The sequence below is a fragment of the Qipengyuania citrea genome (assembly GCF_024171405.1).
In the GTDB taxonomy this organism is placed as follows: domain Bacteria; phylum Pseudomonadota; class Alphaproteobacteria; order Sphingomonadales; family Sphingomonadaceae; genus Qipengyuania; species Qipengyuania profunda.
The window spans coordinates 2,646,349-2,704,019 of record NZ_JALJZT010000002.1; the positions used below are offsets into that span (position 1 = coordinate 2,646,349).

Here is a 57,671-nt window from a genome sequence, read left to right on the forward strand (position 1 = left end):
GCGATCGGGTGACGCAATCGGCGGCCTGGTCCAGGTCCTGGCAACCGCCGAAGCTGCTATCGAGGCGGATTTCCTGCGGCTGGAAGCGCTTGGCGCGGAAACCGCCGGGGCGTTCGAAATCATCGCCAATGGCGGGACGATTGCGCTCGACCAGCTTGTCGCCCGCGCAGTCGGCGCCAGCGCGGGGGATGCCTCCCTGATCCGTGCTGCGGGCGGCGCGATCCCGATAACGGGATCGGCGCAGTTCGAGCTCACCGGCGATCTCGACATCGTCACCGCGAACGGCGGGCTGATCGGCGGACCGAGCATCGGCGCTCCCACCGCGCTTATCGATATCTCGACCGCGGGCACTGTCACCATCGACGGCGACAATGACGACCAGATCGGCTTCGGCGGGCAGGATGTGTTCATCCTTTCCAGCGAACTCGACATTCTCGCAGGCGCAAGGATCGGGGCCGAGTTCCTCAATCTCGTCGTGTTCGGCAATGACGCGATGACCGTGCTTGGCGGAACTGGCGATACCGAGGGTTACACGCTTACCCAGGCCGAGCTTGGGCGGATCGATGCGAGCGCCGCCTATTTCGGCGCCTCTTTCGAAGGTATGGCGTCGGACGATCTGCTGATCCGTGACACGACCATCTTCGGTTCGCTGGACGATGGGGTGGCCAATGTGTTTATCGGCGCAGGCGGAGTGGTCCGCGTCGAAGGCATACTTGCCTATGTCGACGCGGCCCCGACCGATGAACTGTCCATCCTGGCGCAGCGGCTGGAAATCGTGACCCCCGGCGGGATCGGGATCGTCGATTCGCAGGACAATCCAACCGGTCGGTTCAGCTTCTTCGGCAACGACTTCTGGATGGCCGATGCGGAAACCATCGCGCAGCTTCGGGGCGACGTCGGCTTTGCCGGGCGAGACGCACTGCTCGCGACCGCCGCCGCGGGCAGTTCCGACCCGCTCGGCTATCTGCGCGCCGGCGATGTCCTGCTCGCGGTCGGCAGCAGCCTGCTGGTTCGCAATACGGGAACGAGCCAGGCCCCGGCGGGCATTACCGTCACTGGAGATCTGGCGATCGCCAGCTTCGCCAATGACGACCAGCAGACCCCCTCAGGCGGGGCACTCGATGTATTTGCCTACGGCCGCAGGCTAAACGGCGATGGCAGTTTCGTGACCGGCGAGGAGTTCTTCACCCAGGTCGATTTCCATACCGAAGAGAATGACGACGGACTGGTCACGACCTACACCGACGCGTCGCAATTGAACGATTGCGCGATCAACACAGCGCAATGCGCCGGGGTCGAACCGCCGCCGCCCGATACGCGCGAAGAGGTGCTTGAGGAGATCGACGACAAGGCGCCCCAGGCTGCGGTAACGACCACCGCAGTAATCGCGGCCGCTCCGGTCGAGCAGAGCGAACAGGACAGCAATGTCGAGTTCGGCGCCGATTTCCCCGGGTTGCTCAGCGCCTCGCTGATCGGCGAACAGGGTGCGATCGACGATCCGGTCGCCAGCGGCGGCGATATTGCGCTCTATGGCGCGGGCGAAGAAGCCGCCGAGCAGGACGACGAAACCGCGGAGGATTCCGATGCGCAGTAAAACCTGGACCGCCATCGCGGCATGCAGCGCAGCGGCAGTGATGCTCTCGGCCCCGCTCCAGCCCGTTGCAGCGCAGAATGGCGAGCGTCCGGTCAGCTATAGCGACACCTTCCCGATCGGGGCCAACGGCCTGTGCGAAGCACAGATCATGCCGCCGCAGCCGGGTGCCGGACTGTTCGACCGCGGATATACGATCGTCTGCCGCGATGCCGCAGCCCCCGTGGGCACGCTATGGGTCCTTCGCGATGCGCAAGGCACGGCTGCACCGGCGCGGTTCCTCCCCTCGGCCGAGTGCCGCGAAGGCGACGGAACCGCCGTGCCCGACGCGCTGGGCGACAGCCAAAGCTTTTCCTGCAGCGATAGCGATCTGGGGACGCGGCGTATCCTTGTGGCCGGCGAGGTAGGCGGGCGGCTCTACGCCGGAGAAGCCATCGCGGCCTATTCCGATGCCGTGCGGTTGGGGATCGCCACGCTGGTCAACGACCGCCCCGTCCAGGGCAATGTCGAGATCCCGCTCACCGAAACCGGGGACGCGGTCGCCTTTGCCCGCGCCCAGGCGCGCGCGCTCGCCTCGGATGCGGTGATCGCCGAAGCCTACCGCCGCAGCAACAGCGGCGATTTCGCCGAAGCCGCCGAATTCTTCGCCGCGACCGCCACCACTGCCGAAGGCAACAATGCGCTCGAAGCACGTCTCAATGCCGCGCTCCTACAGTCGAATCTCGGCAATTTTGCCGAAGCCTCGCGAGGTTTCGCAAGCGTGCGCGGGCAGGTTGGCGGGGATCCCGTGCTGGCGCGCCTGCTGCGCAATTACGAGGCGATCGATGCGCTGAATGCCCGGGCGCCGCAGGTGGCGCTTGACATTATCGAGCGCCCGCTCGCCGCCGGAGCGACGTCGCAGGATGCGCTGGCGGGGCTGGAAATCAGCGATGCGCTGGCCGCGCGGCTGTCGGCCGAACAAACGAGCGCGCTGGACGATGTCGGCGGGCTCTCCGCGCTCGAGCGTGCCGATCTGCTCGACGGGCAGACCGACTATCTTGCAGCCACCGCCTTGCGCCTGCTCGGACGCAAGGGTGAAGCCGGGCAGCGCCTGGCCGATGCCGATACCGGCCTGGCGGGTGTTCGGGCCGGCTCGGTCCGCTCGATCCTGTGGCTGCGCGCGCAGGTGCTGGGCGAACTGGCCGATCTGGCCGAGGACAAGGACGACGCCGGCGCCGCCGAGGCCTATCATGGCCAGGCGATCGCGCTGCTTGAGACCAATTACCCCAATTCCCCCGCGCTGCTAAGCAGCAAGGCGCAGTTTGCCGGCTATCTGGCGCGCAGCGGGCGGACCGAAGAAGCGCTCGCTGCCTACCGCGATCTGGTGGGCGATGCGCAGGGCAAGCCCGCGCCCGCCTTGCGCCGTTTGCTGGTGCCGTTCTTCGACCTGCTGACCAGCGACGGGGATGGCGGAGCGGAGGCTGCGGCGGACATGTTCCTTGCCAGCCAGCTGCTGCAACGCCCGGGCCTGGCACAAACCCAGGCCGTGCTCGCGCGCGAGCTATCGGGTGGGAGCGACGAAGCCTCGCAATTGTTCCGCAAGGCCGTGAACGTCGGACGCTCGGTCGAACAATTGCGCAATCGCGTGGCGCTGCTCGAAGGGCAGGCGGCCACCGATCCGCTGGTTGCCGAACGGCTGACCGCGCAGCGCGCGGCGCTCGCGCAGCTCGAGACGCAGCAATTGTCGATCCAGGACAGCCTGGGCGAATACCCCCGCTTCCGCGCGGTGTCCGATGGCCGTGTCACGCTGGAGGAATTGCAGCAGACGCTGCGGCCGGGCGAAGGCTATCTCAAGCTGGCGACGCTGGACGGCGCGACCTTCGCCATCTTCGCCACGTCGGAGATGGCGCGCGCCTATCGCGCCGGAGTCGATCCCGAGGCGCTCGAGGCCGAGGTGGACGAATTGCGCGCCACCATCGCCTATGTCGAGAACGGGCAGACGCTGACCTTTCCCTTCGACATCGAGAAATCGCGCGCGCTGTACAAGGCACTGCTCGAACCCGTCGATGGCGAGGTCAAGGCGCTCGAACATCTCGTATTCGAACCCGATGGCGCGATGCTGCGGCTGCCCGCGAACCTGCTGGTCGCCGATGACGCCAGCGTCGATCGCTATGTCGAGCGGATCGCGCAGGGCGGCGACGATTACGATTTCACCGGTACCAACTGGCTGGGGCGCGATGTCAGGATCACGACCACCGTTTCCCCCTCGGCCTTCCGCGATGTCCGCCGGGCTCCCGGGTCCTCCGCGGTTCGCGAATATATCGGATTCGGCGAGAACACGCCGCTGACCCAGGAGCGCGGGACGCTCGGCACCCGTGCGGCGCTGGCCGGAGGCGCGGACTGCCTGTGGGCCCCGTCGATCTGGGACTACCCGATCAAGGCCGACGAGCTTTACGCGGCTTCGCGCAGCCTGGGTGCGGGTACCGCGCAGGAGCGGATCGTTACCGGTGACACCTTCACCGATACCGCGGTTCTCGGGATGGAGGATCTCGACCAGTATCGCATCCTCCATTTCGCCACGCACGGCCTCGTGACCGCACCGCAGCCCGAATGCCCGCCGCGCCCGGCGCTGCTGACCTCGTTCGGCGACGAGCAGTCCGATGGCTTGCTGTCCTTCGCGGAAATCTTCGACCTCAAGATCGATGCCGATCTGGTCATTCTCTCGGCCTGCGACACGGCGGGAGAGGCGACGCTCGGCGCTACACGCGAAGCGGGCGTCAGCGGCGGCGGGTTTGCCCTCGATGGATTGGTCCGTGCGTTCGTCGGTGCGGGCGGCAGGACCGTCGTTGCCAGCCACTGGCCGGTTCCGGACGATTACGACGCGACCAACCGTCTGATCGACGGCTTCTTTTCAGTCGCGCCGGGGACCTCGCTGGCCGAAGCCATGCGCCAGTCGCAGGGCCGGCTGATGGACCAGAGCGAAACCTCGCATCCGTTCTACTGGTCGGCGTTCGCGATTGTCGGCGATGGCGGCGCGCAATTGCGCAATTGAGCCAAGCCGTCAGCCATCCGGACCCTGCCGGGCAGCTGGTCCTGAAATGAAAAGGGGCGCCGTGTGGCGCCCCTTTGTCTTATTTCAGCGGGAGGATCTTGCCGATGATATAATCGGCGGCTTCTTCCGGTGACATCTCGACCGTGTTGACCCGGATCTCTGGGTCCTCCGGCGCTTCATAGGGGCTGTCGATCCCGGTGAAGTTCTTGAGCTTGCCTTCGCGGGCCTTCTTGTAGAGCCCCTTCACATCGCGCGCCTCGGCCACTTCCAGCGGCGTATCGACATGGATTTCGATGAACTCGCCGCTATCGATCATGTCGCGCACCAACTTGCGGTCGGCCCGGAAGGGGCTGATGAAGGCGGTGAGGACGATGAGCCCCGCATCGGTCATCAGCTTGGCCACCTCGCCGATCCGGCGGATGTTTTCGATCCGGTCGCTCTCGGTAAAGCCCAGATCCTTGTTGAGACCGTGGCGGACATTGTCGCCATCGAGCAGGAAGGTGTGGCGGTTCATGATCGCCAGCTTCTTCTCGACTTCGTTGGCGATGGTCGATTTGCCCGACCCCGACAGCCCGGTGAACCACAGCACGCGCGGCGTCTGGTTTTTCATCGCGGCATGATGGTCACGCGTGATGTCGGTCGCCTGCCAATGGACGTTCTGGCTGCGGCGCAGGCTGAAGTGGAGCATCCCCGCCCCGACCGTATGGTGGGTGATCTTGTCGATCAGGATGAACCCGCCCAGCGCACGGTTGTCGGTATAGGGATCGAACACGATCCGCTTGTCGGTGGTGATCTCGCACACGCCGATCTGGTTGAGATGCAGCGTCTGCGAGGCGAGGTGCGATCCCGAGCCCGAGGGATTGTTGACGTCGATCTCGAACTTGGGCTCGGCCACGGTCGCGCTGACCATTTGCGAGCCAAGCTTGAGCCAATAGGCGCGCCCGACGACGAGCGGTTCGTCGTCCATCCACACGATGGTCGTCTCGAACTGGTCGGCGACTTCGGGCGGGCTGTCCGCGGCCGCGAGCACGTCGCCGCGCGAACAGTCGATTTCGTCGGCGAGCGTGATCGTCACCGACTGGCCCGCGACGGCTTCGTCGAGATCGCCGTCCATGGTCACGATCGACTTGACCGTGCTCGTCTTGCCCGACGGCAGCGAGCGCAGCTCGTCACCCGGCTTGACGGTGCCGGTGGCGATCTGGCCGGAGAAGCCGCGGAAGTCGAGATTGGGGCGATTGACCCATTGCACCGGCATGCGGAAAGGCTTGGCCTGGTTGGCGGTGTTGTTGACCTCGATGGTCTCGAGGTGGTCGATCAGCACCGGGCCATCGTACCAGCTGGTATTTTCCGAGCGCGTGGTGATGTTGTCGCCCGCAAGGCCCGACATCGGGATGGCGGTAAAGGTCTCGATCCCGATGCTCTTGGCGAAGGCCGCGTAATCGGCGACGATCGCGTCGAACCTGGTCTGGTCGTAATCGATCAGGTCCATCTTGTTGACCGCCAGCACCAGGTTCTTGATGCCGAGCTGGTGGCACAGGAAACTGTGGCGCTTGGTCTGGACCAGCACGCCCTTGCGCGCATCGATCAGGATCGCGGCGCAATCGGCGGTCGAGGCACCGGTCACCATGTTGCGGGTATATTGCTCGTGTCCCGGGCAGTCGGCGACGATGAACTTGCGCTTCTCGGTCGCGAAAAAGCGATAGGCGACATCGATCGTGATGCCTTGCTCGCGCTCGGCGGCAAGCCCGTCGACCAGCAGGGCGAAGTCGATCTCCTGCCCCTGCGTGCCCACCTTCTTGCTGTCGTTCTCGAGCGCGGCGAGCTGGTCTTCGAAGATCATCTTCGAATCGTAGAGCAGGCGGCCGATCAGCGTCGATTTGCCATCGTCCACGCTGCCGCAGGTGATGAAGCGCAGCATCGACTTGTTCTGGTGCTGCTCGAGATAGGCCTCGATATCGTCGGCAATCAGCGCGTCGGTCTTGTAGATGGGATCGGTCATCAGAAATAACCCTCCTGCTTTTTCTTCTCCATCGACGCGTCACCCGCGTCCTTGTCGATCACGCGGCCCTGTCGTTCGCTGGTGGTGGTCAGCAGCATTTCCTGCACCACTTCCTGCAAGGTGGCTGCCTCGCTCTCGACCGCGCCGGTCAGCGGGAAGCAGCCCAGCGTGCGGAAGCGGATCGAGCGTTCGGTAATCTCGGGCCGGTACCCCATTACCTTCTCGAGCCGCTCGAGGTCGTCGGCCATGAACAGCCCGCCCTCATGCTCGTAGGTCGGGCGTTTGGCGCTGAAATAGAGCGGCACGATCTCGATATTCTCGGCCATGATGTACTGCCAGATGTCGAGCTCGGTCCAGTTGGACAGCGGGAAGACGCGAATGCTCTCGCCCTTCTTCTTGCGCGCGTTGTAGATGTTCCACAGCTCGGGGCGCTGGTTTTTCGGGTCCCAGCCATGCGTCGCGGTGCGGAAGGAGAAGATGCGTTCTTTCGCGCGGCTCTTTTCCTCGTCGCGCCGCGCACCGCCGAAGGCGGCATCGAACCCGTGCTTGTCGAGCGCCTGCTTGAGCCCTTCGGTCTTCCACATGTCGGTATGCAGCGGGCCGTGATCGAAGGGATTGATCCCGCGCTCCTCGGCCTCGGGATTCTGATAGACGATCAGGTCCATCCCGGCGTCCCGCGCTGCCTTCTCGCGCAGCTTGTACATGTCCTGGAATTTCCAGGTCGTATCGACATGCATCAGCGGGAAGGGCGGGGGCGAGGGGTAGAAGGCCTTCTTGGCGAGGTGCAGCATCACGGCGCTGTCCTTGCCGATCGAATAGAGCATCACCGGCTTGTCTGCCTCGGCGGCGACTTCGCGCATGATGTGGATGCTCTCGGCTTCTAGCCGCTGGAGATGGGTCAGGGTTTTGGGGTCGGTCATGAAGGGGTTCCTCAAGTCTTGCCCCCCGCTTACCGCTCCATGCGAAGGATGGACCTCCCATCTGGGAGGTAGTAAGGCGATCGCATGCGTATCCCCAATCTCGGCGAGACGGAACTCCTCGTGCCGCTCCATTCGGGCGTGTTCGAACAGCCCATGTGGCAGACCTTCCTGCGCCAGTTGCGGCGGGTGTGCACCGCCGACGGTGTGGCGATCCGGTTCCGTAGTGCGGGCGAGGAGGGCCTTGTCACCTTGGCCGATGGCGTAGTCGGCGCTTTCGCAGAGAGCGATATGCGCGAGGCGCGGGTCTATGCGGGGGAGGAACTGGGCCATCCCGAAGGAGGCTTGCGTGCGGTGCGCGTGGGAAGCGGCGAGCTTAACCTCGTGCTGTGCGTTGCCGCACCCCAAGCGCCCGGCGCCGAGATCGCCAGCCTGCTATCGGCGCTGGTGCCGCATCTTCGGGTCGCGCTGCAGGTCGTCTCCGCGCTCGAACGCGAACGCGGTCGCGCGTCGGTCGGCGCGGAAGCCTTTCGGCGGATGAATTTCGGCTGGATCGCGGTGGACCGGCGCTGCCGGATCGTCGATCTTGATGCCCAAGCCGGACGGTTGCTCGAACGTACGGGTGCGCTGCGGCGCGGCCCCTACGATCGGCTGGTTCCCGGCTCCCCGGCGGTCGATCGCCAGCTGACGGCACTGATCCGGGCGATGGCGACCGACCCGCGCCACCGCCCGCGTGCGATCAATCTCAGCCAGGACCCGTGGATCGATATTCTCGTCGCGCCGATGCGGGTCGATGCGCTGGCGGGCGAGGGCAAGGCCGTTGCGGTGGTCTATCTGCGCGGCGACCGGTCATCGAGCGCGGACCGGCACGAACAATTGGTCGATCTGTTCGATCTCACCCCCGCCGAAGCGCGGCTGGCATGGTCGCTGGCACAAGGGCTCTCGATCACCGAGGCCGCGCAGGCGCACGGTCTGACCGTCGAGACCGCGCGCTATTATTCGAAGAAGATCTACGCCAAGACCGGAGCGCGCGGGCAAGTCGATCTGGTGCGCAATATCCTGACCGGGGTGCTCGCGCTGGCCTAGTCGGTGCGCGCGGTGAGGTCGGACCAGAAGGCATCCGCGCCGCGCGCAATCACGCGCGCACCGAGCTTGTCGCTCCAATGCGCGTCATTGCCGAATTCGGAACGCCATTGCCACAGCCGCCGCGTTAGCGGATGCAGTCCGTATTCCTGCGTGAACCCGATGGCGCCGTGGACTTGATGCGCGACTGTGGTGCCCGCTTTGACCGCGCGATTGGCGCGCAGCTTGGCAGCGGCAAGCTCGAATTCGGCGTCCCCGCGATCGAGCGCCTGCGCCGCTCCCATCGCTGCGCAATTGGCCGCCGCAGCCTCGCAGGCAAAGCTCGCCAGCGACTGCTGGACGGCCTGGAATTTGCCCAGTGGCCGGCCGAACTGCACACGCTCATTGGCATAGGCGACCGACAGCGCCAGCGCGGCGTCGAGCGCGCCGGCGATCTGCGCGGCGCGGGCAAAGGCCATCAGGCTAAACCACTGGTCGCTTTGCCGCCCGGCCACGCGCGCGATAATCGCGTCGGGCAAGTCGATCCCGAGCGCGTGATAGCCCGCCAGCCGGAAGACGGTCAGCGCATCCATCCAGCTGCCGCCAAACCCGCCATCCGCTTCGGGCACCAGCAGCGCGGGGAGGCCGAGTTCGTCGAGCCGATTGCCGTCGCGCTCGATCGTGGCGGCAGGGCCCAGTTCGGCGAACAGCGGATCGACCATTTCGGCCAGCATGCGTCTGGTATCGCTCATCGCAGCCCCAGCCCCCGGGCGATGATGCCCTTGATGATCTCGCGCGTGCCGCCGCGCAGCGAAAAGCTGGGGCTGACCTGCAAGAGGTAGAAACAGACATCGCGCAGCGTGGCGGCGTCGGTATCGCCAAGATCCGCAGCCGCCTGGACCAGTTGCGGGATCGCCTGCTCGTAGGAATTGCCAAGGTCCTTGACCATGGTGGCTTCGAGCGCCGGGTCCTCGCCCCGCGCCAGCTTGGTGGCGACAGACGCGCTCATCAGCCGAAGCGTCCAGGCATCTGCCGTCAGCCGACCGATCAGCTGCTGCAACGCCATGTCCTGTTTCGCACCGGCATAGCGCACGAGTTCGAGGAACAGCACCATCGAGGACAGGTAGCGTTCGGGCCCGGCGCGTTCGAGCGACAGCTCGGCAGTGGCCTGCTTCCAGCCCTCGCCTTCGGTCCCCAGCAGCGCGGTTTCGGGCAGGCGCACATCCTCGAAGAACACCTCGTTGAATTCATGCGCGCCGGTGAGGTCGATGATCGGTTTTACGCTGACCCCGGGCGTGTCCATCGGAATGACGAATTGCGACAGCCCCTGCTGCCGCTCGCTGCCCGCTTCGCTGCGGACAAGCGCAATTATGAAATGGCTGACATGCGCGCCGGTGGTCCAGACTTTCTGGCCGTTGAGCACCCAACCGTCGCCATCGCGCCGGGCCGCGGTGCGCACCGAAGCGAGGTCCGATCCCGAATTCGGCTCGCTCAATCCGATACAGGCGAAGGCTTCGCCGCGCGCGATGGCGGGCACCCAGCGGCGCTTCAGCTCCTCGTTTCCGAGCCGCAGCAACAGCGGTCCGCTCTGCCGGTCGGCAATCCAGTGCGCGCCGACCGGTGCGCCCGCGGCAAGCAATTCCTCGATCACGACATAGCGTTCGAGTTGGCTGCGTTCATGCCCGCCGTATTCCTTGGGCCACGTCATGCCGAGCAGCCCGGCCTCGCCCAGCTTTTTGCTGAACTGCGGGTTTGCCTTGGTCCAGGAGTTTGCCCGCCGTACCGGATCGCGCTCCCCATACGCGGCCACCAGCGCGCGCACCTGTTCGCGCAGCGCAGGCGCGGTTTCGGGCCAATCGACCGCTTCGGTCACGAAGGTTTGCATCGCTCTCCTCTTCGGTGCCTCTCTCCCCAATTTGGAGCCGCACCGCAAGACCCGTTGCATCGAGCAACGAATTTCGACAGTGTGAGGTCAAGGGACGAATCCCAGATTTGTGCGAGGAGAGAGACGATGACCGACTACAAGAACCTGATCGACGGCAAGATGGTCGACAATGGCCAATGGCTGGAGGTGCTCAACCCCGCCACCGAACAGGTCGTCGGCCGCGTGCCGTCCTGCGGCAAGGAAGAACTCGACAGCGCTGTTGCAGCTGCACGCCGCGCCTTCACCCAGTGGAAGAAGACCACCGCCGAAGAACGGCAGAAGGTCGTCCAGGGGATCGCCGCCGCGATCAAGGAGAATGCCGACGAGCTCTACCGCTTGCTGACCAGCGAACAGGGCAAGCCGCATGCGCAGGCGCAGCAGGAAATCTACGGCGCGGCGGGCCTCGCCGCCGCTCAGTCGACGCTCACGCTTGACGATGTGATCAACCAAGACGACGACACCCGGCTCTCGCGCACGCGGCGCGTGCCGGTGGGGGTGGTCGGCGGCATCGTGCCGTGGAACTTCCCGATCATGATGGCGATCCAGAAGATCGTCCCGGCGCTGGTCGCGGGCTGCACCATCGTGCTCAAGCCGTCGCCCTTCACGCCGCTCACCACGCTGCGGGTGGCCGAACTGATCAAGGATGTGGTGCCCGCGGGCACGGTGAACATCATCACGGGTGAAGACACGCTCGGCCCGCTGATCACCGAGCATCCCGATATCGACAAGATCACCTTCACCGGTTCGACTGCGACGGGCAAGAAGATCATGGAAGGCGCATCGGGCGACCTCAAGCGCATCACGCTGGAACTGGGCGGCAACGACGCTTCGATCGTGCTGCCCGATGCGGATGTTCAAAAGGTCGCCGAACAGCTGTTCTGGTCGAGCTTCTCCAACGCCGGCCAGGTCTGCATCGCGGCCAAGCGGATCTACATTCACGAGGATATCTACGACGACCTGTCGAAGGCGATCGCGGATTATGCCAAGACTGTGGTGGTCGGTGACGGTTCGCAGCAGGGCACGGGTGTCGGGCCGATCCAGAACAAGAAGCAGTACGAGCGCGTGCTCGACCTCATCCAGGACGCCAAGGACAATGGCTACAAGTTCCTCACCGGCGGCGACAAGGATCCCTCGGGCACGGGGTATTACGTGCCGATCACCATCCTCGACAATCCGCCCGAGGATGCGCGCATCGTGGCCGAGGAACAGTTCGGCCCGGTCATGCCGCTGATGAAGTTCGCCAGCGTCGACGAAGTGATCGAGCGCGCGAACAATTCGGAATACGGCCTCGCCGGTGCGGTCTGGACCAAGGATACCGACAAGGGCGTCGAGATCGCCGAGCAGCTCGAAACCGGGACGGTCTGGATCAACGAATTCATGCAGCTGTCACCCTTTGCGCCCTTCGGCGGGCACAAGCAGTCGGGCTTCGGCGCCGAATACGGCATCGATGGGCTGAAGGAATTCACCTATCCGCAGGTGATCACGGTCAAGTGCGACGCCGCCGTCTGATGATTGACGCTACTCCGGGCGGGGCGGGCCGAACCCGCCGCCGCCCGGGGTCAGCACCACGAAGGTATCGCCCGGCTGCATCTCGGCACTGGCGGTAGCGCCCAGATCCTCGCGGTACCCATCCGCGCGCTCGACCCAATTGCGCCCCGGCGCGGCATCATGGCCGCCGGCAATGCCGCGCGGCGCGACCTCCCGCCGGTTGGCGAGCATGTTGGCGTGCATCGGTTCGAGGAAGGTGATCCGCCGCTCCACTCCGTCGCCGCCGCGAAATTCGCCGTCACCCCCCGACCCCGCGCGGATCGCGAAAGCATCGAGCCGCACGGGTAGCCGGGTCTCGAGGATTTCGGGATCGGTCAGCCGCGAATTGGTCATATGCGTCTGCACCGCGCTGGTGCCGTCGTGGTCCGGACCCGCGCCCGAACCGCCGCAGATCGTCTCGTAATACTGGTCGGCCCCGTCGCCGAAAGTGAAGTTGTTCATCGTCCCCTGGCTGGGGGCCAGGCGGCCGGTTGCCGCAAACAGCGTGTCGGTGACGACCTGGCTGGTCTCGACATTGCCCGCCACCACTGCGGCACCCGGTTGCGGATCCAGCATCGAACCGGGGCGCACGACCAGTTCGATCGGCCGCAGGCACCCGTCGTTCATCGGGATGGCATCGTCGATCAGGGTGCGCACCACATACAGCGCCGCGGCGCGGGTAATCGATCGCGGCGCGTTGAAATTGTCGGGCAGCTGGTCGCTGGTGCCGATGAAGTCGAACACTGCCGAGCGGTTCGCACGGTCGATGCGGATGGCGACCTTGACCACCGCGCCATTGTCCATCGGATAGGCGAATTCGCCGTCTTGCAGCCGGTCGAGCAGTCGCCTCACGCTTTCTTCCGCATTGGCGAGGACATGGTCCATATAGGCTGCAACCACTGCCGGGCCATGGTCGCGCGCGGCAAGGCAAAGTAGCTCCGCCCCCCTCGAGCAGGCGGCCAGCTGCGCGCGCAAATCCGACAAGTTGCGATCGGGATTGCGAGCGGGGAAGCGTCCGGCCGCCAGCTGATCGCGTATGGCCCGTTCGCGAAACGCGCCTTCGTCGACCAGCAGGAAATTGTCGATCAAGACGCCTTCCTCCTCGATCGTGCGGCTGGTGGGCGGCATCGATCCGGGCGCGATCCCGCCGATGTCCGAGTGATGCCCGCGCGCGGCGACAAAGGCATCGGGCGCGTCGCCGTCGTCGCCATAAAACACCGGCACGATCAGCGTGATGTCGGGCAGATGTGTCCCCCCGCGATAGGGATCGTTGAGGACATAGGCATCGCCGCGCCGGAACCCGCGCCCGTCAGCCCGCGCCCCGCGCGCCTCGATCACCCGCGCAATGCTGTCGCCCATGCTGCCAAGATGCACTGGAATATGCGGGGCATTGGCGATCAATGCGCCCTCGGCATCGAACAGCGCGCAGGAGAAATCGAGCCGTTCCTTGATGTTGACCGAGGTTGCGGTCGATTGCAGCACGACGCCCATTTCCTCGGCGATGGCCATGAACAGATTGTTGAAAATCTCGAGCCGGACGGGATCCGCTTCGGTACCCAGCGCGCGGTCGCGGAGCAGCGCCTGCGTCCGCGTCAGAACCAGGCTTCCTTCCTCGGCGATCTGCGCCTGCCAGCCCGGTTCGACCACCGTGGTCGATCCCGGGTCGATCACCAGCGCGGGGCCCTCGACGCTGTCGCCGGGGGCCATCGCGGCGCGCGCGACGGTGTGCCAGGTGCCCGAGGCCGCGCCGGACATGGCGACCGGAGCCGGCGGGACATGCCCGAGGCCGCCCGTATGCCCGCTGGCCTCCACGCTGAGCGCTTCGACGATGATCGGGGCCTCGGCATCCGAATAGCCGAAGCGTTGGCGATGGAGCGCGCGGAAGGCAGGGGCCATCGCTTCGGGCCCCTCGCAGGGGATGGGAAGCAGGCTGTCACTGCCCGCAAACCGCAACCGCGCATGGCATTCCATTGTTACCGCGTCCGCCGCGATGCCCTGTTCGACCAGCGCCGCGCGGGCATCCTGCTCGAGCGCGCGCAGGTCGTCGGAGAAATCCTCTTCCAGCCCGCGTACGATGCTCACTTCGCGGATCGCCTTTACCGGCGCCAGACCGATGCCATAGGCCGAGAGAATCCCCGCGAGCGGGTGGACCAGAACGGTTTCCATGCCCAGTTCGTCGGCGACCCGGCAGGCGTGCTGGCCGCCGGCACCGCCGAAACAGGCGAGCGCATAGGTTGTGACATCGTGGCCGCGCGCCACGCTGATCTTGCGAATGGCATTGGCCATATTGTCGACCGCAATGGCGAGAAACCCCTCGGCAATCGCGGCAAGGTCCTGCGGCTCGGGCAGCGCCGCAGCCACCGCTTCCAGCCGGGCCCGCGCCGCATCGGGGGCGAGCGGCTGGTCGCCGCCGGGCCCGAACACGCGGGGGAAGAACGCCGGATCGATCCGGCCGAGAAAGAGGTTGCAGTCGGTCACCGTCAGCGGTCCGCCCTTGCGATAGCATGCCGGTCCCGGATCGGCGCCTGCGCTTTCCGGGCCGACGCGGAAGCGTCCGCCATCGAACTGGCAGATCGAGCCGCCCCCGGCAGCGACCGTATGGATCTGCATCATCGGCGCGGCCACCCGGACGCCCGCAACCACGCTGTCGCCGGTCAGCTCGTATTCGCCCGCGTAATGCGCGACATCGGTGCTGGTCCCGCCCATGTCGAACCCGATCAGCCGGTCGTGCCCGAGGGGGGTGCTCGCGGCGACCATCCCGACCACGCCGCCCGCGGGTCCCGACAGGATCGCATCCTTGCCGCGGAACGCGCCGACTTCGGCGAGGCCTCCGTTCGATTGCATGAACCGCAGGCTGTGCGTGTCGGGCAGCCCCGCCTGCAGCGTGTCGGTATAGCGGCGCAGCACGGGGGAGAGATAGGCGTCCACCACCGTCGTATCACCGCGCGGGATCAGTCGGATCAGCGGGGCGACCTCATGGCTGATGCTCACCTGCGTGAAGCCGAGTTCGCGGGCGATCGCAGCCAGCCGCTCCTCGGTCTCGCGGTATTTCCAGCCATGCATCAGGACGATGGCGAGCGCATCGAAACCTTCGGCGCGCAGTGCGGCGAAATCGGCCCGTGCCGCCCCCTCGTCGAGCGGTGTCAGCACGGTGCCGTCGGCGCCCACACGTTCGGCAATCTCGATGACCCGGGCGGGCAATTGTTCGGGCAGCACGATATGGCGCGCGAAGATTTCGGGCCGCGCCTGGTTGCCGATCCGCAGTGCGTCCCCAAACCCGCGCGTGATCGCCAGCGCCAGCCGTTCGCCCTTGCGCTCGAGCAGGGCATTGGTCGCAACGGTGGTCCCGATCCGCAATTCGGCGACCGGTGCAGCGCCATATTGTTCCATCAGCCGCCGGACCGCCTCGCTCGCGGCATCGGCATAATGGTCGGGGTTTTCGGACAGGAGCTTGTCGGTCACCAGCGCCCCGGCGGGGGTCACCGCGACGACATCGGTAAAAGTCCCCCCGCGATCGACCGCGAAGCGCCAGGCGCCGGTTTTCGCTTCTCCGCTCATGAGGCGGGTTTCGCACGCCGGACGAACCATTTCAAACGCTTCGCGCGTAAAACCGGCGTGCGGCGAGGGCGCCCACCCCCCTTCCTGCGGCAAACCCATACGGGCCGTTAACCAATTATCGCTATCTGTTGTGACGAGGGCGAGCGCGATCTCGCCGATATCGAGCCGGGGGGTCGTCGATGCAACAGCCAAGCCGCACAAGCGTTCAGAACCAACAGCAGCAGACCGCTCCAGCCGATTGGACGCGTGGCTATGTCGCGCCCGGTTTCGAACCGGTCGCGCATGCCTTTGCCGCCGCGATCCAGGCGCGCACGGCGCTGGGCGCGGCATGCACGATCATCCATCATGGCGAAACCGTGGTCGACCTGCAGGGCGGGTGGCAGGACAAGGCGCGCACCCGCGAATGGCAGGGCGACGATGTCGCGCTCATCTATTCGCTGACCAAGGGCATCACCGGCATGGCGGGCGCGGTCGCGGTATCGCGCGGACTGTTCGCCTATGACGAGCCGGTGGCCGATATCTGGCCCGAGTTCGCAGCGCATGGCAAAGGCGCGGTCACCGTGGGCGAGGCATTGTCCGAACAGGCCGGCCTTTCGGCGATCGACTTTTCGCTCAGGCTCGACAATCTGGGTGACGAGGACGCCATCTGCGCGGCCATTGCGCGGCAGAAGCCACACTGGACCCCTGGCGATTACGCCGGGAACCACGCCTATACGCTGGGCTGGATCGCCAGCGAATTGATCCGCCGCCGCGACCCGCAGCAGCGCAATCTCGGTCGCTTCGTCGCCGATGAACTCGTCGCGCCGCTGAATGCGGACGTGTTTCTCGGCCTGCCCGAGGATTTCGACCGCAGCCGCATTGCCCGGATCGAGGGGTTCGGGATGCAGGACCTGTTTATCCACCACTCGACCATGCCCTGGCCGCTGACCTTCAGGATGTGCCTGCCGGGCACGCTGGCTTTCCGCACGCTCAACAATCCGCTGCTGCTTGCTGGACCCGGGGCGCTCGATTGCGAGGATTTCTGGCGCGTCGGCCAGGGGGCGGCGGGCGGCATCGCTTCCGCTCGCGGGCTGGCGGCGCTCTATCAGGCCTTTGCCGAGGGCGGCGCGAAACTGGGGGTGACCCCCGCGGTGATGCAGCAGCTGTGCGGCGGCCATGCCCGCCCCCGCAAGGGACTGAAGGACCAAGTCCTGACTGCCGACATGTATTATTCCCACGGGTTCGAAAAACCCTTCGATGAGTGGGAATATGCCCGCACCCGCAGCGCCTTCGGCAGCTTCGCGGTGGGGGGCTCGCTCGCCTATGCCGACCCGGAAGACGGGGTCGCCTATGCCTGGATCACCAACCAGCTCGGCACCGGCAAATGGGACGACCCGCGCGAGAAGATCGTGCGCGACGCATTCTGCACCTGCCTGGAGACCATCGCATGAGCATTGCCCAGATCGTCCTGTCGGACCTCCACCTCGGGGCGCGCGACAGCCTGCTGACACATTTCCATGGCGGCGGCGAGATCGCCGATGGGCCGGGCGAGGTGCTGTTGTCTTTCGCTCACGGCCTGCGTGAAACGCTGCCCGACGGCGAAAAACCGCAGCTCGTCCTGCTCGGCGATGCGCTCGATCTCGGACTTTCGCCCTTCGGCGATGTGTCCAAGAGTTTCCTCCAGCTGATCGACGCGTTCTTCCCCAAGGACGGGCGCGAGATCTTCCGCCGCGAAATCGTCTATGTCGCCGGCAATCACGATCACCACCTGTGGCGCATGGCGCAGGATCACCGCTTCATCACCGCCTTGCAGGCGGGGGAGATGCCGGGTGATCTGGAACCCATCACGCCAATCATCGGCCAGCCGGTGCACAGTTGCCGGCTGATGGAATCGCTGATTGCGCGCCGCCCGCATCTGGCGGGAGCTTCTGTGCGCATCGCCTATCCCAATTGGGGCCTCGCCGATCGCGATACCGGCCGTGCGGTGGTGATGCACCACGGGCATTATCTCGACGGTATGTATCGCGCGCTGTCGAACCTGCGCGGGTTCCTCGACAATGGCGAAGCGCGGCCTGCGACGATGCACCAGCTCGAGGCGGAGAACGGGCCGTGGATCGATTTCCTGTGGTCCGATCTGGGCAGCGCGGGCGATATCGGCGGAGCCGCCGGATCGCTTTACCAGACCATGCTCAGCGCCGGCGCGAGCCATGACTTTGCCGAAAGCGTTGCCCGGCGGATCACCGGCGGGCTGAATTCGAAACTCGGTATCGATCCCTCGATGCAGCTCAAATACGGAATCACTCTCGACAATCTCCTGCGCGCCGCCGTCGATTTGACCGCGGGCCGTGCAGCAGAACGCCAGCGCGAAGGCTATGGCCATGTGCTCGGCGAAGCGGAGATCGACGATATCGGCTGGTATCTCGGCACGCCCATGGCGGCGCAATTGCGCGACGAACTGGGCGAGCTGCCGACCGAATTGCAGTTCGTGTTCGGCCATACGCACAAACCGTTCCAGGACGAACTGATGGTGGACGGTTACGAGCGGCCCGTGGGCGTGTTCAACACCGGCGGCTGGGTGCTCGACGAACCGACGCTGATGCCCGTGCAGGGCTGCGCGGCAATGCTGGTGTCCGACGATCTCGAAGTCGCCTCGCTGCGGCTGTTCAACGATCCCACCGACGGCACGATGGCGCCGGTGCGGGTCGAAGGCAGCGGGCGCGTTTCGCGGTTGGTCGAAGAGACCGGCGCCGCGGTCGAGCGGGCTGCGAGCCACTGGGCCGATTTTTCGCGCGTGGTTCATGCGCGCATCGTCGAAGAAGCAGATGCGCGGGTGCGCCACCTGCTCGAAACATCCGAAGAATCCCTGCGGGAGGCGGCAGAATGACCATGCAGAAGCGCATCGCGAAAAGCCTGGATCAGGCGAAACCCCACTATACGGTCCTGGTGATCGGGTCGGGCTATGGCGCGGGTGTCGCCGCATCGCGGCTGGCCCGTGCGGGGCAGGACGTTGCCGTGCTCGAACGTGGCAAAGAGCGGCTCCCCGGCGAATATCCGAACAAGCTTGCCGACGCACAGGACGCCATGCAGATCAACGCCAAGGGCGGCCGGATCGGCGCGCCCGACGCCTTGTTCGAAGTGCATGTGAACGACGATCAATATGCGCTGGTCGGCTGCGGGCTCGGGGGGACCTCGCTGATCAACGCCAATGTCGCGCTCGAACTCGACAAGCGGCTGCTCGACCAGGCGCATTGGCCCGCTGCATTCCGCGAGGACGAGCACGAGATCGACACCTATTACGAGCGCGCCCGCGAAATGCTCGCGCCCAACCCCTATCCCGACAGTTATCCCACGCTCGGCAAGCTCGAGGCGCTAGAGCACTCGGCCGAGAAGATGGGCAAGCGTTTCTACAAGACGCCGATCAACGTCACTTTCGAAGACAAGACCAACAAGTTCGGCGTGCCGCAGCCGGCCTGCACCAATTGCGGGGATTGCGTATCGGGCTGCAATGTCGGCGCGAAGAACACCACGCTGATGAATTACCTGCCCGATGCCGCCAATCACGGCGCGGAGATCTTCACCCAGGCGAAAGTGCTGTGGGTCGAGCGCGAGGGCGAGCGGTGGCGTGTCCATCTGGAGCCCAATGGCGTGGATGCGCCGCATGGCCCGACCAGCATCACCGCCGATCATGTGATCCTGGGCGCGGGTACGCTGGGGTCGACCGAAATCCTGCTGCGTTCGCGCGACAAGGGGCTCGCGCTCTCCGACCGGCTGGGGGCCAATTTCTCGGGCAATGGCGATGCGCTGGGCTTCGCTTACGATAGCTATCTCAAGGTCGAGAAGAAGGACGACACGCTCACTGCGCAGCCGCTCTATGCGATCGGCGTGGGCGCTTCGGATGTCGCCAAGGAAGCCTATCCCGGCCCGTGCATCACCGGCGTGATCGACATGCGCGGGACGCGGGATGTGACCGAGGGACTGGTGATCGAGGAGGGCGTTGCCCCCGGCATCATCGCCACCGCGCTCGCCCCGGCGTTCTTCTTCGGCGAGGCCCTGGCCGATGGCTTCACCCGGTTCGGAATGGACCAGGTCAAGCCGCGCCTGATGGACGCCAAGGCGATGGGCGAAGCGGTGCAGACCGATCCCGGCAGCATCGCCGACTGGGCCTATAAGGGCCCGATGGCGCGCATGCAGACCTATCTGGTGATGAGCGTCGACGATTCGGGCGGCCAGCTGGCGCTCGATGACGACCGGCTGACAATTCACTGGCCGGGCGCAGGCAAACAACGCACCTTCCGCCGTGACGATGACAAGATGGCCGAAGCCGCCCGCGCGATCGACGCGCAATATTTCTCCGACCCGCTGTGGAGTGACCCCTTCGGCAAGAAGCTGATTACGGTTCACCCGATCGGCGGCTGCGGCATGGGCGACGATGCGGCCAGTGGCGTGGTCGACGACACCTGCCGCGTCTTTGCTAGCAATGCAGGGACCGATGTTCACGAAGGTCTTTATGTCTGCGACGGTGCTGCGCTGCCCGGCTCGGTCGGCGTCAACCCGCTGCTGACGATCACCGCAGTGGCCGAACGCGCCATCGAAAAGCTGGCGCAGAGGCAGGGTTGGACCATCGACTATACGCTCGGCTCCGAAGGGCCGCTGCCCGAACCGGTCCCGGCCGAGGAAGCCGCACCCGAGCCGGTGCTTGCCACGCGCGGCGATGGCCTGCGCCTGGGCATTGCCAAATGGGTGGCGGGCCATGCAATCGAACCGGTGGCCCAGGGGATCGAGAAGGCCGCCGAGCACTTCGAAAGCGGCGCGGTCGACGAGGGCAAGGCGGCGATCCGCCAACTGGTGATGGACCATCCCGAAGCGATGGCTCCCGGCCTGTCCTTCACCGAAACCATGGCCGGTCATATCAGCGATGTCGGTTGCCACCACCGCCCCTGCGGCCATGTCGAACGCATCCGCGACGACTACGCCAATGGCGAGGCATGGGGCCGCACGCATGGCGGCGACTGCCACTTCCGGCTGACGGTGACGACCGAGAACCTCCATCGCATGATCGAGGAGAAAGAACACCGTTCACGCATCACCGGTACGGTCACGGTCGCCGCGCTGTCACCCGATCCGCTACCGGTGCGCGAAGGCACCTTCCGGCTGCTGGTCGCCGATCCGGCACGCGCGGAGAGCTGGACCATGCTCTACGACATGGTGCTCGACGGTCCCGCGGGGCCGGTCCATTTCCACGGCTTCAAGACGCTCGAGCAGCGCGGCAAGTCCGATCCGTGGACCGATCTCACCACGCTGTTCGTCACGCTGCGCCATGGCGAGGATGCCAGCGGCGAGTTGATCGGCCGCGGAGTGCTCAAGCTGGGCATCGACGAATTCATGCGCCAGCTCACCACGATCGAGGTGCATGATACGGGGACGCTTGTTGCCCATGTCGTGAAGCATATCCCGCGCGCCAAGAAGGCGATCGATACCTATTTCGTCGCCAAATACGCGGGCTTCTTCGCGATGACCGTGTTCCGCTCCTACGGCGGGATGCTGGCGACGCTGAACGATTTTGCGAGCAAGGATGCGGCCAAGCTGGTGGATCGCAAACTGCGGTTGCCGCCTGCTGAAAAGCATATCGTGCCGACCGAGGACGGGGCCAGCATCGGCCTGACACGCTATCGCGGCGGTGCGCACGGACCGCTGGTGCTCGCACCCGGCTTCTCGGTGCGCGCATCCAGCTTTGCCACGCCGACGGTCGAGGAGAATCTCGCCGAAAGCCTCGTGGCGCAGGGCTATGACGTGTGGCTGTTCGATTACCGGGCAAGCGCCGATGCGGGCAATGACACCGAACACCCGCCCGAATTCACGATCGACGATATCGCGCGTTTCGATTGGCCGGCTGCGATTGCCCGGATCCGCAAGGTCAGCGGCGCCGACAGCGTGCAGGCGATCGCCCATTGCGTGGGCTCGATGAGCTTGCTCATGGGGATCGGCGCGGGCTGGGTGTCGGGCGTGCGTTCGCTGATTTCCTCGCAGCTTACGCTGCATCCGGTGACCGACTGGCTGAACTACATGAAAGCCGATCTGGGTGTGGCCGGGACGCTCGGGCAGATCTCGCTGCTCGACGGGCATCTCGACTTTGTCAGTCAGGGCACCGACGCCGATTACGAGATCGACGCCATCGCCTACCAGATCCCCGTACCGGAGGGGCAGGCGTGCAAGAACCCCACCTGCCGCCGCGTGTTCGGCGTGTTCGGCCCGAGCTGGGATCACAGCCAGCTGGGTCACGATACGCATCTGGCGCTGGGCAGCATGTTCAGCCGCGTATCGCTCAAGCCGTTCGAGCACTTGCAGGAGGTCATGCGCAAGGGTCTGGCGATCGATGCCGAAGGGGAGGCCGTCTATACGAGCGACGAAGCCGCGCGCCGTCTGGCGCTGCCGATCAGCTTCCTGTCGGGTGCGACCAACAAGCTGTTCTACCCCGAAAGCGGCCAGCGCACGCGTGTCTGGTTGCAGGACAAGAACAAGCCCGAGCTATACCAGCAGCGGATCGTGCCGAATTACGGCCATATGGACCTGTTCATCGGCCACAACGCGCACCGCGATGTGACGCCGGTCATTCTCGAACAGCTGGAATGGCTCGACGGTACCCACGGCGCGCACCGGCGGGACATCGCCTAGAGCGGCAGCCATGCCCGTCTAGGCAGGGGCGGCCCCGGCGGCGTTCCACGCTCCCATCGAGCCGAGGTAAACGTCGAGTTTCGCAAACCCGCGGCTGGCGAGCCAGCCGGCGGCGACGGTCGCGCGCATCCCGCTGGCGCACATCAGCGTGTAGTGCGTGGCCGAGTCGAGATCGCGGTAGCGTTCGTTCAACTCGCCGACATAGATGTGCTGCGAACCGTCGATCGCGCTGGCAGAGCGTTCGTCGGCGTCGCGCACATCGAGCAGCGTCCAGCCTGTGGGCCGGTTTTCGAGGCGGCTCGCGACCTCGCCGGTTGCGATCATCGGGATCATCGCCATGTCGCGCCCCTGCGCTGCGGCGGGAACGACACCGACATAGCCACCCACGACATTGTCCAGCGCGATGCGCACGAGATGGGTCATGGCGGCGGCGAGCTGATCTTCGTCGGAACCCACCAGCGCGAGGCTTTCGCCTTCGCGGATGAACCATCCGGCAAAGGCCGAGATCATCCCGACGGGCAGGTTCATCGCCCCGGGCAGATGCCCCGCCGCATAGGCCAGCGGCTCGCGGATATCGACGAGATGATCGACCTCGAGTTCGCCCAGTTCCGCCAGTGACAGGCGGCGGGGGCGCATGACCCGCGGGGCCGGGTCGCCGCCGCTGAGGTTGAGCCGCTCCATCAGCCGGAAATAGGGTGGCTGGTAGTGGTTCTCACCCACCTTGAAATCGATGAAGGCTTCGCGGTCGGCGAATTGCAGGCGCGGGTTGTTGGCGCGTTCGTGACCGACGGTCGAGAACTCGCGTTCCGCCATGCCCGACCCGCAGACCGAACCTGCACCATGCGCGGGATAGAGAATGACCTGGTCGCCCAGCGCCAGCACCTTCTGCAGCGAATCGTACAGCAACCCGGCGACTTCACGCTTGCGGTCGGGATAGAAATCGGTGCGGCCGACATCGCCGACGAACAGCGCATCGCCGGTGAACACACCGACCGGACCATCGGGATAGGCGGTGTCATGCAGGACGAAAGCAAGATGGTCGTCGGTGTGGCCCGGCGTTTCGAGCACGCGAATGGTCAGTTGCCCGATTTCGAAGGCATCGCCCTCGCGCGCGGTTTCCGCATAGACGACATCGGCTGCAGCGTTGGGGCCGTGCAAGACCCGCGCGCCGGTCAGCGCCGCGAGGATCGGCGCGCCCGATACCAGGTCCTCGTTCCTATGCGTTTCGAAGATATGGGTGATTTCGAGCCCTGCGGCGCGCGCCATGTCGACATAGCATTCGCAGTCGCGGCGAGGATCGATAACCGCCGCCTGGCCGCCGGACCCAACGAGGTAGGACAGGTGCGACAGACCGGGGGTCTTGATTTTTTCGAGCAGCATTTCGTTCTCCTAGCACGGGCAGGCGGGACCGGCGCAAGCCGGTCCCGCCCATGTCATGGATCGGGTTGGCCCAGGCTCAGTCGATTGCGACCGTGCGCAGGTAGGGCCGTAGCGTAGTGAAGCCCTGCGGGAAGCGTGCCTTGGCGTCCTCGTCGGAGACCGAGGGCGGGATGATCGCGACCTTGCCGTGGCGCCAGTCCGCCGGAGTCGCGACGCCGTGCTTGTCGCTGAACTGCAGCGCATCGATAGCGCGCAGGATCTCGTCGAAATTGCGCCCGACGCTCATCGGATAGGTCATCGTCAGACGGACCTTCTTGTCGGGATCGATGAGGAAGACCGAGCGGACCGCGGCCGTCTCGCTCTCGTCGGGATGGATCATGTCGTAGAGCTTTGCGATCTTGAGATCGGCGTCGGCGACGATCGGGAAAACCAGATTGGTGTTCTGCGTGTCGTTGACATCCTCGATCCAGCGCGCGTGTTCGGCGGCGGTGTCGGTGGACAGGCCAAGCGGCTTCACATTGCGCTTGTCGAACTCGTCGGAGAGCTGCGCGGTGCGGCCCATTTCGGTCGTGCAGACGGGCGTGAAGTCGGCCGGGTGGCTGAAGAAGAAAACCCAGCTGTCGCCCGCCCATTCATGCAGGCTGATTTCGCCATTCTGGGTGTCGACGGTGAAGTCGGGGGCGGTGTCGCCGATATGGAGACTCATGTGCAAATCCTTCGCTTCGAGTGGATGCGCACCTTCTACGCGCGGTTCGGAACACCGTCCAATTCGGATTTACGATTGCATTAATCGAGTAATCAAACGCGTCTGGATTTGACCTGCTTACGCCTTAAGGGTGCCCGCCGTAGCCGTTCATTTATGTGAAAATGATAATTGAAAGCCTTCTAGGTGACAATCCGAGTCAGGCCTTGAGCCAGAACCGGATGATATAAGCGACGGTGCCCAGCACGGCGATGCTCGCCGCCCAGATCACTGCCATCCAGCCAAGCCGCCGCCACAGCGGTCGTTCGTCCGGACCGGGCATCAATGATAGCCCTCGTCGCCCACCTTGCCGCGGAAGACCCAATAGGCCCAGGCAGTATAGGCGATGATCAGCGGCATGGTGATCGCCACCCCGACCAGCATGAAGATCTGGCTTCGTTCGGGTGCCGCGGCATCCCAGATGGTGACGCCGGGCGGCACGACATAGGGCCACATGGTGAACCCGAGCCCCGCCATGCCGAAGAAGAACAGCGCGAGGCTGAGCCAGAACGGCTTGCTGTGGCGCTCGACCGACAGCGAGCGCAGCAGGGCGATCGCGATGATGCCGGTCAGGATCGGCACGGGCGCGGCGAGGTATATCTCGGGCGCCGTCAGCCAGCGATCGGCATATTCGGGGTTCAGGAACACGTTATAGAGGCTGACCCCGCCCATCAGCACCAGCGTGGCCCAGGCGGCGCGCTTGGCAAGCTGGCGGGCGTGATGCTGGCTGTCGCCGTCGAGCTTCCACACCAGCCAGGTCGCACCAAGCAGCGCATAGCCCGCCACCGTGCCGAGCCCGGTCAGCAGCGTATAGGGCGTCAGCCAGTCGAACCAGCTGCCCGCATAGGCGCGGTCGACCACTTCGATGCCCTGCAGCAGCGCGCCCAGCGTCATGCCCTGCGCCATCGCCGCCACGAGGCTGCCGCCGGTAAAGGCCGCGTCCCACAGCCGCCGATGGCTGGGGTCGCGCCAGCGATACTCGAACGCCACGCCGCGAAAGACCAGCCCCAGCAACATGGCGATGATCAGCGGATAGGTCGCCGGCAGGATCACCGCATAGGCCAGCGGGAAGGCAGCAAAAAGCCCGCCGCCCCCCAACACCAGCCAGGTCTCGTTACCGTCCCAGACCGGGGCGATGGAGTTCATCGCCCGGTCGCGTTCGGGCCCGACTTCGAAGGTCGGGAAGAGGATCCCGATGCCCAGATCGAAGCCGTCCATCACGACATAGGCGAAGACCGCAAAGGCGATGATGAACGCCCAGATGACGGTAAGGTCGAAATTAACGGCCATCGGTCGCCTCCTCGTGATCGCGCGGCAGGGTGCTGGGGTCGCCCGGGTTCTGCGACGGCCCCGGGGTAATGCCGGCGGTACGGATGGGCCCCGTATCGCCGCGCTTGACGCCCTTCTCGCCGACATGCGGGGGACTGTGCATCAGGTGGAGAATGTACCACACCCCCGCGCCGAAAACGGCGAAATAGACCACCACGAAGGCGAGTAGCGAAGCGCCGACTGCGGGCGCGTCGAGCGGGCTGGCGGCATCCGCCGTGCGCAGCAGATTGTAGATCACATAGGGCTGGCGGCCGACTTCGGTGGTGATCCACCCGGCGATGACCGCAACGAAACCACTCGGTGCCATGACCAGCGCGGCGCGGTGCAGCAGCGGCCAGTCGTAGAGCTTCCTGCGGACACGCGCGAGCAGGCTCCACAGTCCGAGCCCGAGCATGGCGAAGCCGATGGCGACCATGATGCGGAACGACCAGAACACGATGCCGACCGGCGGTTCCTCGTCATCGGGGATCGTATCCAGCCCTGCCATCGGCGCATAGAGATCGTGCTTGAGGATCAGCGAGGATGCCTTGGGAATCTCCACGGCGTATTTGACCCGCTTTTCCTCGCTGTCGGGAATGCCGAACAGGATCAGCGGCGCGCCATCGGGATGGCTCTGGTAATGCCCCTCCATCGCCATGACCTTTTGCGGCTGGTGCTCGAGCGTGTTGAGCCCGTGCAGATCGCCGGCGAAAATCTGGATCGGCGCGACGATCGCCGCCATCCACATCGCCATCGAGAACATCTTGCGCGCATGGAGATTGGTGCGGTCGCGCAGCAGGTGCCATGCGCCGACCCCGCCAACCACGAAGGCGGTAGTGAGATAGGCGGCGATCACCGTGTGCACGAGGCGATAGGGGAAGCTGGGGTTGAAGATGATCTCGATCCAGCTGTCGCCCGGCAGATATTGCCCGTTTGCGCCCAGTTCGTAGCCGACCGGCGTCTGCATCCAGCTGTTGACCGACAGGATCCAGAAGGCCGACACAAAGGTCCCGACAGCGACCATCAGCGTGGCGGCGAAGTGGAGCTTCTTGCCGACCTTGTTCATCCCGAACAGCATGACGCCGAGGAACCCCGCCTCGAGGAAAAAGGCGGTGAGGACTTCATAGGCCATCAGCGGGCCGATCACCGGGCCGGCGATGTCGGAGAAGACCGACCAGTTGGTGCCGAACTGGTAACTCATGACGATGCCCGACACGACGCCCATGGCGAAGGCGATGGCGAAGATCTTGAGCCAGTATTTGAACAGGTCGAGATAGATCTGCTTGCCGGTCTTGAGCCACAGGCCCTCGAGCACTGCGAGGAAGCTCGCCAGGCCGATCGAAAAGGCCGGGAAGATGAAGTGGAAGCTCACCGTAAAGGCGAACTGGATCCGGGCGAGTAGAAGTGCGTCGACGCCTTCGAACATGGTGTCCCCTATCTCACAGCTCGTTTAGCGGAGCGATGGCCGCTTGGCCCGCCCGAATTACGCAATGGGTGTTGCATCGGATTGGCGCGCCGTGCGCCAGCGGTAGAACGTCTTTTCCGAGATGCCGACCTCGCGGCAGCTCTCGCACACGCCCTTGCCGGCGGCGATCAGCGTCTCGATCCGGCGGCAGCGCGCGTCCTTGTCGGGGATTACCGCCATCAGATCATCCCCCGCGCCATGTCGGGTGTGGGCGTGTCGGGCGGGCCGCCATTGGCCGCGAGTTCGCGAAAGGCGCGGTTCTGCGACAGGAACACCTTGCCGTTCAGATCGGCGACGAAATGGGTGCGGTTCAGCCGATCCATGACCGGACCTTTTACTTCGGACAAATGCAGCCCGATCCCGGCATCGGCCATACGGTGATTGATCGCCTCGAGGCTTTCGAGGCCCGAAGCATCGATTTCGTTCACTGCGCTGCACATCAGGATTACGTGGCGCACTGCGGGCCGGTCGGCGACTTCCTCGAGGACATATTCCTCGAGCCAGCGCGCGTTGAGATAGGTCAGGCTCTCGTCGATGCGGATCGACAGGACATGCGGCACGGTGAACACGTCGTGGCGGTCGATATTGCGGAAATGCTCGGTCTCGGGAACGCGGCCGACGATCGCGGCATGCGGGCGGCTGGCGCGCCACAGATAGAGCAGCAGTCCCACCGCGACCCCGGCGATCACGCCCAGTTCGACGCCCGCCAGCAGGGTGATGACGATGGTCACCATATGCGCGGCGAAATCGGCTTTCGAATAGCGCCACAGCTGGCCCGGGGTCTTCAGGTCGACCAGGCTGAGCACGGCGACGATGATTGTCGCGGCCAGCGTCGCGATCGGCAGGCTGAACAGCAGGGGTGTCAGGAACAACCCTGCCAGCGCGATACCCACCGCGGTGTAGGCACCCGCGGCGGGCGTTTCCGCACCGGCATCGAAATTGACCACCGAGCGGGCGAAACCGCCGGTTACCGGATAGCCGCCCGAAAAAGCGCTGGCGATGTTCGACGCGCCGAGGCCGATCAATTCCTGGTTCGGCGCGATCCGCTGGCGCCGCTTGGCGGCCAGCGTCTGCGCGACCGAGACGCTTTCGACGAAACCGATGACCGAGATCAGCAGCGCGGGCACCCATAGCTGCGCAATCAGGTCGAGATCGGTCGAGGGAAGGGCGAAGGGAGGCAGACCCTGCGGGATCGCGCCGACCAGGTTCACGCCGCGATCGCCCAGATCGAATGCAATCGCTGCAAGGATGGTGACCGCCACCGCGGCTACCGGTCCGGCCTTGGCCACGATATCGGCGGCATGGAGTTTCAGGCCCATCCGCATCAGCAAGGGCTTCAGACCCTTGCGGACCCAGAACAGAAACAGCGTCGCGGGCACGCCGATCGCGAGCGTCCACGGATTGATCTGGTCGGAAGCCGATGCCAGTCCGCCAAGCATGGCGGGCCAGGTATCGCCGCCCGCGCTGACGCCGAGGATATGCTTGAGCTGGCTGGTCGCGATGAGGATACCGCTGGCAGTGATGAACCCGCTGATCACCGGGTGCGACAACAGGTTGGCGAGGAAGCCCATGCGCAGCAGGCCGAGCACGACCAGCATCACACCCGACAAGGCCGCCAGCGTAATCGCCGCTTCGAGATAAAGCGCGGTTCCCTGCGCGGCGACCGCGCCCGCCGCGCTTGCGGTCATCAGCGACACCACCGCAACCGGGCCGACCGCCAGAGTGCGGCTGGTGCCGAAAATCGCATAGGCGACCAGCGGGAGGATCGAGGCGAAGAGCCCGACCACCGGCGGCAGGCCCGCCAGCAGCGCATAGGCGAGACTTTGCGGGATCAGCATGATGGTGACGACGATGGCCGCCACCATGTCCTTGGTCAGGATCGCGCCATTATACGACCGGCCCCATTCGAGGATGGGGAAATACTGCGCCAGCGCTCCTGCGCGCTGGCCCTGTCCGGGGGCGCTGGCCTGCGCCACGCCTGGGTCCGATTCCGGCCTGTCCATCACGCGGCGGTCTTGACCTGCGGTTTGACCATCCATTCATGGCCCTTGAGCATGCCGTTCCAGTAGATCCACGGCAGCGCTTCGGATTTCAGCAGCCAGCTCAGCCGCCGCGGACGCGTGCCGTCGATCAGCCAGGTGGGGAAGCTGGGCTGGAGCTCGCCGTCATAACCGAACTCGGCAAGCACGATCTTCCCGCGCTCGACCGTCAGCGGACACGAGCCATAGCCATCGTAATCGGCGACCGGCTGCTTGCCGTCGAGCACCGCCAGCGCGTTGACCGCGACGATCGGTGCCTGCTTGCGCACGGCCGCGGCGGTCTTGGCATTGGGGCTCGACCCGGCATCGCCAAGACCGAAGACATTGGGGTAGCGCACATGGCGCAGCGTGAACTTGTCGACATCGACAAAGCCGCTTTCGGCATGCGCCAGCGGGCTGTCGGCAACGAATTGCGGCGCCACTTGCGGGGGCACGACGTGGAGCATGTCGAACGCGACCACTTCCTCGCCCGCTTCGGTCTTGAACGTGGCGGTCTTTGCCGGTCCGTCGACCGCGACGAGTGTCTGGTTGAGCTTGAGATCGATGCCGTATTTCTCGACATATTCCATCAGCGCGGGGAGGTATTCCTTGACCCCGAAAAGCACGCCGCCCGCATTGCGGAACTCGACATCGATATCGTTGAGCACATGGCTATCGGCCCATGCATCGCAGGACAGGTACATCGCCTTTTGCGGCGCGCCGGCACATTTGATCGGCATCGGCGGCTGGCTGAAGATCGCCCGCCCGGACTTGAGGCCCTGCACCAGCTCCCAGGTGTAGGGGGCGAGATCGTAGCGATAGTTCGAGGTCACGCCGTTCTTGCCCAGCGTATCTTCCAACCCGGCAATCTTCTCCCACGCCAGGCGGATACCGGGGGCGACGATCAAGATCCGGTAGGTAATCGTGCTGCCGTCGGCGAGCGTTACCTGATTATGCTCGGGCTGGAAGCTGGCCGCGGCCTCGCGGATCCAGTGGGCTCGCCGGGGCATGACGCTGGCCATCGGGCGGCGGGTTACCGGCGCATCGAACACGCCCGCGCCGACCATCGTCCAGCCGGGCTGATAGTAATGGTCCTCGGCCGGCTCGACGATCGCGATATCCAGACCGGGACGCCGCCGCAGCATCGAGGACGCGGTAGCGATGCCCGCCGATCCGCCGCCGATAATGACCACCTCGTGGGTAAGTGCCTGTGCCATGCCGATCCTCTCCGAGAAGTGATTTGGGTTATGCGCCAAGCCGCGGGCGCAGGGGGGACAGGTCGTAGCCTGCCTGCCGCGCCCGCTCGATGCGCGCATCGGCGCTCAGCTGCTCGACATTGGCAAGCGTATCGAGCGTGATCGAGCGTGTGCCGGTACGGCAGTAGGCCAGCACCTTGCCATCCGCTTCCCGGCGGACCGTGGCAAAGGCCGCGATCGCCTCCGCGGGAAAGGCGCCTCCCGAAACCGGGATATGATGGAAGGCAATGCCTGCGCTGTGCGCCGCATCGCGCATCTCGGCCACGGTGGGCTGGCCATCTTCCTCCCCGTCGGGGCGATTGCAGATGACGGTGCGATAGCCCGCATCGGCAGCGTCTCGCATGTCGGCAGCCTGCACTTGCGGGACGACTGCGAACCGCTCGGTGACTTCGATAATTCTCATGCGCCCGCTCCTTCGAACAACCGCACGAGAGCCATACCCGCAAGCATGGCCGCGACGAAGATCGCCGCCGCCGCGGGTTCGATCACCAGCGCAGCGATGCCCGGTCCGGGGCACAGTCCGGCCACGCCCCAGCCGATGCCGAACAGCGCCGCCCCGCCGATCAGGCGCGGGGTGAGGTCGGATCGGGTCGGCAGGTGGAAATGCTCGTCGAGCAGCGGCGCTGCCATGCGCGGCACGAAACGCCAGGCGATCGCCATGACGATGACCGCGCCGCCCATGACGAAGGCGAGCGTCGGGTCCCATGCGCCGAAGATGTCGAGAAATCCGCGCACACGCGCTGGATTGGTCATCCCGCCCAGCGCCAGTCCGGCGCCAAACAGCGTGCCTGAGATCAGGCTTGGGATAGTGATCCGGCTCATTGCAATACCTCCAGTCCCATCGCGTTCATCACCGCGACCGTGGCAATGCCCGCCGCCATGAAAGTCGCGGTGGCGACGATCGAGCGGCCCGACAGGCGGCTGACCCCGCAAACCCCGTGTCCGCTGGTGCAGCCGCTGCCGAGGCGGGTTCCGATCCCGACCAGCAAGCCTGCGACCACCAATACCAGCGGACTGGCGAAGCGGGCCTCGATCCCGCCGCTGAGGAGCGACACGATCAGCGCGCCGAGCGGCAGGCCGATCACGAACATCCACGCGGCGCTGCGGGGAATCCCGCTACCGCCCAGGCCGACCGCCTTCGCGGCTAGCCCGGAAACGCCGGCGATACGGCCAAGCCCGAGCAGCATCAGCGCCGCGGCAAGGCCGATGAGCGCGCCGCCCGCCAGTCCGGCGAGCGGCGCGGCATCGGGAAATCCGGGGAGCGTCATACCGCGTTCACCGGGATCTTGATGTAGCTCACGCCATTATCCTCGGGTTCGGGCAGGCGCCCGCCGCGAATGTTCACCTGCACCGACGGCATGATCAGCTTGGGCATGTCCAAGCCCTTGTCGCGGGTGGTGCGCATGGTGACGAAATCGTCCTCGGTGACGCCGTCCTTGACGTGGACGTTCTCCTCGCGCTGCTGCTTCACCGTGGTTTCCCAGGCGTATTCGTCGCGGCCCGGGGCCTTGTAGTCGTGGCACAGGAACAGCCGCGTGTCGTCGGGCAGGGAGAGGAGGCGGCGGATCGAGCGGAACAGCTGGTGCGCGTCCCCGCCGGGGAAATCCGCCCGCGCAGTTCCGAAGTCGGGCATGAAGATCGTATCGCCGACAAACGCCGCATCGCCGATGATGAAGGCCATGTCCGCGGGCGTGTGCCCGGGAACGTGAAGCGCGATACCTTCCAGCTCGCCGAGGCTGAAGGTTTCGCCATCGTCGAACAGCTTGTCGAACTGCGACCCGTCACGCTCGAAATCGGTCCCGGCATTGAACAGCTTGCCGAACACTTCCTGCACGCGAATGATCTCGCGTCCGATGGCGAGCTTGCCGCCGAGCTTGGTCTGCAGATAGGGCGCCGCCGAAATGTGGTCGGCATGCGCATGGGTCTCGATCAGCCAGGTCACTTTCAGATTATTGGAAGTGACGTATTCGACAATCCGATCGGCGGAGCCATTCGAGGTCCGGCCCGACGCGGCTTCGAAATCGAGGACCGAATCGATGATTGCGGCCTCGCTGGTCTTGGGGTCGTGCACTACATAGGACACCGTATTGGTTGCTTCGTCGAAGAACCCGGCGATCGACGGGCGCAGCCCCTTGTTGTCCTGGGCGCGGGCAATTTGCTGGGAGGCCGATTGTAGCGATTGATCGTTATTCATGATTCTCACTCCATTCGATTACATAAACTATTTATATGTATTGCGTTTCCGATGTCAAGTGGTATGCAGTCGGCATGACCCACGATGCCTCGAAAGACAGCGGCGAGCATATCGCCCCCGGTGCCGGCCTCCGGATCGGCGATATCGCACCCGATTTTTCCGCCCGGAGTACCACAGGCGACATGCGGCTGTCGGATTGTCGCGGGCGCTGGCTGGTCCTGTTCTCGCACCCGGCCGACTTCACCCCGGTCTGCACGACCGAGTTCGTGGCGCTGGCCAAGGCTGCCGACCAGTTCGCGCAGCGCGAATGCGACCTCATGGCGCTGTCGGTCGACAGCCTGTTCTCGCATTTCGCCTGGCTGCGGATGATCCGCGACCGCTTCGATGTCGAAGTACGCTTCCCGATCATCGAGGATCCCACGCTCGTCATCGGGCGCGCCTATGGCATGGTCGCGCCGGGCGATAATGACAGCGCAACGGTGCGCACGACCTTCTTCATCGATCCGCACGGCGTGATCCGCGCGATGACATGTTATCCCGCCAATGTCGGACGCTCGACATCCGAAATGCTGCGTACGCTCGATGCGCTGCAGGCGGTCGACAAGGATCCGGTGCTCGCCCCGGCCAATTGGGAGCCGGGACAGAAGCTGCTGCGCCAGCCGAGCGCCGAGCTCGACGATGTGTTCGCGGCGAAGGATCACACCGACTGGTTTCTGCAGGAAGTGGGCCGGGGCAAGCGCGCATGACCGGGGACGAACTGGTCGATGCACTCAAGGCGGTCGCGCATCCGGTGCGCCTGCGCATCTTGCAGACACTCGCCGGGACCGAACGCAATGTCGGCGAGATCGACGAGGCGGCGGACATCGGCCAGCCCACGCTGTCGCAGCAGCTCGCCGTCCTGCGCAATGCCGGGCTGGTGACGACACGCAAGGACGCCAAGCTGGTCTTCTACCGCATCGACGAACAGCGGGTCGCGGCGGTTTCGGCTGCGCTCGGCGGTCTCGCCGGGGTGGACCTGGCCCCCACGCGCCCGACCCGCAGCCCGGCCCCGGGTGTCGCCAATTTCGCGCGCCTCACCTGACCGGACCATTCGTAAGGCTCGGACGCGACCCTTTCCGAACCGCCTGGCGGCTGCGCGTTGCGCCGATCATTGCAGGCAGGGGTGCACTTCGCGCTGACCTTCAACGCGCGATCGTTGCAACAATACCACCCGTAAATCCGGCCCGATGGCCTGCAAATGCGAATGACTTGCAATAGTATTCTCATCGCACTAGGCGGACCTTCGAACGAATCACGAGGGCCCCCATACAAGTGTCTCGACATCGATTTTTTGCTGCCGTCCTTGCTTTGACGGCGTTTCCCGTCGGCGCGCAAGCGCAGGGCGGCGGGACAAGCGCGGCCGCGCCCGGCTTGCCGACCGACCTCAGCATCTGGGGCATGTTCGCGCAGGCCGACTGGGTGGTGAAGCTGGTGATGATCGGGCTGGTGCTCGCCTCGCTGGTCACCTGGACCGTGCTGGTCGCCAAGCATCTCGAACTCGCGCGGCAACGCGAAAGCGCGGAGCAGTTCCGCGACAAGCTCGCCGCCACGCAATCGCTGGCGCAGCTCGACCCCGCCTTTGCCGATCATCCGATCGTCATCCAGGCGCGCGAAGAGATCGCGCAATCGGCGGGCTCGCTCGACGATCGCGAAGGCTTGAAGGAACGGCTCGTCTCGCGGCTCGACCGGCACGAGGCGAAGGTCGCGCGCAAGATGACGCAGGGCGTCACCATTCTCGGCACGATCGGGGCGACCGCGCCCTTCGTCGGCCTGTTCGGCACCGTCTGGGGCATCATGAACAGCTTCATCGGTATTGCCGAACAGCAGACCACCAATCTCGCAGTGGTCGCGCCGGGTATTGCCGAAGCGCTGCTGGCCACCGCGCTCGGGCTCGTCGCCGCCATTCCGGCGGTGGTGATCTACAACCATTTCGCACGCGCCATCGCGGCGCACCGCGCCGTTGTCGCCGATAGTGCGGCCGCGCTGCTACGCGTGGTCTCGCGCGATCTCAGCCGGGGCACGCTGCCGGAGGGCAAGGTCTGAGATGGCGCTCAGGCTCGCCTCGGACAGCGAAGACCTGGCGGTCGCGCATGAGATCAATGTCACGCCGTTCATCGACGTGATGCTGGTGCTGCTGATCATCTTCATGGTCGCCGCGCCGCTGGCGACGGTCGATGTGAAGGTCGATCTGCCGGTATCCAACGCGCAATCCGCACCCAAGCCCGAAGCGCCGGTCTATCTGTCGCTGCAGGCCGACGGGTCGATCCTCGTCAATGAAGATGAGGTGCGGCTGGCGGCGCTGGGTGCAGCGATCACCGAAGCGACTGCGGGCGACCGCGAAGAGCGGGTTTTCCTGCGCGCCGACAAGGCGATCACCTATGACGAAATCATGCAGGCGATGAACGCGCTGCGCGCCGCGGGTTATGTCCATGTGGCGCTGGTCGGTGCCGAGACCGGGGCCGCGGTGCCATGATGCTGGCAGGGGCAGGACGCACCAACTGGATGCTGGGGGGCGGCATTGCCTTCGCCGGCCATGCAGCCGTGGTCGCGGGTCTGCTCCTGATCGGCACCGCGCCGCCCAAGCCCATCGTCGAAGACCCGGTCGTCCTGCTGGAACTGCCCCCGCAGGCCGCCCCGGCGCCCGCTGCGTTGAACGAGCAGCCGGTCGATGCGCTCCAGCCCGACTATGTCCCGCCGCAGACCTTCCAGCCGCGGATCGAGGCACCGCAAGTGAGGGCGCCGCTGCCGCGCGAGTTCGTTGCGACGCCGCCGCCACCACCGCCCTTGCCCTCGCGCCGCAGTGTCGCGCCCGCGCCGCAGCCGACCACTTCCGCCCGGCCCGCGCGCAATGCGCTGGCGGTCGCTCCCGAAGGCAGCGGCACCGGAACCGCTGCCACCGCGGGCGACGATCCGAAGGCCAAGCGCGAAGAGGCCGATTACTATGCGCTGCTGAGCGCGCATCTCAATCGCAAGAAACGCTATCCGAGCGAGGCCAAGAAGGCGCGCCAGCAGGGCGTGGTGACGGTGCGCTTCACCGTGCTTGCCGATGGCCGGATCAGCGCCAGCTCGATCCGCACGTCCAGCGGGCACGACCTGCTCGACCAGGCCACGCTGGACCTGATGCAGCGCGTTGCGCCGCTGCCCAAATTCCCGCGATCGATGACCAAAGACAGTGTCACGATCTCGCTTCCTATCGACTATTCCCTACGCACAAGATGATGATTAGAAAGGTTTTTCCATGAGGGATCGTAACCAGGGCGTGATCCGCCCGATCAGCCTGCGCGGTGCCGGACGGAGCACTGCAGTGGCGGCCATCGGCCTGTCGGCAGCGCTCATCGCCGGCAACGCCAAGGCACAGGATGCCAATGACGAAGACGAAGTCGTCCTCGACACGCTGCAGATCGAAGACGCTACCGCCGACGTCAATCCGAACGCGCAGCCGGGCGTGCCCTACAAGGCGCGCACTTCGGGCGATTTGCGCCGCGTGAAGCCATTGTCGGAAACCCCGCAGACGATCCAGGTGCTGACCGAGCAGCAGCTCGAGGAACAGGGCGCGACCGATCTGCGCGACGTGCTCGACAATATCCCCGGCGTGACCGTGGGTACGGGCGAGAACGGCAACGCCTTCGGCGACCGCTACATCATCCGCGGCCATGAAGCGCGCAGCGATGTCTTCGTCGACGGTCTGCGCGATCCGGGCATGACCACGCGCGAAACCTTCGCGGTCGACCAGATCGAGATCACCAAGGGGCCGAGCTCGAGCTTCGCGGGTCGCGGTTCGACCGGCGGCGCGGTCAATTCGATCACCAAGAAGGCCAGCACCGATTACCAGTTCACGCGCGTCGATGCCGGCATCGGCACCGACGACTATTACCGCGTCACGCTCGACGCCAATGTGCCGCTGACCGACACCATCGCGGTGCGCGCCAACCTGCTCTACGGATATGAGGAAGTGCCCAACCGCAACTTCTCCGACCGCGAGCGCTACGGTGCAGCCGTGTCGGCGGCGTTCAAGCCGAGCGACACCTTCGAACTGGTGCTCGATTATTACCACCTGACCGCGAATGACACGCCCGATCTGGGCGGCTATGTTCCGGGCCCGACGGGGACCGGTCCGAGCGATGCAACGGTATACCAGCCGTGGGATGATGTGCCCAATTACACCCAGACCGGCGATTTCCTCGAATCGGACGTCGATACCGTCACCGGGCGGATCTACATCACGCCGTTCGACGGCTTCCAGATCGTCAACTCGACCCGCTATGGCGAAACCAGCAACGGTTACGTTCTCACCGGGCTGCGCGGCGGCTCCTACGATCCGGACACCGATACCTTCGCCCCGGTCACGCTGAGCACCCACCAGGGCAATCAGGAAGTCGAGTATTTCGTCAACCAGTTCAATGTGATCGGCGAATTCGCGACCGGCAGCCTGGTGCATAATCTGATTGTCGGTACCGAATATTCGAACCTGCAGGTCGCCAACGGCACCTACGATCTGACCGAGAATGGCGCGACCAATTGCGTCACTGCCGGTCGTGGTGGTAGCCTCAACCCGAGCTATTGCATCACCGACGAAAACCGCAATGTGCTGTTCGGCGAGAGTGAAATCCACAATCTGCTGCAGCGCGACATCGCCCGCAGCGATGTCGACAGCGACTGGCAGGTCGAAACGTTGTCGATTTACGCGATGGACACGATCGACTTCACCGACTGGCTGTCGGTCCATGGCGGTATTCGCATGGACGCCTTCAGCTACAGCAATGTGGTCGACAGCCGCGGCACCGTGACGCCCTTTACCTACAGCGACACTCTGTGGAACGGCCATGCCGGCGTCGGCGTCAAGCCGATGGAAGAGGTCTATGTCTACTTCAACTACGGTTCGGCCAAGAACATCAATGGCGGCGAATCCGACCTCGGCGCCAATTGCGGCTATGGCGGCATCTGCGTCGACGAGGGCACCGGCATCGGCGATGGCCGCCCCGAAAGCAGCGAAAGCTTTGAACTGGGCGTCAAGGCCGATCTGTTCGACGACCGCTTCATGCTGACCGCAGCGGCGTTCCAGATCACCAAGGGCGACGTGTTCGAATCCGCAGGCGACGACTATAGCGCCGGCGGTTCGCTCAACACCGGCGAGAACCGCGTCCGCGGTGTCGAATTCGGCCTGGTGGGCAATATCACGCCGAAGCTGCTCGCACAGGCGGCACTGACCGTGATGGAATCGGAAATCACCGATTCGAACGATCCCGAAAAGATCGGTCGCCGTCTGAGCAATTTCGCCAACACGCAGTTCAGCGGCCAGCTCCGCTACCAGGCGACCGAGGCGCTCGCCTTCGGCGGGACCGCGACCTACAAGGGCGCGCTCTACACCGGCCAGCCCGACGATGCGGCAAGCTTTAACGACACGCTGGGGATCTACACCTATCGCGTCCCCGACTACTGGACCTTCGATGCTTTCGTCAGCTTCGACTTCAACCAGAATTTCGGCGCGCGGGTGAATGTGACCAATGTCACCGACGAGGATTATTACCTCGCCGGCTATCGTTCGGGTCACTTCCTCTACAAGGGTGACGAACGCCGGGCGACGCTCACGCTCACCGGGAAGTTCTGATACGGCAGGGCGCGGGCTTCGGCTCGCGCCCTTCCATTTTCCACGACAAGAACCCCCGCCATGCTGACGATCATCGAGAACCTGCTGGACGATGAAACGGTGCGCCGCTTCCGCGACCGGCTGGCCGAAGCCGACTGGCAGGACGGGGGCAGCACGGCGGGCACGCGGTCGATCGCGGTCAAGCAAAACCTGCAATTGCCGCGGCAGGATGCGCTGGCGCAGGAGCTTGGCACTGCGATACTGCGCGAACTGGGCCGGCACGCGGAATTCGTCTCGGCCTCGCTGGCGGAGAAGATCTGGCCGCCGGTGTTCAATCTCTACCAAGACGGCGGGCATTACGGCACGCATTCGGATGCCGCGCTGATGCGCCTGCCCGAAGCCGATCTGACCATTCGCAGCGATCTTTCGGCGACGCTGTTCCTGTCCGATCCCGGCAGCTACGACGGCGGCGAGCTGATCGTCGAGGAGCAGTTCGGCGCGCAGGCGGTCAAGCTCGCCGCGGGCGATATGGTCCTCTACCCCTCATCCAGCCTGCACCAGGTTGCCCCGGTAACCCGCGGGCAGCGGATCTGCGCGATCAGCTGGATCCAGAGCGCGGTGGCCGATACGCCGGCGCGCGCGCTGCTCTACGATCTCGACCAGTCGATCCGCGCGCTGACGCCCGACCGCCCGCAGGAAGATCCCGAGATCAACCGGCTGATCCACGTCTATCACAATCTGCTGCGGCGCTGGGCGCAGCCGTGATCGGCTGGCGCCGCGCGCTGCTGTGGTTTGTCCTCGCCATTCCGGCGGCGCTGATGATCCAGCGCATCGCCAGCGGCGAGGCGCTGGCGATGGACCTCTACCACCCCAGCGGCGAGATGTCGGTCCGCCTGATGATCCTTGCGCTGCTGCCCGGTCCGCTGACCGATGCGCTGGGCCCCAACCGCTTTCTGCGCGGCTGGCTGGCGATCCGCCGCAATCTGGGCGTGGCGGCGTTCCTCTATGCGCTGCTGCATCTCGGTTTCTACGTGCTCGACATGCAATTGCTGTCGGCGATGGTGGGCGAGCTGCCCATTCCCGGCATCTGGACCGGCTGGCTGGCCTTCGCGCTGTTGCTGGTGCCCGCCGCGATCAGCTTCAATGCCGCGATGCGCCGGCTGGGGCGGCGCTGGAAGCAGATCCAGCGCCTCGTCTATCCCGCCTTCGTGTTGGCGCTGATCCACTGGCTGCTGCTCGATTGGGCGTGGGGGCCAGCGCTCGTTCACCTCGCACCATTATTGGTGGCATGGACATTGCGCATGGCCATGCGCCGCAGGACAATCGTTACCAGGAGTATCGCATGAGTTTTCGCCGGATCCTCAAGGCTTCGACCCTTCTTGCAGCCGTCGCGGCTGTCGGCCTCGCCGCCCCCGCGCAGGCCGATGGCGACATCGTCTGCAAGGCCGGCCCCAAGGATGGCTGGCAGAAGATCTCCAAGCTGAAGAAGAAGGTCTGGCTGGAGGAATGGAAGCTGCTGAAAATGCAGGTCGAGGGCGATTGCTACGAAGTCTACGCCCGGACCAAGGAAGGCCAGTCGATCGAAGCCTTTTTCCACCCGGTGACGCTGAAAAAGCTGGTGGTCTTCCGACGCGGCCAGGAAATCTACCGCGCCGAGGGCTTCACCGGCTAGCGTTCGATTGGGTGGTGCACCCAGCGCATGAGGGGGCGGGCTAGGCGGTGTCGCCAGACACCACGCGCGCGGCGACTTCGCCCAGACCTTCGAAGCGGGCGACCGCATGCTGGCCCGCGGCAATTTCGTGAACGCCGGTGATGGCGCCGCTTGAAACCCACCAACCCGCCTGCGGTTCGATGCCGCGTTCCGCCAGATTGCGGAGCAGGAAGGAGACGGCGCCGAACGGTCCGTCGAGCATGGTCGCAGTGGTCGCGCGACCCTGTTCCTCGCCATCGATGTCGAGTGTCACAGTGATATCGTCAAGCCGCGACCAATCGGCGCGAGCGACTGCCCGGCCGATCAGCAATCCGGCATTGTTGCCATGGTCCGATACGGTCACGCAGGGCCCGTCGACATTGATCGCGGCATAGGGGGACGAGGCCACTTCGAGGCCGATGCGGACCTCATCGACCCAGTCCATCGCCTGTTCGCGGTCATCGGGCAGGGGGCCTTCGCGAGGGGCCAGCCGCAACATGAACTCCGCTTCCATCGCGGCAAAACCGCCGCTGAAAATCGGGAATTCGGCCACGTCCGCGGTTTCCTGCCGGATAGCATCGGCAAAGGCCGGACCGATCAACCGGTCAGCCCCCAGGTCGTCGCTCGCGGGCGGATTGATCTTGCCCACTTTCCAGCCGCCGATCGGACGATCCCAGATGCTGATGGCATGATCCTGCACGGCATAGGCCTGCGCAAGGTCGGTCGGTCGGACCCCGGGATACTCGCTCAGGACTTTCCAGTTGCGGCGGGCATTTACAAAGGCGTTTGCAATCTCGCCAGCTGCGGAATTCATGGGGGCCCCTCTCGAAATGTCCCATTTTCAGCGCGACTTTGACGAAAAAGGAAACCGGTGTCAAAACGTATTTACCACACGCTTGCGGATAGCGGGCGGCTCTGCCCTCCCATTTCCTCGTGGGCGGGCTATGAGCGGTGGCAGGCAGCAAAAGGTTGTGACACATGGCAAAGTCCGGTCCGGCACCTACGATCAACGACGTGGCGCGGATTGCAGGCGTCTCTAAGAAGACGGTGAGCCGGGTGATCAATCGATCCCCGCTGCTCAAGCAAGCCACCCGCGAGAAGGTCGAGAAGGTTATCGCCGAACTCGGCTATACGCCGAACCCGCAGGCGCGGGCCCTGGCGCTGCGGCGCAATTTCCTGCTTGGCCTGCTGCACGACAACCCCAATGCGCAGACCGTGCTCAACTTCCAGGAAGGGGTACTCGACGCGATCCGCGATACCGAGTTCGCGCTCGTGGTGCGCCCGGTCGATCGACATTCGCCGGCCATGCTCGACGACATCCGCAATTTCCTCGAGCTGCAGCGGTTATATGGCGTGCTGATCCTGCCGCCGATTTCCGAGAATGACGAACTGGCCGCGCTGTGCCGCGAAATGGGCTGCGGCTATGTCCGCATGGGCTCGGCTGCGCTCGACGAGGCCGAGCATCTGGTCCAGTCGAACGACCGCGAGATGGTCGAGGCCGTGGTCGATTATCTCGTCGAACTGGGTCACGAGCGGATCGGCCTGATCGAGGGGCCAGCGGGGTTCCGGTCGGCCTTCGAACGGCGCGAAGGTTTCCTCGCCGCGATGAAGCGGCATGGGCTCGACATGCCCAGCGAAGCACTGGTGCAGGGCAATTATCGGTTCAATTCAGGCGTCGAGGCGGCCCACCAGCTGCTGAGCGAGAACCCCCACGTTACCGCGATCTTCGCCAGCAATGACGAAATGGCCGCGGGCGCCTATCATGCTGCACGCGAACGGGGCGTCGATGTCCCCAACGACCTGTCGCTCGTCGGGTTCGACGATTCCCCGATTGCGGCGCATATCTGGCCGCCGATGACCACCGTCGGCTGGCCGATCCGCGAGATGGCCAAGGCGGCCGCGCTCAAGCTGGTTGCCCCCGATACGGCAGAGGCGCAGCCATCGAACTTCCCCGCGCGGCTGGTGACCCGCAATTCGGTCGCGCCGCCCGCCAAGAAAATCTGATCCGGATGGTTGAAATGGCCCCCGCTTTGCGGATAGAAGTCGTTTTGACACCGGTTTCCTTATTCGACTCGGAACCGCCTGAATTCGCACCAGCGCCCCCAGCGGGCAGGGAGAACCCATGAAGATCGCTCTCATCACCGAGAACAGCCAGGCCGCCAAGAACGGCCTCATCTACGATGCCCTCAACACCGCTGCCGAACCGTTCGGCCATGAAGTGTTCAATTACGGCATGTACACCGCCGAAGACAGCGCATCGCTGACTTATGTGATGAACGGTGTGTTGGCGGGCATCCTGCTCAATTCCAAGGCCGCCGATTTCGTCGTGACCGGTTGCGGCACCGGCATGGGTTCGATGCTCGCCTGCAATGCCATGCCCGGCGTGTTCTGCGGCCTCGTGATCGACCCGACCGATGCTTTCCTGTTCAACCAGATCAATGCCGGCAATGCGATCGCGATGCCCTATGCCAAGGGCTTCGGCTGGGCCGCCGAGCTCAATCTGCAGGATTGCTATCGCAAGCTGTTCGAAAACGAAGCGGGCGCGGGCTATCCGCGCGAGCGGGCCGAACTGATGCGCAAGAACCGCGGCTTCCTCGCCGACCTCAAGGCTGCCAGCACGCATGACATGCTGACCGTGCTGAAGAATGTCGATCAGGACCTGCTGCGCGCCGCGATTGCGGGCGAACGCTTCGCAGAATATTTCTACGCCAATTCGCAGGATGACGCGATCAGCGACTATCTGCGCAATCTTTGACCCCTTCGGGAATCGCATGACCGGCATGAACCGGCACCGGGGGTAGGGGATCGCGTCGTCGCGGCGCGATCCCCACCGCACCACACTGGGAGAGTGAATACCATGGCCACCACCCCCTTCGACCTGACGGGGCGCACCGCGCTCGTCACGGGTGCCAATACGGGTATCGGGCAGGGCATCGCCATCGCGCTGGCACAGGCCGGGGCCGATATTGCCGCGGTGGGCCGCAGCCCTGCCGACGAGACCGCCGAACAGGTCCGCGCGCTGGGCCGCCGCTGCGAGCTCGTTTCCGCCGACCTGTCCTCGATCGAACCGGTCACCGAAGTGGTTGACACGGTCGTTGCCAAGCTCGGGCGTCTCGATATCCTCGTCAACAACGCCGGGATTATTCGCCGCGAGGATGCGCTCGACTTTTCGGAAGAGGATTGGGACGCCGTGATGGACACCAATCTGAAGACGCTGTTCTTCCTGTGCCAGGCGGCCGCGCGCCATATGACCGGCTGGGCATCGCAGGATGGCGAGCGGGGCAAGATCGTCAACATCGCCTCGATGCTGACCTTCCAGGGCGGCATCCGCGTGCCGAGCTATACCGCCAGCAAATCCGGCGTCGGGGGCCTGACCAAGCTGATGGCCAATGAATGGGCGCCGCGCGGCATCAACGTCAACGCGATCGCGCCGGGCTATATTGCGACCAACAACACGGCAGCGCTCCAGGCGGACGAAACGCGCAGTCGCCAGATCCTCGAGCGGATCCCCGAACAGCGCTGGGGCGACCCGGCCGATATCGGCGGCGCGGCCGTCTTTCTTGCCAGCCGCGCGGCGGATTATGTGCAGGGGCATATCCTCGCGGTCGATGGCGGATGGCTGGCGCGATGACCGCGTTGCCGAAATCGGGCCACGTGGTCTGTTTCGGCGAGATGCTGGCGCGCCTGTCGCCCGAGGCGGGGACGCCGCTAGCGCGCGCGCGCAATCTCGCGCTCGCAATCGGCGGGGCCGAGGCCAATGTCGCCATAGCGCTTGCCAGCCTTGGCCAGCCCGCCGCGATGCTCAGCAGTGTGCCGGACAATCCGTTGGGGCTCCGCGCGCTGGCTGCGCTGGGCGAAGCGGGTGTGGATCAGCGCTTCGTGCGCCGCGCAGCGGGCCGGATGGGCCTCTATCTGTTCGAACCGCCCAGCGGTCCGATCGGGGGGCGGGTGACCTACGACCGTGCGGGAAGCGCCTTCGCCATGGCGCAGCCGGAAGATTTCGACTTTGCCGGAGCGCTCGATGGGGCGCGGCTGCTGCACCTTTCGGGCATCACGCCGGCGCTGGGCCCCAACGGGGTGGCGCTGGCGAAGAAAGCCGTCGCTGCCGCGCGGGCGGCAGGCGTGCCGATCTGCTTCGATGGCAATTACCGTGCCAGTTTATGGGATGCCTGGGATTGCGATCCGCAGGCGATCCTGACCGAACTGGTCGAAGCGGCCACCATCCTGATCGGCAATCACCGCGACATCTCGCTGCTGCTCGGTAAGAGCTTCTCGGGCGACGGGGCGGATCGGCGGCGCGAAGCCGCCGAAGCCGCCTTCGCGCGCTTCCCCGATCTGGCAGCGATCGCCTCGACCGCGCGCCATATCGAAAGCTCGACCACGCATGGCCTCGCCGCCCGGGTCGACCTGCGCGAAAGCCATTGGCAGACCGACGAGGTCCGGATCGCCCCGGTGGTCGATCGGATCGGCACTGGCGATGCCTTCGCCGGGGGCGTGTTGCTGCGCTGGCTGGAAGATGGGGCCGCGCAGGAGATGGCCAAGACGGGGCTGTCGCTGGCGGTGATGAAACACGGTATTCCGGGCGATACGATAGCGGTCACGCGCGGTGAGCTGGAGAGCTTTCTTCCGGCAGGAGCCGATGTCAGCCGCTGACGGCATGACCCGCCGCGCGGCTCTGCGCGGGGGCCTCGTAGGGGGCGCATTGCTTGCGGCCCCGGCGGTGGCGGCTGGCGGCAGCGGCGATCCCCGGGCTCTGGCCTATCGCGGCATGATCGATCGCGGGGTGCCGGCATTTCTCGGCATCCGCTATGCCCGCGCTGCGCGGTTCGACCGCCCGGTGCGCGAACCTGTTCCTACCGCGCCCACGCCCGCGACGCAGTTCGGTCCGCTGTGCCCCCAACGTCGGCCGATGACCCCGGCGATGAGCGAGGACTGCCTGTTCCTCAACATCTGGACGCCGGATGCCCATTCTTCCGCGCGCCGCCCGGTGATGGTCTATTTTCATGGCGGGGCCTACAATTGGGGCTCGGTCACCGATCCGCTGACGCATGGGGCGAAGCTTGCCGAACAAGGCGATGTGGTGGTGGTTACGGTCAATCACCGGCTCAACCTGTTCGGCTATGGCTGGCTGGCACCGCTCGGTGAGCGTTTCCGCCACAGCGGCAATGCGGGCCAGCTCGACCTGATCTGCGCGCTCGAATGGATCCGCGAGCATATCGGGGCCTTCGGCGGGGACGCGAACCGCGTGATGGTTTTCGGCCAGTCGGGCGGCGGCGCCAAGATCGCGACGCTGATGGCTATGCCTGCAGCCGATGGGCTGTTCCATACGGCCGCAACGATGAGCGGCCAGCAGGTCACCGCGCAGGGACCCGGCAATGGCTGGCGGCGGACGCGCGCCCTGCTCGACCATCTCGGACTGGCGGAAGATGGCGGCGCTGCCCTGCTTACCCTCCCGTATGAACGCTTGCTCGAAGGCCTGGAGGCGACCGATCCGGTGCTCGGGGGCAGTCTCTATTTGGGCCCGACGCTGGATATGCTGCATCTACACCGCCATCCGTTCTGGCCCGATGCCGCGCCGCAATCGCGGCACATCCCGATGATCCTCGGCAACACGCGGCACGAGACGCGGGCCTTCATCCGCAGCGACGGGCCCGTCGTGCAAGGTCTCGACTGGCAGAATATCGCCGAGCGGCTGGCCCCGCAGATCCGCATCGATTTGCCTGCGGACTGGGTAGTCGCGCAATATCGCGCGCAGTTTCCGCAGTGGTCGGCCGAGCAAGTATTCTATGCCGCGACCACCGCCGGACGCAGCTGGCCTGGTCAGGTGATCGAGGCCGATGCGCGCGCCCGCGCAGGGGCGCAGGCCACCTGGGTCTACCAGCTCGACCGGCCCAGTCCGATCGATCCCACGCGCGGTGCGGCGCATACCGACGATCTGCCCTATGTCTTCGGGACGCTCGCTGCACCGGGCAGCTATTCGGGAACCGGGCCACGCGCCCGCACGGTCAGCGATGCGATGATAACTGCCTTTGCGGGCATGGCGCATACGGGCCGGCCGGGGCTTCCATCATGGGCGCCCTATACGCTTGCAGAACGCGAGACTTTGGTGATTGGCGAAGAGAGCATCGCGACCAAGAACGATCCACGCGGGTGGGAGCGCGAGCTGTGGGCGCGGGGGCCCTATATCCAGCCGGGCAGTTGAAACTCGGTCAGACCTGATGCAGTGTTCCGTGACAGTCGGCAGGCGGCTCGCTTGCGGCATGAAGACATACCGCCGCGAAGCCGCCTACCTATTGAAAAGCCCCAGCATGTTTACCGATTGGTGGCGCGCATCTCGCGGTCGCGGGGCGAAAGATGCTCCTGCGCACCGTCCTTCTGGCCCGGCCAGATACCCGACTTCGGGGTCATGGTGGCAAGGTCCCAATCCGCTTCGACGAAGGGCGCGCTCGTCGCTTCGAACTGCGGATAGCCGCCGACCTCCTCTTCCGAATCGATCACTTCGCCGCGTCCTTCGGCGATGTAGAACAGGACGCGGATTTCCATTTCGCTGCGATCCCACGGGCGCGCGCCCGTGGTTGCGAGCAGGACGGTCTCGACATCTTCGCTGGGCATGATCGAATAGCCATCGAGATCGTGCAGCGGCGCATCTTGCTCGACGATCTGCGCGCGTGTCTGGCCATAGCGGCCGAACATCGGCAGGTCGTTGCCATACCGGTCGATCGCGACATTGTCGCGGCCATAGTATTTCAGATCGCCGACGCCGCCGATCGTCAGGAACGGCAGGCCCGCATCGGTGCTGTTGCCGCCGCGCAGGACATTGCCCACTGCGGTGAGCTGGCCGTCGACCGGCGCGTGGCCCGCCCATTCCAGATCCATCAGATTGTAATGCACCGCGCGATATTGCGGATCGTAGATCAGATTGTTGATCATCAGCGCCTCGACCCCGCCCTTCAGCAACGGAGAGCGTTCGACATTGTGGGCCCAGACATTGCGTTCGAACACGATGCCGGTGGCATTGTCGTGGATCAACGACCCCTTCGAGTGTTCGCCCTTGGGGTGCGTCGAATCGGCCAGGCCCTCGGCCGCCAGGTTCGACCGGAAGACGATGTTGCGGCTGGTGCCTTCGCGCCATTCTTCCACCGTATCCCCGGTAAAGCGCGGGCCCGAAGCGGACATGTTCTCGTCGACGCCCCAGAAGAAGCTGTTGTTTTCGATCAGCAGATTATGCGCCGAACGCGTGGAAAAGGCATCGACCTCCCAGCCATGCCGCTTGGGCAGGCCATCGGCGCCGACCGCGACCCGCAGGTGGCGGATGATCACGTCATGCGTGGCCACATTGATCCCGCCGCGCAGGATCGTGATCCCCGGCGATGGGGCCGTCTGACCCGCGATCGTGACATGCGGCTGGGTGATGGTCAGCGAGGACCGTTCGAGGTCGATCGCGCCGCCCACTTCGAAGACGATGATACGCGGCCCTTCGCGGGCGAGCGCTTCGCTGAGGCTGCCCGGACCGTCCTTGGCGAGCGTGGTCACGCGAATGATTTCCCCGCCCGCTCCGCCATCGGTGGGATCGGCAGCCTGTACGATCGCGGGGGATGCAATCAGAAACAGGCAGAGCGCCAGCAGGCAATTTGCGAAATATCTCATGGCAATTTCCTCTCTCTTAATTGCAACCTTGACACTGAAGGTCAGATGGATCAAGAAGAATTGACACCGGTTACCAAACGGGCCGGGTTGAGGGAAATTGGAGTGTCAGATGGGGGGTGCGGCAGGCTGCCGCAAATTTTCTCCTCCAAAAAGACACCGGTGCCAATTGAGAGGAGGATGCGATGAGGTTTATGGTTTCCACGGGAAGCGTGAAGGCGGCTTTGCTGGCCGGTAGCGCATTGGTTTTTTCGGCGCCAGCAATGGCCCAGGATTCGGGCACGCTCGACGATGACGAAGTAAGCGATGTCGCTTCCGACGCATCGGGCGAGATTTCCGATAGTGATAATGTGATCATCGTATCGGGCTTCCGCCAGTCGCTCAACGCGGCCATTTCGGCGAAGCGCGAAGCGGTCGGCCAGGTCGATGTCATCGTGGCCGAGGACATCGCCAAATTCCCCGACACCAATCTTGCCGAATCGCTCCAGCGTATTCCTGGCGTTGCGATCGAACGCGATGCAGGCGAGGGACGCCAGATCACGGTTCGCGGGCTGGGTGGGCAATTTACCCGCGTGCGCGTCAACGGAATGGAAACGATCGCGACCTCGGTCGATGGCGCATCGTTTAACCGGGACCGCGCTTTCGATTTCAACGTCTTCGCGTCGGAACTGTTCAATTCGATCGTGGTCAACAAGACCGCGTCGGCAGCGCTCGACGAAGGTTCGCTGGGGGCGGTCATCGACCTCAATACCGGCGATCCGCTTGCGTACGGTGCGGGTCTCAAGCTGGTCGGTTCGGCGCAGGGGCGCTACAATGACCTGAATGACGACATCGCACCGCGTCTCGCCGGCCTGCTGGCGTGGAGCAATGCGGACGAAACCTTCGGTATCTCCGCATCGGCTGCCTGGACCAAGTACGAGACGCCCGAACTGGGCAACAACTCGGTCCGCTGGGCGAATGATGCGACCTTCCGTTCGGTCGATGGCGTCGATTGCGCCGCCAATGCTGCCGATCCCGGATGTGTGGAAGTGCGCGACGCTTTCCACCCGCGCATCCCGCGCTACGGCCTGGTCAATCACGACCGCGAACGTCTCGGCGCGACCGCGGCAATCCAGTTCCGTCCGACGGATCGCACTGATATCCAATTCAACGCGCTCTATTCCAACTTCAAGGAAAACCGCGACGAGTATTGGGGTGAAGTCCTGCTGCGTTCGAACGAGGACGAAATCGACCTCTCGAACTATGTCATCGATGGCGACAACAACGTCATCAGTGCCGATCTCGAGAATGCGTGGATCCGCAACGAGCGCTATCACCGCGAAAGCGAAACCGATTTCTACCAGATTTCGGGGACCATCGAGCAGGCGTTCAGCGACAACTTCAGCGCCTCGCTGCTCGCGGGCTTCTCCAAGTCCGACGCGACCATCCCGGTCGAAACCACGATCATTTTCGATGATCGCGACGGGACCTACAGCTACGACTACACCGATATGAAATTTCCGGTGCTTGCATTCGGTACGGATGTGACCAATCCGGGCAATTTCCAGCTGGCGGAATTCCGCGATCGCCCGAGTTCGGTCGAGAACAAGTTCAAGACCATCGCGCTCGATCTCGATTGGGAGCCCACCAGCGGACTGCGCCTGTCGGGCGGGCCGTTCTACCGTCAGTTCGACTACTTCACGCAAAGCGCGCGGCGTGACGGGCAGTATTGTTCGGCATTCACCTGCGCAGCCGGAGCCTATGGCGCGCCGGTCACGGCGGATCTGTCCGAGCTGTTCGAACTGGGTGATGCAGGCCAGCCGGCTGGCAACACCAACAGCTGGGTCGTGCCGAACCTCGACGCGGCGGTGGCTTTCCTCGATCTCTACAACATCCCTGCGGTGACCCGTGAAGGCGATGTCCGTTCGGTCGAGGAAAAGGTCACCGGGGGTTATTTCCAGACCGATTTCGAGATCGACCACGGACTGCGCGTAACCGGCAATTTCGGGGTCCGCTATGCGCGCACCGAACAGTCCTCGCAGGGGTTCAACAACGGTCAGTACGTGACGGTGGAGCGTAATTACGACGACTTCCTGCCGGCGCTCAATCTGAACGTGTTCCCGAGCGACGACGTCGTCCTTCGCGGGGCGATCGCTCGTGTGATTACCCGTCCCACGCTCGGCTCGCTTACGCCGGGCGGATCGGTCGACGAATTCAATTTCGTCATCAGCACGGGTAATCCGTTCATCGAACCCTACCGGGCCTGGAACTACGATCTTTCGGCAGAATGGTATTTTGCACCCGGGGCAATCCTGTCGCTGGCGGGCTTCATCAAGGAGATCGAAAGCTTCCCGGTCAGCCGGCCGCTGCAGATCACCTATGCGCAAAGCGGCTTGCCGACATCGCTGCTTACGTCGGGTACGCCCGTCTATGATGCGATTGTCAACGGGACCGATCCCAATCGCCAATTCGAGTTCCGCACGACAACCAACGGCGAAGGCGCGACGATCAAAGGGGTGGAGCTTGGTCTGAACCTGCCCTTCTCTGCTTTCGCCTCGGGCGCGCTGGCGAATTTCGGTGTGCTGGGCAATGTCACCTATGTCGACAGCCAGCAGGAGATCGAGTTCGAGGATCAGATCTTCGAAACAACGTTTAGCGGCGTGTCGAAATACTCGGCCAACGGTACGGTCTATTACGATGACGGGCGGATCTCGATCCGTATGTCGGGCGCTTATCGTAGCGGCTACAACACCGGCCTCAGCGGCAATAACAATTTCCTGGAAGGCTACACCTCGTCGTTCAACCTCGATGCGGCGATCCGCTACAAGGTCACGGATTCAGTCGAGCTGATGCTGGACGGGAATAACCTGACCGACGACTACCGTTACCGTTGGACCGACGACGATGCGCGGCGGAACTACGAGAACAACCACTTCGGCCGCATCATCATGGCCGGTGTGCGCTTCGAATATTAATTCGACAGCGTAAGGGATACAGGGGGCTCGCGCATGAGAAGTGATCGACGGTCGCTTCTTGTCGCGGGCCTTTCCCTGTCTGGTGCATGGACCACACGCGGCTCGGCGGGTTCGCAGGCAAGTGTGGCTGCCAAGCCAACAGAACCGATCGCGCTATGGCCGTACGGCGCGCCCGGCATTCCCGACCCCGCACCGAGTGAGCGGATAACCGAACGCTCGACCGATCCCTCGTTCAAGGACCGCGCCGTTGCGGCGGTTGCCGAACCGCGCCTGGTTGTCTTCCATCCCGCGCATGCCAGCGGGGCGTCGGTCCTGCTGATGCCCGGCGGTGGCTATCGGCATGTGGTCGTCGACAAGGAGGGCTACGAGATGGGGCGCTGGCTGGCCGCGCGCGGCATCACCGCCTTCGTCCTGTTCTACCGTCTGCCCGGCGATGGCTGGGCGGCGGGCCCCGACGTCGCGCTGTCCGATGCGCAGCGCGCGATCCGGCTGATCCGCAACCGCGCTGACGAATGGGGCCTCGACCCCGCGCGCGTGAGCGCGATGGGCTTCTCCGCTGGCGGGCATTTATGCGCCGACCTTGCCACACGGTTCGATCACGGTGCCTACGATGCGGTGGATGCAGCCGATTCGCTTTCCGCGCGTCCCGACAGCGCCGCGTGCATTTACCCGGTTATCAGCATGGAACCCGGCGTAGCGCATGCCGGATCGCGGGAGCTGCTGATCGGTAGCGACGCCGACGCCGCGCTGGAACGCGCGCATTCGCCCGATCAAAATATCCCTGCCGAAGCCCCGCCTTTTTTCCTGCTCCATGCGGAGGACGACGCCTCGGTCCCGGTCGAGAATACGCTCCGCATGCGCGCGGCGCTCAAGGCGCGCGACCTACCCGTCGAAACACATCTGTTCGAAGCCGGCGGGCATGGCTTCGGGCTGCGCAAGGCAGCGGGCAAACCGGTCGAGGTCTGGCCGGAATTGTGGCTCGCCTGGGCCAGAACAAGGAATTTTGCATGACGATCCGCCGCAGGGATTTGCTCGCCGGGGTTGGCGGGGCAGGGCTGGCAAGCTTGGTGCCCGCATTGCCCGCTCCGCTTCGCGCGCGAACGTATGATGCTCCTGCCGTGCGCCAGTACCGGCGCGGGTTCGACAACCAGCGAGTTCCCGATCTTGGCAATGGCACCTTTCTGAATCCTGTAGTCTCGGGTGATCGGCCGGATCCCGCGATCCTCAAGGATGGTGCGGATTACTACATGACCTTCTCCACCTTTGACGCCTATCCCGGGCTGACGATCTGGCATTCGCGCGACCTGGTGAACTGGCGGCCGCTCGAAGCCGCGCTGACGCGCAATATCGGGTCGGTTTGGGCCCCCAGCCTGCACAAGGACAAGGGCCGCTACCTCCTCTACATCCCGGTGAAGGCCAAGCCGCAGAACGACATCTTCGTCGCCTGGGCGGACGATATCACCGGGCCGTGGAGCGACCCGATCCCGCTCGGCCTGCCGAACCATATCGACCCGTGTCATGCCGTGGCCGAAGACGGCAGTCGCTGGTTGTTCCTGTCGGGCGGCGACCGTGTTCGCCTGTCCGGCGACAATCTCTCGCTCGCCGGCGCGGTCGAGCATGTCTACGATCCCTGGCGCTATCCGTCCGACTGGATCGTCGAAGGGTTTTCGCCCGAAGGTCCGAAGATCCACCACATCGGCGGCTGGTATTACATGATCACCGCAGTGGGCGGCACCGCCGGTCCGCCGACCGGGCACATGGTCATCGCCGCCCGTTCACGCTCGCTGCATGGCCCCTGGGAACACCATCCCGGCAATCCGCTGGTCCGCACCGAGAGCGTGGAGGAAGCCTGGTGGTCGCGCGGCCATGCCTCGCTGGTCGAAGCGCCCGATGGCAGCTGGTGGTCGCTCTATCACGGCTATGAAAACGGCTATTGGACGCTTGGCCGCCAATGCCTGCTCGATCCGGTGGAATTCACCCCCGACGGGTGGTTCCGCATGACCGGCGGCGACCTGTCCGCGCCGATCGCCAAACCGCGCGGCGGGGCTGCGGTCACGCATGGCATGCCGCTGACCGACGATTTCTCCGCCCCGCTTGCGCTGGGCAGCAAATGGGCCTTCTTCAAGCCCGACGCCGATGAAGCGGCGCGAATAACCAGCGGCAATGGCGTGTTGCGGCTGAAGGGCAAGGGCGCGGCGCCGTCCAGCGGATCGCCGTTGCTGCTGACCGCAGGCGACCGATCCTATCGCTTCGAATGCGATATCGAACTCGCGCCCGGCGGACGGGCGGGGCTGATCCTGTTCTATGACGACAAGCTCTATTGCGGGCTGGGTTTCGATGCGGAGCGCTTCGTCACGCACCAATACGGGCGCGAGCGGGCAAGGCCCGCCAATCCGCATGGCGGGCGGATGCGCATGCGCGTGACCAATCGGCGCCACATCGTCACGTACGATACCAGCGGGGATGGCGGGAAAACCTGGCACCGCTTTGACCGCGGGATGGAAGTCTCCGGATACCACCACAATGTGCGCGGCGATTTCCTGATGCTGCGGCCCGGCCTCTATGCGGCGGGGCCGGGCGAGGCGAAATTCCGTGACTTCCGCTTCACCGCGCTCGAAGATTGAACAAAATGACGGGGAGCGGAAGAAACATGACGAACGGGCGTATGGCGCTGTCGCGGCGAAGCGTGCTGGCCGGCGGCATGGTGCTGGGGGCAGGCGCGATCCTGCCCGGCTGCAAACCGGTGATGTCGGGGCTACTGACCGGCGCCGACGCGCATCCGGGCGATTACCCGACCGTACGCGCGGTCGAGTTCATGGGCCGCTATCTCGATGAGAAAACGGGCGGCCGGCTGGGCATCAGGATGTTCGCCGGCGGCCAGCTCGGCAGCGAGACCGATACGCTGGAGATCACCAGTTTCGGCGGGATCGATTTCAACCGGGTAAACTTCGCGCCGCTCAATTCGATCGAGCCGATGACGCTGCCCTTCTGCCTCCCCTTCGTGTTCGATTCGGTCGCGCATATGCGGCGCGTGGTCGACAGCGAGGTGGGCGATGAAGTGATGGCCTCGCTCGAACCGCACAATCTCATCGGCCTGTGCATTTACGATTCTGGTGCGCGCAGTTTCTACAATGTGCGGCGACCCATCACCACGCCGGATGATCTGCGCGGGCTCAAGATCCGCGTGCCCGCATCGGACCTCTATATCGCGATGGTCAATGCGCTGGGCGCCAATGCGGTGCCGATTCCCTTTGGCGAAATCTACCAGTCGCTTGCCCAAGGCGTGATCGACGGCGCGGAAAACAACTGGCCCACCTTCGTGGGCGAGCGCCATTACGAAGTCGCCAACTATCTCAGCCTGACCCAGCACCTGCTGACCCCCGAGGCGCTGGTCATGAGCAAGGCGAGCTGGGAACGGCTGTCGCGTGCGGACCAGCTGCTCGTGCGCGAGGCGGCCAAGGCTTCGGTCGTCGAGATGCGCCGCTTGTGGGACATTCGCGTTAACGAAGCCAAAGCTGCGGTCGCCGCGTCGGACGTCGCCGTGAACACGGTGGATACCGAACCCTTCGCCGCGCTGATGCGGCCGGTGTGGGATCAATTCATTACGACGCCCGCGCAGCAGGACATCGTCCGGCGGATCCGCGATATGAGGGAAGGATGACTATGGCCGCGACCCTATCGCGCTGGTTGATCGGTTTCGGTTCGATCGGGCTTCTGGCGATGACCGCGATCATCGGCTGGCAGGTGTTCGGGCGCTTCGTGCTCAACTCGAGCCCGTCTTGGACCGAACAGGCTTCGCTGATCATGATGATCTGGTACGTGATGTTTGCCGCCGCCGCGGGTGTCTATGAAGGCTTCCATATCCGCATCGCGCTGCTCGAGGAAAAGCTGGGCGATCGCGCGCGGCCGCTGCTGCGGATCGTCGCGCTCGTGATCGCCGTGATCGGTCTGGTGCTGCTCGTTTACGGCGCGCAGCTGTGCTGGGCGGTGCGCGGCAATGTCGTCCCTTCGCTCGGCGTCAGCCGCGCGGTAGCCTATGTGCCGCTGCCCGTTTCGGGACTGCTGATGACCTGGTTCGCGCTGCCACAGCTATTTACCGGGCGTCATCCGGCGGATGATGCCAGTAAAGGGGAGCGCGGCTGATGGAACTCCTCGTCCTGTTCGGCGTGCTCTTCGCCATGCTCGTCATCGGCGTACCGGTGGCCTTTTCCCTGCTCGCGGCGGCGCTTGCCTGTTTCCTCGCGATGGATATCCCTCCCATCGTCGCGGTCCAGCGCGTCGCCGCGGGGATCAGCGTTTTCACGCTGATGGCGATCCCCTTCTTCATCTTCGCGGGCGACCTGATGTACCGTGCGGGGATTGCCGACCGGCTGGTCCGCGTGGCCGATGCCGCCATCGGGCGCGTGCGCGGCGGGCTGGGGATCGTCGATGTCGGGGCCTCGATGATGTTCGGTGCGGTGTCCGGCTCTGCCATCGCCAGCGCCTCGGCGATCGGCTCGACCATGGTCCCGCTGATGAAGGAGAAAGGCTATCCTGCAGATTATGCGGTCAACGTCACCGTTACCGCGGCGATCGTCGGCCTGCTGATCCCGCCTTCGCACAATATGATCATCTATTCCGCCGCTTCGGGGATCGGCGTATCGATCGGCGACCTGTTCCTTGCCGGCGTCATCCCCGGCGTGCTCACCGGCCTGATGCTGATGCTGGTGGCGTGGCTGGTGGCCAAGCGCGGCAAACTGCCGCTGGGCCGCTTCCCCGGCTGGCGCGAGTTCATCCTCGCAAGCGCCTATGCGATCCCCGGTCTGATGACCGCGGTGATCATCATGGGCGGCATCCTCAGCGGGTTTTTCACGCCTACCGAAAGCTCGGCCATTGCCGTGATCTACACCATGCTCATCGGGACCTTCGTCTATCGCAGCCTGGGGTGGAAGGGCATGTGGGAAGCCGCCGGGAAGTCGGTGCGCACCGCTGCCATGGTCTTGTTCATCATCGCTGCCGCCACCGCATTCGGCTTCGCGCTCGCGCTGCTCGAAGTGCCAGCCGCGATGGGCGCGCTGATCGGCGTGATGACCGACAATCCGATCCTGACCCTGCTGATCATCAACCTCATGCTGCTGGCGCTGGGCACCTTCATGGACATGGCCCCGCTGATCGTCATCACCACGCCGATCTTCCTGCCGGTGGCGATGGATGTCGGGGTCGATCCGGTGCATTTCGGGATCATCATGATGCTCAATCTGGGCATCGGCCTGGTTACGCCGCCGGTCGGCTCGGTGCTGTTCGTTGGCTCGGCGGTGGGCAAGATCCCCGTGACCGCGCTGGTGAAGACCATCTGGCCGTTCTATCTCACGCTGATTGCGGCGCTGGTGGTGATTACCTTCGTGCCTGCGCTCTCGCTCTGGCTGCCGGGGGCATTCGGCGGCTGATCACAGCGTCACCCCGCGTTTCCAGATCGAAATCACGCGCTGGTCGCTGCGTTCGGCGGCGGTGGGCTCGCCGCTGGCAATGTTGAGCAGGTAGTCCGCAAAGGCGGCATCGACCGCGTCCACCCCTTCGGCAAGCGCGCGGCCCGCATCGAAATCGATCCAGCCCGGCTTGGTTTGCGCGAGTGCGGTGTTGGACGAAATCTTGACCGTGGGGACCGGGAAGCCGAGCGGCGTGCCCCTTCCGGTAGTGAACAACACCAGGGTCGCCCCCGCCGCGGCCAGCGCGGTGGAGGAGACCGCATCATTGCCCGGTGCTTCGAGCAGCGTCAGGCCCGGTCGCGATACGGTGCCCCCATAGTCGATCACATCGACCAGCGGGGCGCAGCCGCCCTTCTGCACCGCGCCCAGCGATTTTTCTTCCAGCGTGGTGATCCCCCCCGCGATATTGCCGGGCGAGGGGTTCTTCGAAACCGGCTGGCCCTGGTCGAGGAAATAGCGCTTGAAGCGGTTCACCAGCTCGCCTGCCCGCTCGAAAACCTCCGGTGACACGGCGCGCGCCAACAGTGCTTCCTCGGCGCCGAAGATCTCGGGGATTTCGGTCAGCACAAGGCTGCCCTCCGACCCTGCGAGACGATCGCTGAAGCGCCCGAGCAGAGGATTGGCGGTCAGCCCGGACAGCGCGTCCGACCCGCCGCATTTCAGCCCCACGGTCAGCGCGCTCGGCGGCGCGTCTTCGCGCATTACCGGAGCGAGTTCAGCCACCAGATCGGCAATTTCCGCAAGCAGGCGTTCGCGCTCGTCGCCCGGGTCCTGCGCCCGGACAAGCCGCAGCTTGGCGCGGCTGCGCTCGGCGACGCTGGCAACAAGGTCATCGAGCTGGTTGCTCTCGCAGCCGAGCCCCACCAGCACCACGCCTCCCGCATTGGGGTTGTCGCACAGCGCGGCCAGCAGCGCGCGCGTGCCCGATAGATCGTCGCCCAATTGCGAACAGCCGTGCGGGTGGCCGAACCCCACGATTGCATCCACGCTGCCGCGATGGATTGCGCTTGCTTCGCGCGCCACCAATTCCACCAGCGGGGCGACGCAGCCGACAGTGGCCAGCAGCCAGATCTCGTTACGAGTGGCAAAGCGCCCGTCGGCGCGCCGGTATCCCCGCCAGTTGCCCAGCGGCGGTGAGGCTTCCGGGATCGGCGCAGGTGGCGCAAAGGTGCCATACTCCATCTCCCCATCCAGCGCGGTGGCGAGATTGTGCGAATGGACATGCTCGCCCGCTGCGATCGGCTGGCTGGCAAGGCCGATCGGGGCGCCATAGCGCAAGACCGGTTCGCCTTCGTTGTGGGAGCGGAGGGCGAATTTATGGCCCCTCGGGATCGCTTCGGGCAACCGCAGGACAATTCCGTCCAGTTCGATCCATTCGCCGGCCTTGTGATCGCGCAGTGCGACGCCGACGCCATCGGCCAGGTGCGAGCGCCAGACATGGGGCGACCTCATCCCTGCGGAAGCGCTGTCGGCCTCGGTCATTGCGCGTCGCTCCTTATCCCCCTGCCTCGCCGGTTGATTTCCTCTCCGGTAAGCGGCAGAACCTGTTCTTGACACCGGTTACCATAGTTCGTCGCGGGAGAGAAGAATGAGCAAGCCCCTGGAGCTGCATGAGGATCGCCTGTTCCCGGCGGAACCCGGCATCCGCGCGCTTGCGCGCGAGCTCTAT

General features: G+C 65.0%; 48 protein-coding genes (2 of these 48 only partly in view). 28 read left to right on the forward strand and 20 right to left on the reverse strand.

Annotated features, from left to right (window positions below):
* Window positions 1-1,594 carry the 3' portion of a beta strand repeat-containing protein gene (locus tag J2S32_RS13830; RefSeq protein ID WP_253522244.1) on the forward strand. The gene continues 3,464 nt to the left of window position 1, outside the view, so 1,594 of the gene's 5,058 nt are visible here — the last part of the coding sequence; its start codon lies beyond the left edge, outside the window; the stop codon is at window positions 1,592-1,594.
* On the forward strand, window positions 1,584-4,622 hold the full coding sequence (locus J2S32_RS13835; protein WP_253522246.1) for a CHAT domain-containing protein: 3,039 nt from the start codon (window positions 1,584-1,586) through the stop codon (window positions 4,620-4,622). The genes J2S32_RS13830 and J2S32_RS13835 overlap by 11 nt, the downstream gene beginning before the upstream one ends.
* Before the next feature lie 79 nt (window positions 4,623-4,701).
* Here the strand turns inward: J2S32_RS13835 and cysN are convergent, their stop codons facing one another.
* Entirely contained in the window at window positions 4,702-6,621 is a 1,920-nt protein-coding gene (cysN, locus tag J2S32_RS13840; RefSeq protein WP_253522248.1) for a sulfate adenylyltransferase subunit CysN, read from the reverse strand.
* Window positions 6,621-7,541, reverse strand: coding sequence for a sulfate adenylyltransferase subunit CysD (cysD, locus tag J2S32_RS13845; protein ID WP_253522250.1), 921 nt, complete (start codon window positions 7,539-7,541; stop codon window positions 6,621-6,623). Before cysD ends, cysN begins: the two co-directional genes overlap by 1 nt.
* Window positions 7,542-7,625: 84 nt before the next feature.
* Between cysD and J2S32_RS13850 the strand changes: the two genes are divergently transcribed.
* Entirely contained in the window at window positions 7,626-8,624 is a 999-nt protein-coding gene (locus J2S32_RS13850) for a helix-turn-helix transcriptional regulator (protein WP_253522252.1), read from the forward strand.
* Here J2S32_RS13850 and J2S32_RS13855 read toward each other — a convergent pair.
* Window positions 8,621-9,352 (reverse strand): acyl-CoA dehydrogenase family protein, encoded by a 732-nt coding sequence (locus J2S32_RS13855; RefSeq protein WP_253522254.1) that lies wholly within the window; start codon window positions 9,350-9,352, stop codon window positions 8,621-8,623. The genes J2S32_RS13850 and J2S32_RS13855 overlap by 4 nt on opposite strands.
* Entirely contained in the window at window positions 9,349-10,485 is a 1,137-nt protein-coding gene (locus tag J2S32_RS13860; RefSeq protein WP_253522256.1) for an acyl-CoA dehydrogenase family protein, read from the reverse strand. Before J2S32_RS13860 ends, J2S32_RS13855 begins: the two co-directional genes overlap by 4 nt.
* Before the next feature lie 126 nt (window positions 10,486-10,611).
* On the opposite strand from J2S32_RS13860, the gene J2S32_RS13865 reads away from it, so the two are divergent.
* Window positions 10,612-12,033, forward strand: coding sequence for an aldehyde dehydrogenase family protein (locus J2S32_RS13865; RefSeq protein WP_253522258.1), 1,422 nt, complete (start codon window positions 10,612-10,614; stop codon window positions 12,031-12,033).
* A 9-nt stretch (window positions 12,034-12,042) separates the two neighbouring features.
* Here the strand turns inward: J2S32_RS13865 and J2S32_RS13870 are convergent, their stop codons facing one another.
* Window positions 12,043-15,609 carry a hydantoinase B/oxoprolinase family protein gene (locus tag J2S32_RS13870; protein ID WP_253522261.1) on the reverse strand — a complete coding sequence of 1,189 codons (3,567 nt, stop codon included), beginning with the start codon at window positions 15,607-15,609 and terminating at the stop codon, window positions 12,043-12,045.
* Window positions 15,610-15,788: 179 nt separating this feature from the next.
* On the opposite strand from J2S32_RS13870, the gene J2S32_RS13875 reads away from it, so the two are divergent.
* From J2S32_RS13875 to J2S32_RS13885, 3 genes are read left to right on the forward strand one after another with little or no spacing between them, the layout of a single operon-like run.
* Window positions 15,789-17,039 carry a serine hydrolase domain-containing protein gene (locus J2S32_RS13875; RefSeq protein WP_253522264.1) on the forward strand — a complete coding sequence of 417 codons (1,251 nt, stop codon included), beginning with the start codon at window positions 15,789-15,791 and terminating at the stop codon, window positions 17,037-17,039.
* The gene (locus J2S32_RS13880; protein WP_253522266.1) at window positions 17,036-18,472 is read left to right on the forward strand and encodes a metallophosphoesterase; all 1,437 of its coding nucleotides are present in this window, start codon (window positions 17,036-17,038) and stop codon (window positions 18,470-18,472) included. Before J2S32_RS13875 ends, J2S32_RS13880 begins: the two co-directional genes overlap by 4 nt.
* Window positions 18,469-22,260 carry a GMC oxidoreductase gene (locus J2S32_RS13885; RefSeq protein ID WP_253522269.1) on the forward strand — a complete coding sequence of 1,264 codons (3,792 nt, stop codon included), beginning with the start codon at window positions 18,469-18,471 and terminating at the stop codon, window positions 22,258-22,260. Before J2S32_RS13880 ends, J2S32_RS13885 begins: the two co-directional genes overlap by 4 nt.
* A gap of 18 nt (window positions 22,261-22,278) precedes the next feature.
* Here J2S32_RS13885 and J2S32_RS13890 read toward each other — a convergent pair whose 3' ends face one another.
* The 12 genes from J2S32_RS13890 to J2S32_RS13945 all read right to left on the reverse strand — a co-directional run bounded on the left by J2S32_RS13890 (window position 22,279) and on the right by J2S32_RS13945 (window position 32,623).
* Window positions 22,279-23,640 (reverse strand): MBL fold metallo-hydrolase, encoded by a 1,362-nt coding sequence (locus J2S32_RS13890; RefSeq protein ID WP_253522271.1) that lies wholly within the window; start codon window positions 23,638-23,640, stop codon window positions 22,279-22,281.
* A 76-nt stretch (window positions 23,641-23,716) separates the two neighbouring features.
* Entirely contained in the window at window positions 23,717-24,346 is a 630-nt protein-coding gene (locus J2S32_RS13895) for a peroxiredoxin (protein ID WP_253522273.1), read from the reverse strand.
* A gap of 196 nt (window positions 24,347-24,542) precedes the next feature.
* The gene (locus J2S32_RS13900) at window positions 24,543-24,665 is read right to left on the reverse strand and encodes a DUF2474 domain-containing protein (protein ID WP_253522275.1); all 123 of its coding nucleotides are present in this window, start codon (window positions 24,663-24,665) and stop codon (window positions 24,543-24,545) included.
* The gene (cydB, locus tag J2S32_RS13905; protein WP_253522277.1) at window positions 24,665-25,672 is read right to left on the reverse strand and encodes a cytochrome d ubiquinol oxidase subunit II; all 1,008 of its coding nucleotides are present in this window, start codon (window positions 25,670-25,672) and stop codon (window positions 24,665-24,667) included. Before cydB ends, J2S32_RS13900 begins: the two co-directional genes overlap by 1 nt.
* Window positions 25,662-27,116 carry a cytochrome ubiquinol oxidase subunit I gene (locus J2S32_RS13910; RefSeq protein ID WP_253522279.1) on the reverse strand — a complete coding sequence of 485 codons (1,455 nt, stop codon included), beginning with the start codon at window positions 27,114-27,116 and terminating at the stop codon, window positions 25,662-25,664. Before J2S32_RS13910 ends, cydB begins: the two co-directional genes overlap by 11 nt.
* A 57-nt stretch (window positions 27,117-27,173) precedes the next feature.
* Window positions 27,174-27,335 (reverse strand): transposase, encoded by a 162-nt coding sequence (locus J2S32_RS13915; protein WP_253522281.1) that lies wholly within the window; start codon window positions 27,333-27,335, stop codon window positions 27,174-27,176.
* Window positions 27,335-29,194 carry a SulP family inorganic anion transporter gene (locus J2S32_RS13920; RefSeq protein WP_253522284.1) on the reverse strand — a complete coding sequence of 620 codons (1,860 nt, stop codon included), beginning with the start codon at window positions 29,192-29,194 and terminating at the stop codon, window positions 27,335-27,337. Before J2S32_RS13920 ends, J2S32_RS13915 begins: the two co-directional genes overlap by 1 nt.
* A complete protein-coding gene (locus J2S32_RS13925) occupies window positions 29,158-30,390 on the reverse strand; it encodes an NAD(P)/FAD-dependent oxidoreductase (protein ID WP_253522287.1) in 1,233 nt (410 codons plus the stop codon). Before J2S32_RS13925 ends, J2S32_RS13920 begins: the two co-directional genes overlap by 37 nt.
* Before the next feature lie 28 nt (window positions 30,391-30,418).
* A complete protein-coding gene (locus J2S32_RS13930) occupies window positions 30,419-30,832 on the reverse strand; it encodes a TIGR01244 family sulfur transferase (protein WP_253522290.1) in 414 nt (137 codons plus the stop codon).
* Window positions 30,829-31,251 carry a DUF6691 family protein gene (locus J2S32_RS13935; protein WP_253522292.1) on the reverse strand — a complete coding sequence of 141 codons (423 nt, stop codon included), beginning with the start codon at window positions 31,249-31,251 and terminating at the stop codon, window positions 30,829-30,831. Before J2S32_RS13935 ends, J2S32_RS13930 begins: the two co-directional genes overlap by 4 nt.
* Complete coding sequence (locus tag J2S32_RS13940; protein ID WP_253522294.1) at window positions 31,248-31,697, reverse strand: YeeE/YedE family protein; 450 nt, start codon at window positions 31,695-31,697, stop codon at window positions 31,248-31,250. Before J2S32_RS13940 ends, J2S32_RS13935 begins: the two co-directional genes overlap by 4 nt.
* The gene (locus tag J2S32_RS13945; protein ID WP_253522296.1) at window positions 31,694-32,623 is read right to left on the reverse strand and encodes an MBL fold metallo-hydrolase; all 930 of its coding nucleotides are present in this window, start codon (window positions 32,621-32,623) and stop codon (window positions 31,694-31,696) included. Before J2S32_RS13945 ends, J2S32_RS13940 begins: the two co-directional genes overlap by 4 nt.
* Before the next feature lie 74 nt (window positions 32,624-32,697).
* Between J2S32_RS13945 and J2S32_RS13950 the strand changes: the two genes are divergently transcribed.
* From J2S32_RS13950 to J2S32_RS13990, 9 genes are all read left to right on the forward strand, one after another.
* Window positions 32,698-33,369: a peroxiredoxin gene (locus J2S32_RS13950; protein ID WP_253522298.1), complete on the forward strand. Its 672-nt coding sequence runs from the start codon at window positions 32,698-32,700 to the stop codon at window positions 33,367-33,369.
* Window positions 33,366-33,704, forward strand: a complete 339-nt coding sequence (locus tag J2S32_RS13955; protein ID WP_253522300.1) for an ArsR/SmtB family transcription factor — start codon at window positions 33,366-33,368, stop codon at window positions 33,702-33,704. Before J2S32_RS13950 ends, J2S32_RS13955 begins: the two co-directional genes overlap by 4 nt.
* 266 nt (window positions 33,705-33,970) lie before the next feature.
* Window positions 33,971-34,705: a tonB-system energizer ExbB gene (exbB, locus tag J2S32_RS13960; protein ID WP_253522303.1), complete on the forward strand. Its 735-nt coding sequence runs from the start codon at window positions 33,971-33,973 to the stop codon at window positions 34,703-34,705.
* 1 nt (window position 34,706) lies between these two features.
* Window positions 34,707-35,135 carry a TonB system transport protein ExbD gene (exbD, locus tag J2S32_RS13965; protein ID WP_253522307.1) on the forward strand — a complete coding sequence of 143 codons (429 nt, stop codon included), beginning with the start codon at window positions 34,707-34,709 and terminating at the stop codon, window positions 35,133-35,135.
* Window positions 35,132-35,881 carry an energy transducer TonB gene (locus tag J2S32_RS13970; protein ID WP_253522310.1) on the forward strand — a complete coding sequence of 250 codons (750 nt, stop codon included), beginning with the start codon at window positions 35,132-35,134 and terminating at the stop codon, window positions 35,879-35,881. The genes exbD and J2S32_RS13970 overlap by 4 nt, the downstream gene beginning before the upstream one ends.
* Window positions 35,882-35,900: 19 nt before the next feature.
* Entirely contained in the window at window positions 35,901-38,270 is a 2,370-nt protein-coding gene (locus J2S32_RS13975) for a TonB-dependent receptor (protein ID WP_253522314.1), read from the forward strand.
* Window positions 38,271-38,330: 60 nt separating this feature from the next.
* A complete protein-coding gene (locus J2S32_RS13980; protein WP_253522317.1) occupies window positions 38,331-39,014 on the forward strand; it encodes a Fe2+-dependent dioxygenase in 684 nt (227 codons plus the stop codon).
* Complete coding sequence (locus J2S32_RS13985; protein WP_253522319.1) at window positions 39,011-39,595, forward strand: ferric reductase-like transmembrane domain-containing protein; 585 nt, start codon at window positions 39,011-39,013, stop codon at window positions 39,593-39,595. Before J2S32_RS13980 ends, J2S32_RS13985 begins: the two co-directional genes overlap by 4 nt.
* Window positions 39,592-39,921 carry a PepSY domain-containing protein gene (locus J2S32_RS13990; RefSeq protein WP_253522321.1) on the forward strand — a complete coding sequence of 110 codons (330 nt, stop codon included), beginning with the start codon at window positions 39,592-39,594 and terminating at the stop codon, window positions 39,919-39,921. The genes J2S32_RS13985 and J2S32_RS13990 overlap by 4 nt, the downstream gene beginning before the upstream one ends.
* A 40-nt stretch (window positions 39,922-39,961) precedes the next feature.
* Here the strand turns inward: J2S32_RS13990 and J2S32_RS13995 are convergent, their stop codons facing one another.
* Window positions 39,962-40,753, reverse strand: coding sequence for a 2-keto-4-pentenoate hydratase (locus tag J2S32_RS13995; protein WP_253522323.1), 792 nt, complete (start codon window positions 40,751-40,753; stop codon window positions 39,962-39,964).
* A 164-nt stretch (window positions 40,754-40,917) separates the two neighbouring features.
* On the opposite strand from J2S32_RS13995, the gene J2S32_RS14000 reads away from it, so the two are divergent.
* The 5 genes from J2S32_RS14000 to J2S32_RS14020 all read left to right on the forward strand — a co-directional run bounded on the left by J2S32_RS14000 (window position 40,918) and on the right by J2S32_RS14020 (window position 46,141).
* Window positions 40,918-41,943, forward strand: a complete 1,026-nt coding sequence (locus tag J2S32_RS14000) for a LacI family DNA-binding transcriptional regulator (protein WP_253522326.1) — start codon at window positions 40,918-40,920, stop codon at window positions 41,941-41,943.
* A 118-nt stretch (window positions 41,944-42,061) separates the two neighbouring features.
* Window positions 42,062-42,694, forward strand: a complete 633-nt coding sequence (locus J2S32_RS14005; protein WP_063506203.1) for an RpiB/LacA/LacB family sugar-phosphate isomerase — start codon at window positions 42,062-42,064, stop codon at window positions 42,692-42,694.
* 102 nt (window positions 42,695-42,796) lie between these two features.
* On the forward strand, window positions 42,797-43,570 hold the full coding sequence (gene kduD / locus J2S32_RS14010) for a 2-dehydro-3-deoxy-D-gluconate 5-dehydrogenase KduD (RefSeq protein ID WP_253522328.1): 774 nt from the start codon (window positions 42,797-42,799) through the stop codon (window positions 43,568-43,570).
* Window positions 43,567-44,592 (forward strand): sugar kinase, encoded by a 1,026-nt coding sequence (locus tag J2S32_RS14015; protein WP_253522330.1) that lies wholly within the window; start codon window positions 43,567-43,569, stop codon window positions 44,590-44,592. Before kduD ends, J2S32_RS14015 begins: the two co-directional genes overlap by 4 nt.
* A complete protein-coding gene (locus J2S32_RS14020) occupies window positions 44,579-46,141 on the forward strand; it encodes a carboxylesterase/lipase family protein (protein ID WP_253522332.1) in 1,563 nt (520 codons plus the stop codon). Before J2S32_RS14015 ends, J2S32_RS14020 begins: the two co-directional genes overlap by 14 nt.
* Window positions 46,142-46,251: 110 nt before the next feature.
* Here the strand turns inward: J2S32_RS14020 and J2S32_RS14025 are convergent, their stop codons facing one another.
* Entirely contained in the window at window positions 46,252-47,586 is a 1,335-nt protein-coding gene (locus J2S32_RS14025) for a pectate lyase family protein (protein ID WP_253522334.1), read from the reverse strand.
* A 260-nt stretch (window positions 47,587-47,846) separates the two neighbouring features.
* Here J2S32_RS14025 and J2S32_RS14030 point away from each other — a divergent pair, with 260 nt between their 5' ends.
* The 6 genes from J2S32_RS14030 to J2S32_RS14055 are packed head-to-tail and all read left to right on the forward strand — an operon-like array spanning window position 47,847 to window position 55,963.
* Entirely contained in the window at window positions 47,847-50,537 is a 2,691-nt protein-coding gene (locus J2S32_RS14030) for a TonB-dependent receptor (protein ID WP_253522337.1), read from the forward strand.
* Window positions 50,538-50,570: 33 nt separating this feature from the next.
* Window positions 50,571-51,548: an alpha/beta hydrolase gene (locus tag J2S32_RS14035; protein ID WP_253522339.1), complete on the forward strand. Its 978-nt coding sequence runs from the start codon at window positions 50,571-50,573 to the stop codon at window positions 51,546-51,548.
* A complete protein-coding gene (locus tag J2S32_RS14040; RefSeq protein WP_253522342.1) occupies window positions 51,545-53,161 on the forward strand; it encodes a family 43 glycosylhydrolase in 1,617 nt (538 codons plus the stop codon). Before J2S32_RS14035 ends, J2S32_RS14040 begins: the two co-directional genes overlap by 4 nt.
* Window positions 53,162-53,187: 26 nt before the next feature.
* Window positions 53,188-54,198: a TRAP transporter substrate-binding protein gene (locus J2S32_RS14045; protein WP_253522345.1), complete on the forward strand. Its 1,011-nt coding sequence runs from the start codon at window positions 53,188-53,190 to the stop codon at window positions 54,196-54,198.
* Window positions 54,199-54,200: 2 nt separating this feature from the next.
* Window positions 54,201-54,680 (forward strand): TRAP transporter small permease, encoded by a 480-nt coding sequence (locus J2S32_RS14050; RefSeq protein WP_253522348.1) that lies wholly within the window; start codon window positions 54,201-54,203, stop codon window positions 54,678-54,680.
* Window positions 54,680-55,963, forward strand: coding sequence for a TRAP transporter large permease (locus tag J2S32_RS14055; RefSeq protein WP_050599173.1), 1,284 nt, complete (start codon window positions 54,680-54,682; stop codon window positions 55,961-55,963). The genes J2S32_RS14050 and J2S32_RS14055 overlap by 1 nt, the downstream gene beginning before the upstream one ends.
* Here the strand turns inward: J2S32_RS14055 and J2S32_RS14060 are convergent, their stop codons facing one another.
* Window positions 55,964-57,484 carry a UxaA family hydrolase gene (locus tag J2S32_RS14060; RefSeq protein ID WP_253522351.1) on the reverse strand — a complete coding sequence of 507 codons (1,521 nt, stop codon included), beginning with the start codon at window positions 57,482-57,484 and terminating at the stop codon, window positions 55,964-55,966.
* 106 nt (window positions 57,485-57,590) lie between these two features.
* Here J2S32_RS14060 and uxaC point away from each other — a divergent pair, with 106 nt between their 5' ends.
* Window positions 57,591-57,671: the start of a glucuronate isomerase gene (gene uxaC / locus J2S32_RS14065; RefSeq protein ID WP_253522354.1), read on the forward strand. Its footprint extends 1,320 nt past the window's final position; the window shows 81 of its 1,401 coding nt (coding positions 1-81); it begins with the start codon at window positions 57,591-57,593; its stop codon lies beyond the right edge, outside the window.

What these genes read in the sequence shown, in the direction of transcription:
- J2S32_RS13835 (WP_253522246.1), top strand. Translation starts at nt 1,584, where the DNA reads ATGCGCAGTAAAACCTGGACCGCCATCGCGGCATGCAGCGCAGCGGCA.
- cysN (WP_253522248.1), bottom strand. Translation starts at nt 6,621, where the DNA reads ATGACCGATCCCATCTACAAGACCGACGCGCTGATTGCCGACGATATC.
- cysD (WP_253522250.1), bottom strand. Translation starts at nt 7,541, where the DNA reads ATGACCGACCCCAAAACCCTGACCCATCTCCAGCGGCTAGAAGCCGAG.
- J2S32_RS13850 (WP_253522252.1), top strand. Translation starts at nt 7,626, where the DNA reads ATGCGTATCCCCAATCTCGGCGAGACGGAACTCCTCGTGCCGCTCCAT.
- J2S32_RS13855 (WP_253522254.1), bottom strand. Translation starts at nt 9,352, where the DNA reads ATGAGCGATACCAGACGCATGCTGGCCGAAATGGTCGATCCGCTGTTC.
- J2S32_RS13860 (WP_253522256.1), bottom strand. Translation starts at nt 10,485, where the DNA reads ATGCAAACCTTCGTGACCGAAGCGGTCGATTGGCCCGAAACCGCGCCT.
- J2S32_RS13865 (WP_253522258.1), top strand. Translation starts at nt 10,612, where the DNA reads ATGACCGACTACAAGAACCTGATCGACGGCAAGATGGTCGACAATGGC.
- J2S32_RS13870 (WP_253522261.1), bottom strand. Translation starts at nt 15,609, where the DNA reads ATGAGCGGAGAAGCGAAAACCGGCGCCTGGCGCTTCGCGGTCGATCGC.
- J2S32_RS13875 (WP_253522264.1), top strand. Translation starts at nt 15,789, where the DNA reads ATGCAACAGCCAAGCCGCACAAGCGTTCAGAACCAACAGCAGCAGACC.
- J2S32_RS13880 (WP_253522266.1), top strand. Translation starts at nt 17,036, where the DNA reads ATGAGCATTGCCCAGATCGTCCTGTCGGACCTCCACCTCGGGGCGCGC.
- J2S32_RS13885 (WP_253522269.1), top strand. Translation starts at nt 18,469, where the DNA reads ATGACCATGCAGAAGCGCATCGCGAAAAGCCTGGATCAGGCGAAACCC.
- J2S32_RS13890 (WP_253522271.1), bottom strand. Translation starts at nt 23,640, where the DNA reads ATGCTGCTCGAAAAAATCAAGACCCCCGGTCTGTCGCACCTGTCCTAC.
- J2S32_RS13895 (WP_253522273.1), bottom strand. Translation starts at nt 24,346, where the DNA reads ATGAGTCTCCATATCGGCGACACCGCCCCCGACTTCACCGTCGACACC.
- J2S32_RS13900 (WP_253522275.1), bottom strand. Translation starts at nt 24,665, where the DNA reads ATGCCCGGTCCGGACGAACGACCGCTGTGGCGGCGGCTTGGCTGGATG.
- cydB (WP_253522277.1), bottom strand. Translation starts at nt 25,672, where the DNA reads ATGGCCGTTAATTTCGACCTTACCGTCATCTGGGCGTTCATCATCGCC.
- J2S32_RS13910 (WP_253522279.1), bottom strand. Translation starts at nt 27,116, where the DNA reads ATGTTCGAAGGCGTCGACGCACTTCTACTCGCCCGGATCCAGTTCGCC.
- J2S32_RS13915 (WP_253522281.1), bottom strand. Translation starts at nt 27,335, where the DNA reads ATGGCGGTAATCCCCGACAAGGACGCGCGCTGCCGCCGGATCGAGACG.
- J2S32_RS13920 (WP_253522284.1), bottom strand. Translation starts at nt 29,194, where the DNA reads ATGGATGGTCAAACCGCAGGTCAAGACCGCCGCGTGATGGACAGGCCG.
- J2S32_RS13925 (WP_253522287.1), bottom strand. Translation starts at nt 30,390, where the DNA reads ATGGCACAGGCACTTACCCACGAGGTGGTCATTATCGGCGGCGGATCG.
- J2S32_RS13930 (WP_253522290.1), bottom strand. Translation starts at nt 30,832, where the DNA reads ATGAGAATTATCGAAGTCACCGAGCGGTTCGCAGTCGTCCCGCAAGTG.
- J2S32_RS13935 (WP_253522292.1), bottom strand. Translation starts at nt 31,251, where the DNA reads ATGAGCCGGATCACTATCCCAAGCCTGATCTCAGGCACGCTGTTTGGC.
- J2S32_RS13940 (WP_253522294.1), bottom strand. Translation starts at nt 31,697, where the DNA reads ATGACGCTCCCCGGATTTCCCGATGCCGCGCCGCTCGCCGGACTGGCG.
- J2S32_RS13945 (WP_253522296.1), bottom strand. Translation starts at nt 32,623, where the DNA reads ATGAATAACGATCAATCGCTACAATCGGCCTCCCAGCAAATTGCCCGC.
- J2S32_RS13950 (WP_253522298.1), top strand. Translation starts at nt 32,698, where the DNA reads ATGACCCACGATGCCTCGAAAGACAGCGGCGAGCATATCGCCCCCGGT.
- J2S32_RS13955 (WP_253522300.1), top strand. Translation starts at nt 33,366, where the DNA reads ATGACCGGGGACGAACTGGTCGATGCACTCAAGGCGGTCGCGCATCCG.
- exbD (WP_253522307.1), top strand. Translation starts at nt 34,707, where the DNA reads ATGGCGCTCAGGCTCGCCTCGGACAGCGAAGACCTGGCGGTCGCGCAT.
- J2S32_RS13970 (WP_253522310.1), top strand. Translation starts at nt 35,132, where the DNA reads ATGATGCTGGCAGGGGCAGGACGCACCAACTGGATGCTGGGGGGCGGC.
- J2S32_RS13975 (WP_253522314.1), top strand. Translation starts at nt 35,901, where the DNA reads ATGAGGGATCGTAACCAGGGCGTGATCCGCCCGATCAGCCTGCGCGGT.
- J2S32_RS13980 (WP_253522317.1), top strand. Translation starts at nt 38,331, where the DNA reads ATGCTGACGATCATCGAGAACCTGCTGGACGATGAAACGGTGCGCCGC.
- J2S32_RS13990 (WP_253522321.1), top strand. Translation starts at nt 39,592, where the DNA reads ATGAGTTTTCGCCGGATCCTCAAGGCTTCGACCCTTCTTGCAGCCGTC.
- J2S32_RS13995 (WP_253522323.1), bottom strand. Translation starts at nt 40,753, where the DNA reads ATGAATTCCGCAGCTGGCGAGATTGCAAACGCCTTTGTAAATGCCCGC.
- J2S32_RS14000 (WP_253522326.1), top strand. Translation starts at nt 40,918, where the DNA reads ATGGCAAAGTCCGGTCCGGCACCTACGATCAACGACGTGGCGCGGATT.
- J2S32_RS14005 (WP_063506203.1), top strand. Translation starts at nt 42,062, where the DNA reads ATGAAGATCGCTCTCATCACCGAGAACAGCCAGGCCGCCAAGAACGGC.
- kduD (WP_253522328.1), top strand. Translation starts at nt 42,797, where the DNA reads ATGGCCACCACCCCCTTCGACCTGACGGGGCGCACCGCGCTCGTCACG.
- J2S32_RS14015 (WP_253522330.1), top strand. Translation starts at nt 43,567, where the DNA reads ATGACCGCGTTGCCGAAATCGGGCCACGTGGTCTGTTTCGGCGAGATG.
- J2S32_RS14020 (WP_253522332.1), top strand. Translation starts at nt 44,579, where the DNA reads ATGTCAGCCGCTGACGGCATGACCCGCCGCGCGGCTCTGCGCGGGGGC.
- J2S32_RS14025 (WP_253522334.1), bottom strand. Translation starts at nt 47,586, where the DNA reads ATGAGATATTTCGCAAATTGCCTGCTGGCGCTCTGCCTGTTTCTGATT.
- J2S32_RS14030 (WP_253522337.1), top strand. Translation starts at nt 47,847, where the DNA reads ATGGCCCAGGATTCGGGCACGCTCGACGATGACGAAGTAAGCGATGTC.
- J2S32_RS14035 (WP_253522339.1), top strand. Translation starts at nt 50,571, where the DNA reads ATGAGAAGTGATCGACGGTCGCTTCTTGTCGCGGGCCTTTCCCTGTCT.
- J2S32_RS14040 (WP_253522342.1), top strand. Translation starts at nt 51,545, where the DNA reads ATGACGATCCGCCGCAGGGATTTGCTCGCCGGGGTTGGCGGGGCAGGG.
- J2S32_RS14045 (WP_253522345.1), top strand. Translation starts at nt 53,188, where the DNA reads ATGACGAACGGGCGTATGGCGCTGTCGCGGCGAAGCGTGCTGGCCGGC.
- J2S32_RS14050 (WP_253522348.1), top strand. Translation starts at nt 54,201, where the DNA reads ATGGCCGCGACCCTATCGCGCTGGTTGATCGGTTTCGGTTCGATCGGG.
- J2S32_RS14055 (WP_050599173.1), top strand. Translation starts at nt 54,680, where the DNA reads ATGGAACTCCTCGTCCTGTTCGGCGTGCTCTTCGCCATGCTCGTCATC.
- J2S32_RS14060 (WP_253522351.1), bottom strand. Translation starts at nt 57,484, where the DNA reads ATGACCGAGGCCGACAGCGCTTCCGCAGGGATGAGGTCGCCCCATGTC.